General features: G+C 45.1%; 55 protein-coding genes and 2 tRNA genes (2 of these 57 only partly in view). 8 read left to right on the top strand and 49 right to left on the bottom strand.

Annotated features, from left to right (window positions below; genetic code table 11):
* From KNP88_RS07125 to KNP88_RS07025, 21 genes are all read right to left on the bottom strand, one after another.
* On the bottom strand, positions 1–152 hold the beginning of the coding sequence (locus KNP88_RS07125; RefSeq protein WP_157898463.1) for an ROK family glucokinase. It extends 805 nt beyond the left edge of the window; the window shows 152 of its 957 coding nt (coding positions 1–152); its start codon is at positions 150–152; the stop codon falls past the left edge of the window.
* A gap of 83 nt (positions 153–235) precedes the next feature.
* Positions 236–433 carry a YqgQ family protein gene (locus KNP88_RS07120; protein WP_214765394.1) on the bottom strand — a complete coding sequence of 66 codons (198 nt, stop codon included), beginning with the start codon at positions 431–433 and terminating at the stop codon, positions 236–238.
* Positions 417–1,454, bottom strand: coding sequence for a M42 family metallopeptidase (locus KNP88_RS07115; protein WP_214765395.1), 1,038 nt, complete (start codon positions 1,452–1,454; stop codon positions 417–419). Before KNP88_RS07115 ends, KNP88_RS07120 begins: the two co-directional genes overlap by 17 nt.
* A 203-nt stretch (positions 1,455–1,657) precedes the next feature.
* A complete protein-coding gene (locus KNP88_RS07110; protein ID WP_088836593.1) occupies positions 1,658–2,167 on the bottom strand; it encodes a GNAT family N-acetyltransferase in 510 nt (169 codons plus the stop codon).
* Between the two features lie 199 nt (positions 2,168–2,366).
* Positions 2,367–3,320, bottom strand: coding sequence for an L-lactate dehydrogenase (locus tag KNP88_RS07105; protein ID WP_029332987.1), 954 nt, complete (start codon positions 3,318–3,320; stop codon positions 2,367–2,369).
* Between the two features lie 163 nt (positions 3,321–3,483).
* The gene (locus KNP88_RS07100; protein ID WP_088836591.1) at positions 3,484–4,266 is read right to left on the bottom strand and encodes a DUF92 domain-containing protein; all 783 of its coding nucleotides are present in this window, start codon (positions 4,264–4,266) and stop codon (positions 3,484–3,486) included.
* Positions 4,257–4,805 carry a 5-formyltetrahydrofolate cyclo-ligase gene (locus KNP88_RS07095; protein WP_214893038.1) on the bottom strand — a complete coding sequence of 183 codons (549 nt, stop codon included), beginning with the start codon at positions 4,803–4,805 and terminating at the stop codon, positions 4,257–4,259. Before KNP88_RS07095 ends, KNP88_RS07100 begins: the two co-directional genes overlap by 10 nt.
* A gap of 58 nt (positions 4,806–4,863) precedes the next feature.
* Positions 4,864–5,013, bottom strand: coding sequence for a 50S ribosomal protein L33 (rpmG, locus tag KNP88_RS07090; protein WP_012369771.1), 150 nt, complete (start codon positions 5,011–5,013; stop codon positions 4,864–4,866).
* A 104-nt stretch (positions 5,014–5,117) separates the two neighbouring features.
* Entirely contained in the window at positions 5,118–7,301 is a 2,184-nt protein-coding gene (locus KNP88_RS07085) for a glycoside hydrolase family 57 protein (RefSeq protein WP_214893037.1), read from the bottom strand.
* A 35-nt stretch (positions 7,302–7,336) separates the two neighbouring features.
* Positions 7,337–8,059 (bottom strand): DUF4912 domain-containing protein, encoded by a 723-nt coding sequence (locus tag KNP88_RS07080; RefSeq protein WP_214893036.1) that lies wholly within the window; start codon positions 8,057–8,059, stop codon positions 7,337–7,339.
* 108 nt (positions 8,060–8,167) lie between these two features.
* Positions 8,168–8,830, bottom strand: a complete 663-nt coding sequence (gene phoU / locus KNP88_RS07075; protein WP_088836587.1) for a phosphate signaling complex protein PhoU — start codon at positions 8,828–8,830, stop codon at positions 8,168–8,170.
* A gap of 16 nt (positions 8,831–8,846) precedes the next feature.
* The gene (pstB, locus tag KNP88_RS07070) at positions 8,847–9,623 is read right to left on the bottom strand and encodes a phosphate ABC transporter ATP-binding protein PstB (RefSeq protein ID WP_239456901.1); all 777 of its coding nucleotides are present in this window, start codon (positions 9,621–9,623) and stop codon (positions 8,847–8,849) included.
* A gap of 94 nt (positions 9,624–9,717) precedes the next feature.
* Entirely contained in the window at positions 9,718–10,626 is a 909-nt protein-coding gene (gene pstA / locus KNP88_RS07065) for a phosphate ABC transporter permease PstA (RefSeq protein ID WP_214893035.1), read from the bottom strand.
* A 1-nt stretch (position 10,627) separates the two neighbouring features.
* Complete coding sequence (gene pstC / locus KNP88_RS07060) at positions 10,628–11,569, bottom strand: phosphate ABC transporter permease subunit PstC (RefSeq protein ID WP_088836584.1); 942 nt, start codon at positions 11,567–11,569, stop codon at positions 10,628–10,630.
* 95 nt (positions 11,570–11,664) lie between these two features.
* The gene (locus KNP88_RS07055; protein WP_214893034.1) at positions 11,665–12,609 is read right to left on the bottom strand and encodes a PstS family phosphate ABC transporter substrate-binding protein; all 945 of its coding nucleotides are present in this window, start codon (positions 12,607–12,609) and stop codon (positions 11,665–11,667) included.
* Positions 12,610–12,833: 224 nt separating this feature from the next.
* Positions 12,834–14,906, bottom strand: coding sequence for a peptidoglycan D,D-transpeptidase FtsI family protein (locus KNP88_RS07050; protein ID WP_088836582.1), 2,073 nt, complete (start codon positions 14,904–14,906; stop codon positions 12,834–12,836).
* Between the two features lie 144 nt (positions 14,907–15,050).
* Positions 15,051–15,659, bottom strand: coding sequence for a superoxide dismutase (locus KNP88_RS07045; protein WP_088836581.1), 609 nt, complete (start codon positions 15,657–15,659; stop codon positions 15,051–15,053).
* Between the two features lie 93 nt (positions 15,660–15,752).
* Positions 15,753–17,213: an alpha-amylase gene (locus tag KNP88_RS07040; RefSeq protein ID WP_214893033.1), complete on the bottom strand. Its 1,461-nt coding sequence runs from the start codon at positions 17,211–17,213 to the stop codon at positions 15,753–15,755.
* Positions 17,214–17,328: 115 nt separating this feature from the next.
* Positions 17,329–17,402 (bottom strand) — tRNA-Ile (locus KNP88_RS07035).
* A gap of 12 nt (positions 17,403–17,414) precedes the next feature.
* Positions 17,415–17,488: transfer RNA gene (locus KNP88_RS07030), tRNA-Met, on the bottom strand.
* Positions 17,489–17,609: 121 nt separating this feature from the next.
* The gene (locus KNP88_RS07025) at positions 17,610–19,250 is read right to left on the bottom strand and encodes a Na/Pi cotransporter family protein (RefSeq protein ID WP_214893031.1); all 1,641 of its coding nucleotides are present in this window, start codon (positions 19,248–19,250) and stop codon (positions 17,610–17,612) included.
* A 224-nt stretch (positions 19,251–19,474) separates the two neighbouring features.
* Here KNP88_RS07025 and KNP88_RS07020 point away from each other — a divergent pair, with 224 nt between their 5' ends.
* The 4 genes from KNP88_RS07020 (at position 19,475) to KNP88_RS07005 (ending at position 23,115) form a co-directional block, all read left to right on the top strand.
* Entirely contained in the window at positions 19,475–19,948 is a 474-nt protein-coding gene (locus KNP88_RS07020; RefSeq protein ID WP_214893029.1) for a hypothetical protein, read from the top strand.
* A 182-nt stretch (positions 19,949–20,130) separates the two neighbouring features.
* The gene (gene ispG, locus KNP88_RS07015; protein WP_029332972.1) at positions 20,131–21,240 is read left to right on the top strand and encodes a flavodoxin-dependent (E)-4-hydroxy-3-methylbut-2-enyl-diphosphate synthase; all 1,110 of its coding nucleotides are present in this window, start codon (positions 20,131–20,133) and stop codon (positions 21,238–21,240) included.
* Positions 21,241–21,333: 93 nt separating this feature from the next.
* A complete protein-coding gene (locus tag KNP88_RS07010) occupies positions 21,334–21,912 on the top strand; it encodes a 5' nucleotidase, NT5C type (RefSeq protein ID WP_235195212.1) in 579 nt (192 codons plus the stop codon).
* A gap of 126 nt (positions 21,913–22,038) precedes the next feature.
* Positions 22,039–23,115 (top strand): GGDEF domain-containing protein, encoded by a 1,077-nt coding sequence (locus KNP88_RS07005; protein ID WP_353048778.1) that lies wholly within the window; start codon positions 22,039–22,041, stop codon positions 23,113–23,115.
* A gap of 12 nt (positions 23,116–23,127) precedes the next feature.
* On the opposite strand, the gene KNP88_RS07000 is transcribed toward KNP88_RS07005, so the two are convergent.
* The 9 genes from KNP88_RS07000 to KNP88_RS06960 form a co-directional block, all read right to left on the bottom strand.
* The gene (locus KNP88_RS07000; RefSeq protein ID WP_214893025.1) at positions 23,128–24,972 is read right to left on the bottom strand and encodes an EAL domain-containing protein; all 1,845 of its coding nucleotides are present in this window, start codon (positions 24,970–24,972) and stop codon (positions 23,128–23,130) included.
* Between the two features lie 153 nt (positions 24,973–25,125).
* Positions 25,126–26,223, bottom strand: coding sequence for a hypothetical protein (locus KNP88_RS06995; protein ID WP_214893023.1), 1,098 nt, complete (start codon positions 26,221–26,223; stop codon positions 25,126–25,128).
* Positions 26,224–26,235: 12 nt separating this feature from the next.
* The gene (locus KNP88_RS06990) at positions 26,236–27,057 is read right to left on the bottom strand and encodes an ABC transporter permease (RefSeq protein WP_214893021.1); all 822 of its coding nucleotides are present in this window, start codon (positions 27,055–27,057) and stop codon (positions 26,236–26,238) included.
* Positions 27,054–27,734 (bottom strand): ATP-binding cassette domain-containing protein, encoded by a 681-nt coding sequence (locus KNP88_RS06985; protein WP_088836573.1) that lies wholly within the window; start codon positions 27,732–27,734, stop codon positions 27,054–27,056. Before KNP88_RS06985 ends, KNP88_RS06990 begins: the two co-directional genes overlap by 4 nt.
* Positions 27,727–28,113, bottom strand: a complete 387-nt coding sequence (locus KNP88_RS06980; RefSeq protein ID WP_088836572.1) for a GntR family transcriptional regulator — start codon at positions 28,111–28,113, stop codon at positions 27,727–27,729. Before KNP88_RS06980 ends, KNP88_RS06985 begins: the two co-directional genes overlap by 8 nt.
* A gap of 327 nt (positions 28,114–28,440) precedes the next feature.
* Positions 28,441–29,877 (bottom strand): NAD(P)H-hydrate dehydratase, encoded by a 1,437-nt coding sequence (locus KNP88_RS06975; protein WP_214893144.1) that lies wholly within the window; start codon positions 29,875–29,877, stop codon positions 28,441–28,443.
* Positions 29,878–30,062: 185 nt separating this feature from the next.
* The gene (locus KNP88_RS06970; protein WP_029332963.1) at positions 30,063–30,488 is read right to left on the bottom strand and encodes a Fur family transcriptional regulator; all 426 of its coding nucleotides are present in this window, start codon (positions 30,486–30,488) and stop codon (positions 30,063–30,065) included.
* A complete protein-coding gene (locus KNP88_RS06965) occupies positions 30,460–31,329 on the bottom strand; it encodes a metal ABC transporter permease (protein WP_353048777.1) in 870 nt (289 codons plus the stop codon). The genes KNP88_RS06970 and KNP88_RS06965 overlap by 29 nt, the downstream gene beginning before the upstream one ends.
* A complete protein-coding gene (locus tag KNP88_RS06960) occupies positions 31,326–32,093 on the bottom strand; it encodes a metal ABC transporter ATP-binding protein (protein WP_214800979.1) in 768 nt (255 codons plus the stop codon). Before KNP88_RS06960 ends, KNP88_RS06965 begins: the two co-directional genes overlap by 4 nt.
* Positions 32,094–32,310: 217 nt before the next feature.
* On the opposite strand from KNP88_RS06960, the gene KNP88_RS06955 reads away from it, so the two are divergent.
* The 3 genes from KNP88_RS06955 (at position 32,311) to KNP88_RS06945 (ending at position 36,254) form a co-directional block, all read left to right on the top strand.
* Positions 32,311–33,849, top strand: a complete 1,539-nt coding sequence (locus tag KNP88_RS06955; RefSeq protein WP_214893019.1) for a Ppx/GppA phosphatase family protein — start codon at positions 32,311–32,313, stop codon at positions 33,847–33,849.
* A complete protein-coding gene (locus KNP88_RS06950) occupies positions 33,846–36,005 on the top strand; it encodes an RNA degradosome polyphosphate kinase (protein ID WP_088836569.1) in 2,160 nt (719 codons plus the stop codon). Before KNP88_RS06955 ends, KNP88_RS06950 begins: the two co-directional genes overlap by 4 nt.
* A 75-nt stretch (positions 36,006–36,080) precedes the next feature.
* Positions 36,081–36,254: a XapX domain-containing protein gene (locus KNP88_RS06945; RefSeq protein WP_014969827.1), complete on the top strand. Its 174-nt coding sequence runs from the start codon at positions 36,081–36,083 to the stop codon at positions 36,252–36,254.
* Between the two features lie 54 nt (positions 36,255–36,308).
* Here KNP88_RS06945 and KNP88_RS06940 read toward each other — a convergent pair whose 3' ends face one another.
* The 8 genes from KNP88_RS06940 to KNP88_RS06905 form a co-directional block, all read right to left on the bottom strand.
* Complete coding sequence (locus tag KNP88_RS06940; protein WP_088836568.1) at positions 36,309–36,491, bottom strand: FeoB-associated Cys-rich membrane protein; 183 nt, start codon at positions 36,489–36,491, stop codon at positions 36,309–36,311.
* Between the two features lie 16 nt (positions 36,492–36,507).
* A complete protein-coding gene (gene feoB, locus KNP88_RS06935; RefSeq protein WP_214893017.1) occupies positions 36,508–38,484 on the bottom strand; it encodes a ferrous iron transport protein B in 1,977 nt (658 codons plus the stop codon).
* The gene (locus tag KNP88_RS06930; protein ID WP_029332956.1) at positions 38,481–38,717 is read right to left on the bottom strand and encodes a FeoA family protein; all 237 of its coding nucleotides are present in this window, start codon (positions 38,715–38,717) and stop codon (positions 38,481–38,483) included. The genes feoB and KNP88_RS06930 overlap by 4 nt, the downstream gene beginning before the upstream one ends.
* Before the next feature lie 128 nt (positions 38,718–38,845).
* Positions 38,846–39,460: a hypothetical protein gene (locus KNP88_RS06925; protein WP_214893015.1), complete on the bottom strand. Its 615-nt coding sequence runs from the start codon at positions 39,458–39,460 to the stop codon at positions 38,846–38,848.
* 19 nt (positions 39,461–39,479) lie between these two features.
* Complete coding sequence (locus KNP88_RS06920) at positions 39,480–40,379, bottom strand: deoxyribonuclease IV (protein WP_214893013.1); 900 nt, start codon at positions 40,377–40,379, stop codon at positions 39,480–39,482.
* Positions 40,380–40,483: 104 nt separating this feature from the next.
* Complete coding sequence (locus KNP88_RS06915; protein WP_034801484.1) at positions 40,484–41,836, bottom strand: DEAD/DEAH box helicase; 1,353 nt, start codon at positions 41,834–41,836, stop codon at positions 40,484–40,486.
* A gap of 68 nt (positions 41,837–41,904) precedes the next feature.
* Positions 41,905–42,858, bottom strand: coding sequence for a sugar ABC transporter substrate-binding protein (locus KNP88_RS06910; protein WP_214807487.1), 954 nt, complete (start codon positions 42,856–42,858; stop codon positions 41,905–41,907).
* On the bottom strand, positions 42,848–44,635 hold the full coding sequence (locus KNP88_RS06905; protein WP_214893011.1) for a two-component system sensor histidine kinase NtrB: 1,788 nt from the start codon (positions 44,633–44,635) through the stop codon (positions 42,848–42,850). The genes KNP88_RS06910 and KNP88_RS06905 overlap by 11 nt, the downstream gene beginning before the upstream one ends.
* Positions 44,636–44,782: 147 nt before the next feature.
* Between KNP88_RS06905 and KNP88_RS06900 the strand changes: the two genes are divergently transcribed.
* Positions 44,783–45,730, top strand: coding sequence for a 4-hydroxy-3-methylbut-2-enyl diphosphate reductase (locus KNP88_RS06900; RefSeq protein ID WP_214893010.1), 948 nt, complete (start codon positions 44,783–44,785; stop codon positions 45,728–45,730).
* Positions 45,731–46,220: 490 nt separating this feature from the next.
* Here KNP88_RS06900 and KNP88_RS06895 read toward each other — a convergent pair whose 3' ends face one another.
* From KNP88_RS06895 to era, 11 genes are all read right to left on the bottom strand, one after another.
* Complete coding sequence (locus tag KNP88_RS06895) at positions 46,221–47,336, bottom strand: Nif3-like dinuclear metal center hexameric protein (protein WP_214893009.1); 1,116 nt, start codon at positions 47,334–47,336, stop codon at positions 46,221–46,223.
* A complete protein-coding gene (locus KNP88_RS06890; protein WP_214893008.1) occupies positions 47,336–48,052 on the bottom strand; it encodes a tRNA (adenine(22)-N(1))-methyltransferase in 717 nt (238 codons plus the stop codon). Before KNP88_RS06890 ends, KNP88_RS06895 begins: the two co-directional genes overlap by 1 nt.
* A 144-nt stretch (positions 48,053–48,196) precedes the next feature.
* Positions 48,197–48,538 carry a cytochrome c550 gene (gene cccA / locus KNP88_RS06885; RefSeq protein WP_029332948.1) on the bottom strand — a complete coding sequence of 114 codons (342 nt, stop codon included), beginning with the start codon at positions 48,536–48,538 and terminating at the stop codon, positions 48,197–48,199.
* 155 nt (positions 48,539–48,693) lie between these two features.
* Positions 48,694–49,779: an RNA polymerase sigma factor RpoD gene (gene rpoD / locus KNP88_RS06880; RefSeq protein ID WP_012369736.1), complete on the bottom strand. Its 1,086-nt coding sequence runs from the start codon at positions 49,777–49,779 to the stop codon at positions 48,694–48,696.
* Between the two features lie 34 nt (positions 49,780–49,813).
* Positions 49,814–51,610, bottom strand: a complete 1,797-nt coding sequence (gene dnaG / locus KNP88_RS06875) for a DNA primase (protein ID WP_353048776.1) — start codon at positions 51,608–51,610, stop codon at positions 49,814–49,816.
* A gap of 127 nt (positions 51,611–51,737) precedes the next feature.
* Positions 51,738–52,547: a pyruvate, water dikinase regulatory protein gene (locus KNP88_RS06870; RefSeq protein WP_029332946.1), complete on the bottom strand. Its 810-nt coding sequence runs from the start codon at positions 52,545–52,547 to the stop codon at positions 51,738–51,740.
* A 14-nt stretch (positions 52,548–52,561) separates the two neighbouring features.
* Complete coding sequence (gene ccpN / locus KNP88_RS06865; protein ID WP_029332945.1) at positions 52,562–53,191, bottom strand: transcriptional regulator CcpN; 630 nt, start codon at positions 53,189–53,191, stop codon at positions 52,562–52,564.
* A gap of 19 nt (positions 53,192–53,210) precedes the next feature.
* A complete protein-coding gene (glyS, locus tag KNP88_RS06860; RefSeq protein WP_214800967.1) occupies positions 53,211–55,271 on the bottom strand; it encodes a glycine--tRNA ligase subunit beta in 2,061 nt (686 codons plus the stop codon).
* Positions 55,264–56,154 carry a glycine--tRNA ligase subunit alpha gene (gene glyQ / locus KNP88_RS06855; protein ID WP_029332943.1) on the bottom strand — a complete coding sequence of 297 codons (891 nt, stop codon included), beginning with the start codon at positions 56,152–56,154 and terminating at the stop codon, positions 55,264–55,266. The genes glyS and glyQ overlap by 8 nt, the downstream gene beginning before the upstream one ends.
* 285 nt (positions 56,155–56,439) lie before the next feature.
* Entirely contained in the window at positions 56,440–57,189 is a 750-nt protein-coding gene (gene recO, locus KNP88_RS06850) for a DNA repair protein RecO (RefSeq protein ID WP_029332942.1), read from the bottom strand.
* 3 nt (positions 57,190–57,192) lie between these two features.
* Positions 57,193–57,671, bottom strand: partial view of a GTPase Era gene (gene era / locus KNP88_RS06845; protein WP_029332941.1) — the 3' portion only. It continues 430 nt past the right edge of the window; 479 of the gene's 909 nt are visible here — the last part of the coding sequence; its start codon lies beyond the right edge, outside the window; it ends in the stop codon at positions 57,193–57,195.

Below are 57,671 nucleotides of genomic sequence, written 5' to 3'. Positions count from 1 at the left end.
GATGTCGCGATGTCGCCTGGAATCTGTTCCCCATCATTCAGGATGACCGTCTCAATCTCCCATTTCTCAACGATGATGCCTTGTAAATCAAGAATTGCCATCTTGACTGTCGTTCCACCAATATCAATCCCGAGTAACCATTTCATCTGCATAGCTCCCTTATTCGTAAATGATTTCATCTCTATTAGTTTAGCTGAACGGCAATCTTGTGCAAAGGGTTGCACAAGACTTTTTCTTACGAATGTCGTGATTTTTTCAATTCATGTGCCAAAATCACTTTCGCTGAATCATATTGCTTTTTTTCTAACACACCGGCTTGCTCGAGTTCATCGAGTTCGAGCATCATCATTGCTATATCCGACTCGCGATCGCCTAAGTAGACGATCGTCCCGTACGTTTTCAATAACTGTTGCACATCATAAAGTGTTTTCATCATTCATTTTCTCCTTCACGAACACATTCAGTAAATCATACGTCGCTTGAAGTGACGCTTCATGCGTCCGTTCATACGAGTGACTCGATTCGATTCCTGGACCAAGCAGTCCATGACGGACGTCGTGCCCCGCACTGACGGCTGCTGAAGCGTCGGAACCGTAATAGGGATAGATATCGACCTTATACGGAATCGAATGGCTTTGAGCGAGACGTGTGAACTGATGACGTAACGCAAGGTCATACGGTCCTGAGCTGTCTTTTGCACAGATTGATACCGTATATTCATCCGAGTGTTGTCCTTCTCCTAATGCGCCCATATCGACAGCGATGTATTCTGCGACGTCTTCAGAAAAACCGGCATTCCCACCAAATCCGACTTCTTCATAATTCGAAATCAGAATTTGCGTCGTATGCGGTAATGTCTCGTTTTTCCATTCCTTGATCAGTTCGAGCAACAGGGCGACGGATGCTTTATCGTCCAGATGACGTGATTTGACGAAGCCTGTTTCGGTATGAATAAATCGCGGATCAAACGTCACGATGTCACCGACTTCAATCCCTGCTACCCGTGTCTCTTCTGCCGTCGTTGACCGGATATCGAGTCTCACTTCGATGTTCGTCGCATTTCGCTCTTCAGTGTTCGTCACGCGTGACGTATGGACGCTTGAGTGATGGAACAAAATCGTTCCCGAGATCGTCTGTCCGTCCATTTTATGGACGAGACAGTTTTCACCTTCGATCGCCGTCCACGCATAACCGCCAAGTTGAGATAACGTCAGTCGCCCCGTCGGCAAAATCTCTTTGACCATCGCCCCGAGCGTATCGACGTGTGCTGTCAACAAACGAATCCGTGAAGACTGTCCGGGCAACGTAGCGAGCAATGCTCCCTTTTCTAACTTTTTATACGTAATTCCTTCTGCTTTAAATCGATTTTCTACATATGTAAGAGCATGCGCGGTAAATCCAGTCGGACTTGGGATTTCTACTAATTCACGAATCGTCTCAATCACAGCTTTCATCTTGTTCGCTCCTCGTTTGACGTCCTTTTTAAGGAAGGACGGCTTATTTTAATGAAATCGTTTCCTTCTTATGATACCAAATATCTCTCTCCAGTCGAAAAAGAATGCACAATCAAAAAAAGCGACCGCCTGCTATGAAAAAAAGCCATAGCAACAGTTGCGCTACGACTTTCATCCTTTAAATGACTTCTTAACTCTTTCATTTAGACGTATTTTTTCATCCAAATGTCATCTCGATACGTCCCATCCTCTAGTTTGACCGAATCAGGGTCTTCTGCATATACTTCGAAACCAAGTGATTCATAGAGTTTTTGAGCAGCTTCATTTCCTGACAAGACGGCTAGAATGACTTGTTCGACTTCCGGAATTTGTTTCGCCTCTTCAATCAAGGCCTCCATTAGGGCGCGACCCGTGCCCCCACGATAATCCGGTGAGATATAGACACCAGAAATCATCGCCTTATGTGATTCCCGTGACAGTTCGTACGGTTTGACCTGACCAAATCCAAACAATGTATCTTCATCGAATATCCCGATCCAAACTTCATCAGACTCTGGATCTCCTTCTAGCCCCTCTTGAACTTCTTCGAGTGGCGTTTGTTGCTCATCGTCAAAAGAATGACCAAATGCATCCGGATGATTTTTTAGACCTTCGAGGCGTAAGCGCCAATACTGTTCTGCATCTTCCTTTGTTAACGTTCGAAATGTATACATGACTATCGTTTCTCCCCTTTGTGAGTTTTCTAATGTTTCTTAAGACATGAAAAACTCTTCTATCCCTAACATAACCTTTTTCTAGTAAAATAAAACCTAGTTTTCAGATTTTTTATCGCGTCCTTTTTTCTAATCAAAAAATCGTACCCACTGAAACCCCATTTGCCCGAGTTCAGTGGGTACGATTGACGCTTCCGATTTAACGTAAGACAGGTTCCATCGTTTGACGTAAAACTTCCGCCGAATGATGGAATTTTTTTAATTCCTCATCCGTCAGCGACACCTCGATAACTTCGCGCACACCTTGTCGGTTAATCACGGCAGGTACACCGATATGAATACCAGAAATCCCGTACTGTCCGTCAACGTGCGCTCCTACAGTCAACAAACAGTTCTCGTTCCCGAGAATCGCACGGACGATCCGAACGAGACCAAGTCCAATCGCATAGTATGTTGCACCTTTTCGTTCAATGATATGATAGGCTGCATCGCGTACATTGATATAGATTTGATCTAAATCTTTTTGAGAATAACGATCGTCTTCTGCAAGCAGTTCATCAATCGTTTTTCCATAGATTCTTGAGTTGCTCCAGGCAGCGAATTCCGTGTCGCCATGCTCACCTAAAATATAGGCGTGGGCGTTTCGTGAATCGATATTAAAGTATTCTCCTAACATTTGGCGCAAGCGTGCCGTATCGAGTACCGTTCCTGATCCGAAGACGCGTGACTTTGGTAAACCAGAATATTTCCATGCTAAATGTGCCATGATATCAACGGGATTTGATGCGACGACGATGATGCCGTCAAATCCTGATTCCATGATTTGGCGCATCATTTCTTTCATGATTAAAGCATTTTTCGCAACGAGGTCAAGTCGTGTCTCACCCGGTTTTTGTGGTGCACCGGCCGTGATCACGATGACTTCGGCATCTTTACAATCCCCGTAATCCCCTGCCCATATTCGCATCGGCGAAGAACTGAATGGCGTCCCGTGATTTAAATCCATCGCTTCCCCTTCAGCTTTTGCTTTATTCACATCAATGATGACAAGTTCTTCACAAAGTCCAGCTGTCGTCATTTGATACGCAAAACTTGATCCTACTGCCCCCGCACCAATTAACGCAACGCGTGTAACTTTAGCATGTAATTCCATCCGATATGTCCACCCTTCCAAACAAATTAAAAGTTTGTTAACTATCTCACAATTAGATTGTAACATCTTTCACAAACTATTAAAGACTGTGTAAACGGTCACATTTTGTCTAATTTGTGTCAACAATATCCTAACATAAGGAAGTCAGGTACTTCACCTTCCATTACCACAATCGATACAACATGAAACCAATCAGCCCCGCTAGCGTACTGGACAAATAATTAACGGCGTCATTCCCTAGCCACTTCCACCCTCGGACATATTGTGTCGTAGTACCATGATGGATTTTTTTCTCGGTTTCTTTGCCACAAATCTGACAACGATACTTTCGTTGGACGGTAGCGCCTAACACCGTATCGAGAATACTGCCAAGGACACCTCCGGCCGCGACGATCAACCATTGCTTTACGGACAAATCGAATAGAATATCACCCGCTGTCGCGATAAATAATGCACCGATGATTGTCGCGAGTGTCCCGAGTAAGGATACCCCGCCGCTCGTTCCTCGTAAGACCGGTTTAAACGTCCGGATTGAAATCGGTTCTTTTTTAGAAAGCGGACCAATCTCGGATGCCCATGTATCTGCATTCGAAGCAGCAATGACAATCAAGAAAACTAATAAAAAATCAAATTCATTTGTCAGTACAACGCCTATCGAAGCAAGCATAGCGGTTCCACCGTTGGCAAGTACTTGCCAACCATCTCGTGCACCATCCTTCTCGACGATTTGATCGACGGACTGCTTGCGTGCCTTACCGAGTTTTGATAACAGGCTAGAGCTACCGAAGAATAACAGTAACAGGACTAATCCTTCGGAATCGAGCGCATAGACAACCGTGCTGCCGACAAGTATCGTCAAGAATGCACCGCTTTTCGTTAATAATCCGAATTGATAGCCAGCATATCCGAGGGCTAAGCAGATGAATAGAAGAACAGTTAATGACATTGAATGACCTCATCTTCAGTGACAATTGTATCAACCGGGCGATCAAATGATTCTACTTCGAATCGTTCCACGACTTGAACGGCAAATGCAATCGAAAGCGTCGGACCTGAAAAATCAATCAACGCACGATCATAAAACCCACCGCCCCATCCTAAGCGATAGCCATTACGCATATAGGCACGACCCGGTACGATACAAAGATCAATCGTCGGCAATGGAATTTCAAAAGCAGTTGCATCCGGTTCAAAAATCCCCATCGAATTCTCAATCAGTCGACTGCTTGACGAATGTTCAAAAAATCTCATTTCTTGACCAATGACCTTCGGAATGACGACACGTTTTCCATCCGCCCATGCTTGTTGAATGACTCGTTCCGTTGAACATTCGTTTCGAAACGAGAGGGTCACCGCAATTGACGTCGCATTCATCCATTCTGGCAATACAAATAACTGCTCTGCAATTCGTCGTTCCCGCTCCTGCCGGTTTTCCAACCGGTTCAGTCGCTCTGCGATTACCCGTCGCACCGCTTTTTTATTCATATAGTATTCCCCCATTCACAAAAAAAGCCATCACACAAGGTGACGGCTTCCATCTCAATTATTTTACTTCACGGTGAAGTGTGTGCTTACGGAGACGTGGGTTGTATTTCTTCAACTCAAGACGCTCTGGGTTGTTACGCTTGTTCTTTTTAGTGATATAAGTACGGTCACCAGTTTCAGTGCAAGCCAAAGTAATTTTAACGCGCATGGGATTCCCTCCTATCTAGCTCTCAATGTATCAAGTGTTTTTGCTTTACATAAGGTTAAGCATACTCAAGTATCGTACCAAGAAAGGAACGGAATTGCAACTGTTCATCCGTTCTTTTTCTGAATCGCCAATTGTTCGTATGGTTTTTCAAGGTTCACTTGGAATTCAAGCGGTTTTTGAGCAACATGATAATCATTTTCGATTCCTTGTCTCGCTTCTTCACGTTCTAAATAAATCAATTGTGAATGACGAAGTGCTTCGCCCTCTAATCGTTTAATCGCAACAACTAAACCACCGCTACTCGCTGGAGAACGTTCACTCTCAAGATTGTACACATTGCTGACAAGCGGCAACTGGTTGATCTCAGCAAACGATTGAGCAGCCGACGCCGTCTCCATCGTAAAGTTATGGACAAGGCGGAATTCTACGATTTTATGCAGGGCTTGCGCTTGACGCAACACGGCAAGATTTAATCCGGCCAACTGATTGTAAGTCTGAACGAGCGGTAGACCCGTCATGCGGACGCCGTAAATATGAACGCCATCTTCAAATCGATAAGCCGTCTCATTTTCTGTGATGACATAGACATTTTCTCCCGCTCCTGCCAATCGCTTCGCAAACTCAGCAATTGGTCGGTTCGAATCTTGGTAATCTTTTGCGACGAGTAAAATCGCGGCATCGTTCCATGACGTTTCACGTTGCACCGCAACATAGTAGTCATGCGTCGTCAAATAGACGTCAGGTTCAATATCTTCATCTGCTAGGAAAGGATATTCGGCATAACGCGCTTCAAGCCATTCCATCGTCAATTCTTTTTCATCCAGTAGGCGTTCCGTCTCTTCAAATCGCTTAATATGTTCTCGGAATCGATTTGCCGCATATTGTGCCGTCGTCTGTCCATCGAGAATGAACGGCCAGTCGCTCGAAACCGCGAGCAAGTATTCACGAATCAATTGACGTTTTGCTTTGACCGTCAAACCATCTTGATGACGATTACGCGCCATGACACCGGCTAATCGTTTTTCAAGTTGATGCAAGTGACGAATCATCCAGTCGTTCCGTTCATTGATCCACACATCCGCATACCCTTTCCGGCCCCATGTCCCCATTGCGACGTGCACCGTCTCGATGTCGCCAAAATGACGCTCGAGGAACATTGTAGGTGAAATCGATTCGACCCCAACATCTTCAAGTCGTTCCATGGCTTTACCGAGGAAGTCCGGTCCCTCAAACCACCAATGACCAAATAATTCCGCGTCAAATGGTGCTGTGACAAGAAACGGCGGGAAGTCTTGTCCACTGTGCTGGTCAAGATGCTCCGCCAATGCTTCCGCAAAGTCAGCTGCATGCTCATCCGTTTGTTTCCAAGCCCAGTCGCGGACATAAAAAGCCTTTTGATCGGACTCTCCTGTAACACGATGTAATTTTAAACCCGTATCGTAGCGGAGTCCTTCAGGATGCATGAATTCTGCAATTTGGTCCCACTCCCGATCATAGGCAAGATCGCGGTAAAATTCACGATAGTTCGGGTGTCCCGGATAACCAATGACAGAACTCCAAATGCGTCCAGAAATGATTTGATCGCGCGGAAACAGTGCAACACCATGTGGCGAATAGACCGGTGCGCCGATGCCGTGTTTTGGAGCAGGATCAGCGTTTAAGATGGAATGTTCGTCTACGAATGTATAACGAATCCCCTCTTCGTACATGATTTTATCAAGACCTGGTGTATAGGCACATTCCGGCATCCATAGCCCCGTTGGACGGAATCCATAATGACGTTCGAAACAGTTTAATCCAGTTTGAATCTCTGACCGGGCAGCTTGCTCTGATAACATGTGCGGACTGAAACCATGCGTTGCCGTACAGGTCATCAGTTCAAGGTAACCTGCTTCTTTATAATGACGGAAGGCATGGTTTAAATCGCGACCCCAATGTTCGAATGTATTTTTTAAGTCACGGTACCGTTCTTTATAGAAAAGCAGGGCATCCCGTTCTTCCGGCACTAAATCGCGGTCAAGTTCTTGATCAATCAAGCGTAATGTATCATCTAAATGCTCTACATAACGTTCTTGAATCAATGAATCCGCAAGCATTTCAATGACGGGTGGAGAAATACTAATCGTCCATCCGAGCGGGCGCTCTAGACGATCAATTTCCCATAATAACGGAATATACGTTTCTGAAATCGCTTCGTACATCCAACGCTCTTCTAGACGATGAGCTTCCTGATGACGAATATAAGGTAAATGGGCATGTAAAACGAGTGAAAAATAGCCTTTGCGCATGTTTTCTCTTCCTCTCCTTCTTTCTATCTTTTAGCTCAACGAATTCGGTCGAAATAAGAATACGGTCGTAAAACTTCTACCCATTCCGGTTGCTCGACTTCTCCATTTTGCCAACGAGCGACGACTTCAGCGAATCGCCCTTCAACGACAGGTTCGTCACGCGGCGTCTCGACCGGCTTCGAACGTAGTACCGGAACAAAGTCACCATCAATTGTTTGAATTCCCCATTCGATGATGTATGTAGTGTTTGGGGATAACGGACGAACGAACCAAGAGTTCGTCATTTCCGGCAGTTCAAATTGATACGTCCGGTTCGCTTCACCTTTTTCATACTCGACTAACGTCACATCAATGATTCGAAGTTCTTTACGGAATGAATCGAACGCTGCATGGTAATGCGTCTCTAACATTTTACGAGATAACTCAGAGAGCTCCCAATACACGTACAATGCCGTCGGCGATTGAACGATGGCATGCATGATGTCATCTTCATAGTGCGTCGCCATCCCGAATGCATCCCGTTCAAGCGATGGTATGGCGATGACAGCAGGAACGATTTCATTCGCAGCCACTTTCATCGATGGAGTGGCTTTCTGTTGTTTTTTAGGAGCTGCTGTTTTTTTGTCCGCTGGTTCTGAAAGTGATTTTCGGTACTTACTCCACGCATATTTCACTTTCCCTTCCGTCGACTCTAATTTCTCAGCGATTTGTTTTATCGTCAGTCCTTGTTCTTTTAATTTTATGATTTTATCAAGCATTACCTATCACCTCTTTATCTTTATTCACTTCTTTCCTATTCTACAAACTTGTTTCAAATTCCTTTACGAAAAAAAGTAGGTCGAGGATTTTCCTCGTACCTACTCAAGTTAGTTATTTAAGTCGTAGTGTTTCCCTTTTTCAAGATAGATGAGGTGCTCCCCGACGTTCGTCAAATGGTCTCCCATCCGTTCGATGTAGCGACAGATGTTCGTAAACTGCATGATTTCATCGACAACAATCGGTTGCAATGACATATGGCGCATGTATTGGCGAAGCGCTTTATATGTCGTCTCATCAATGATGTTGTCGAGATCGGATAACGCTTTTGCTTTTTCGATATCGCCATCGCGATAGGCGACGATGGCTGTTTCCGTCATATCAAGCAATGTTTCAAACGCTTCTTTTAGAAGCGAGATGTCGATGACATAAGGAAATGTTTCGACACGTAAAACCGCTTTCGAGATGTTTCCGGCATAATCGGCAATCCGCTCTAAGTCTGTTGCGATTTTCATCGCTGTCACGAGTCGACGTAAATCCGTTGCCACTGGTTGTTGTTTCGCAATCAAAAGAATCGCATCATCATTGATTTCAAGTTCCAGCGCATCGAGTTCGTTATCATTTTCAATTACTGTACGCGCGATGTCGAGATCGTATTTTTCAAGTGCTTCTGCTGTCGTCGCAATCTGTTGCATCGTCTTGCGGGCAAGAAGAAAGACTTTTTGATCGAGTACTGCTAGATTTTCTCCAAAAATCGTACGGTGAGCTGCCATTGAAAGTTCCTCCTAATTATCCGAATCGTCCTGAAATATAATCCTCTGTCCGCTTATCACTCGGATTCGAGAAGATACGATCCGTTTGATCAAACTCCACTACTTCTCCGTTCAAGAAGAATGCCGTCTTATCTGAGACACGTGCTGCCTGTTGCATATTATGCGTCACGATGATGATCGAGTACTCTTTTTTCAACTCCTGGACGAGTTCCTCGACTTTGAGTGTCGAAATCGGGTCGAGTGCTGAAGTTGGCTCATCCATTAAGATGACATCCGGTTCGATTGCAAGGCACCGCGCGATACAAAGACGTTGTTGTTGCCCACCTGATAATCCGTAGGCATTTTCATTCAGACGATCTTTGACTTCATCCCAAATCGCCGCACCTCGCAAGCTACGTTCCACGATTTCATCTAAAATCTTTTTGTTTTTGACACCGTGGACACGTGGTCCGTACGCGATGTTATCGTAAATCGATTTCGGGAACGGGTTCGGTTGCTGAAAAACCATTCCGACGGACGTCCGTAATTCTTCCACTTCATATTCTTTATCGAAGATGTTCCGGCCGTTATATTCGATGACACCGTTCGTCCGTACGATTGGCACGAGCTCGACCATCCGGTTCAAGGTTTTGATGAATGTCGATTTCCCGCACCCAGACGGTCCGATGATTGCCGTGACTTCGTTTTGTTTAATATCTAAGTTGACATCTTTTAAGGCGTGGTCATCGCCGTACCATAAGTTTAAATTGTCGACACGGTATACACTGTCTTGCGCAGCTACTGGTTGATTCATAGTTGTTGCCCCTTCTTTCTCGGCTGTTTTTGTCGTCAGCTTCGTATCCATCATCTGTGTTCCTCCTTAAAAACGATTCAGCACACTCCTACGATTAATAACGTTTAGAAAAACGATTTCGAATCCAGATTGCAAGTGAGTTCATTGTCAATAAAATCACCATCAAGACAATGATTCCTGCTGCAGCAAGACCTTGGAAATCAGCTTTCGGACGGCTTGTCCAGTTATAAATTTGAATCGGCAACGCCGTAAACTCTGAAAAGATCCCTTCTGGTGCACGGGCGATGAAGATGGCTGCTCCGACCATGATAAGCGGTGCTGTTTCACCGATCGCACGTGAGACAGCTAAGATGATTCCCGTAATGACACCTGGAAGTGACGCCGGTAAAACGACTTTGAACGTCGTCTGCCATTTCGAGGCACCAAGTGCAAGTGAAGCATGACGCATCGCTTGCGGTACGGAACGAATCGCCTCTTGCGACGATACGATGACGACCGGTAAGCTCATTAACGCGAGCGTCAACGCTCCAGCGATCAATGTTGAACCGAAGCCCATATTCCGGACGAAGAATGTTAAACCGAGCAAACCGAAAACGATTGAAGGTACGCCTGCCAAGTTCGAGATGTTGACTTCGATGAACGATGTCATCCGCCCTTTTTTCGCGTATTCCTCTAAATAAATCGCAGCTCCGACACCCATGATGAAAATCATTGGAACGATTAAAAGCATTAAGAAGATCGTACCCATCAGTGCAGGATAGATTCCAGCGCGTTCTGGACGTCGTGATGGGCCATTCTGAAGGAAATCAAGCGATAACCATGCAGCACCATCACGGAGTACGCCGACAAGAAGAATACCAAGAACGACGAGACCAAATAGGAGACCAATCAAGAAAATCACTTTCGTCACATTGTTGACGACAAGACGCTGACTGATTGATTTTTTTACTGCAACTGGATCAATGAACTTTTTTTGTACAGGTTGTTTTTCTGGTAAGGCCATCTTAATACTCCTCTCTGAAACGACGCGTAATCCAGTTCGCGAGGAGGTTCATCACAAGTGTAAAGACGAACAACAGCGTACCGACAGCGTAGATACTATAATATTCAACGGTTCCATATCCCGCATCACCAAGCGCGACTTGAACGATATAAGCTGTCATCGTTTGGACAGGTTCAAGCGGATTGACGGTTGCAGTAGGATTTGATCCCCCGGCAATCGTCACAATCATTGTTTCACCAATCGCACGAGACATCCCTAGGACGATCGACGCGATGATACCTGAAAGTGCTGCCGGAACTACGACTTTTAAAGCCACTTCAAGGCGTGTCGAACCAAGTGCGAGCGCACCGTCACGGATTTTTTTCGGGACAGAACTCATCGCATCCTCAGAAATCGAGGCAATCATCGGGATGATCATGATTCCGACGACAATCCCTGGGCTGAGTGCGTTGTAAATCGCAAGACCGGGAATTAACTTTACGAGTAGAGGTGTGACGAACGTCAACGCGAAGAAACCGAAGACGATTGTCGGGACACCTGCTAAGACTTCAAGAATTGGTTTTAACACACGACGTGCGCGCTCTGACGCATACTCACTTAAATAAATAGCAGATGTGAGTCCGATCGGCACGGCAACTAGCATCGCAATCACGGTAATCTCAAGTGTTCCGACGACGAGCGGCCAGATTCCGTACTCTGGAACCGAGTTCAACGGGTACCAGCTCGTACTACCGAAAAATTCTTTGATTGAGACGACTTCAAAGAAATGTTCCGTTTCGATGACTAACGTGAGAATGATGCCAATGGTCGTAACGACCGAAGCAAACGCACATAAAAATAAGATGATTGGCATAATTCGTTCCATGATGTTTTTCATACTGAATTTTTGTTTTCGGTTCTGTTGAATCAGCTCGCGAACCGAGTTTTTTGATGATGAATTCATCCTTCTTCGCTCCCTACTTCATCATTCCTACATAAGAACGGGACTTAAAAAGGGAGAGATTCCCCCCTTTTTAAGTCACCCTCCTATTCGGATGTTTATTTCATTGCATCTTCGATTGCTTTTGCATTTTCGTCATAACGCTCTTGCTTCATTTTGACGTAACCGACTTCTTCCGCTAAATCACCGGCATTTTCATTCGTAAATTTCACGAAGTCAGCGACTTGTTTTTTATCAGTGAGTGATTTGTTGTTTACATACGTGTAGATTTCACGTGATAACGGATATGAAAGATCGTTGATTGTTTCTGGTGTTGGATCAACAGCATCTTTCCCTTCAGCCGATAACGGTACTTCTTTTAACTTATCTTTGTTTTCAGCATAGTACGCATAACCAAAGTAGCCGATTGCGCCTTTTGTTCCTTCGACACCTTTAACGAGGACGTTATCATCTTCAGAAAGTTGGACGTCTTTACGCATATCTTTCTCATCCATTACTTCCTCATTGAAGTAATCGAATGTACCTGAGTCTTTACCAGGGCTGAAGAATTTGATTGGTTCTGCTGGGTAAGATGAATCGACATCTTTCCATGTTTTGACGTTCGGATCCTGCCACATTTTATTGAGCTGGTCAATCGTCAATTCCTTGACCCATGTGTTTTCTTTACTTACTGCAACTGTTAATCCGTCAAGCGCTAGTGCCATTCGTGTATATTCAATTCCATTTTTTTCTGCTTCTGCTGCTTCTTCTTCTTTGATTTCACGTGAAGCGTTCGAAAGGTCTGTTTCACCGACGACGAAACGTTTGAATCCGCCACCTGTCCCTGATACACCGACCGTTACGTTTACATCTGGCTGTTCAATCGAATATTCTTCTCCGACTGCTTCCATGATTGGGAAAACTGTTGACGATCCATCAATCGCAATCTTTCCTGAAAGATCCGACGAACTTGAAGAGCTTCCTTTGTCATTTCCGCATGCTGCACCGACTACTGCGATTGAAGCTACTGTTGTGATAAGTGCTGTTTTTTTCATCCAAGACATGATTAAATTTCCTCCTCGAAGTATGTCGCTTATACCAATACGACTTTTTATCCGTTTCCCTTACAAGACTTATAATACGGATGAACTATTAAAACGAAATGAATCCAACGTAAAAGAATTGTAAAGGCTTGTTTTTTGCAGTTTACAATTCAAAATACATTATAAAAAAAGGTCAATCCAAATAAAAAAAACGAAGATGAGTTTCCTCACCTTCGCTCTTCTAGTTAATTTGGCTTAGTCTGCCACGGAATATCTTTTACGTTGAAGTACGCCTTCACTAAATCATGACCAATTTTCGAGTTGACCGTTTCCTGCTCCATATATGGAAGGAATACGGCCCACGCGATCTCTGGATTATCGTATGGTGCCCAACCGACAAGGTTCGAGTTTAATGAACGAACCGGCTGACCACTGCTGTCACGTAACGCAATCCCGTCTTCACCATATACGCTTACCTGTGCCGTACCTGTCTTAGCCGCCGCATCGATTCCTGTCAGCGCAATTACTTTAGAAGTCCCGCGCTCTCCTTTGACGACTCGATGCAATCCTTCGCGGACGTGATCAATGTTGTCTTGGCTGACTTCGATTCGGTTCAAGTAATTTGTTTCGAAGCTATACTCGACTTGTTTTGTATCTTCTTCAATTGAATTCGATGCGAGCACTTCTTTTAAGAAATGCGGTTGAACACGATAGCCGCCGTTCGCGAGTGTTGAGATATACTGCGCGACTTGTAACGGAGTGAACGCGTCATATTGCCCGATGACACGGTCCATCAAGAGCGTGACGCGGTCCGGTGTCCCTTGCACACCTTTCGCTTCGTAAGGTAAATCAATCCCAGTCGTCACGCCGAGCCCGAACTGGCTGTAATAATTTTGCATGATGGCTGCAGCAGCATCGACGCTCGCCCCTGCAATCCCATTACTCGGATAATTTGCCATCCGCATTGCGATGTTGAACATATACACGTTTGACGAGCGTTCGAGCGCCGTCAAATCTGTAATCGGCCCCATGTTGACGTAAGAAGCCTTCTTCGTCCCACCGATTGTAATCGGCGCATCATTGATGACTTCATTTTGACGAATGACGCCTTCTTCAAGTCCCATTGCAACCGTCGCCCCTTTAATCGTCGATCCGATTTGGAGTGAGGTCAGAACATTATTGATTGCGACGTCACTGAATTTATTCGTCGCCGTATCGAGCTTTTGTCCCGACATCGCTAAAACTTCACCCGTTTGCGGGTTCATCACGACCGCATAACCTTCTTTAAGATAGCCGCTTCCCATACCACGACCCATCTTGATCGCTTGTTGGAGGATTTGATCGACCTGTTTGTTGTATTCCGCGTCAACCGTCAGAACGAGGTCTTTTCCAGACTCTCCTTCTTCGCGGTTCGGCTCACCGACTGGTTCGCCGTTAAACGTCTCATACACATCATATGCCGGTTTACCGCGCAGTAAATCTTCATATTGTTGTTCTAAAAACGATGTTCCGACCCGATCGTTCAAACTGTACCCTTTTGCCTTGTATTCCGCTTGTTGCTCAGCAGGAATCTTCGAGTACTTTCCGAAAATGTTCCGGAGCGTTCCTTCATATGGATAAGATCGTTCATAGAACGGTTCTACAGAAACACCTTTCAGGTCTTCGAGATTTTCGTCAATGATCGCCATCTCTTTTGCCGTCGCACCAAGCTTGACGAGTTGTGGATCAAGCGCATACCCGACTTCCATATTGTGTTTGATTGCGACGATTTCCATTGTTTTATCATCATAATCAATATCTTTCTCTGTAATTGTATCGAGCATGACTTGATTCTCTTCAGCAATCGATAACTTTTTTCGTTCTTCCAATGTCGGATACTTTTCTTTCATGACAGCATCAAAACGACGTTTCGACTCTTCTGTATTGGTCGCGATCCAGTAATCTTTTAAATCACGTTCCGTTACCTTCCAATCATCTTTCGGTAAATTGATGATGGCAGCGAGACGTGAAGCTGTTTCAATCCGCTCATCGACCTTTGTATTTTGCGAGCGTCGGTAGACAATTGAATATTTTGAAATCGTATCGACGAGCAATCGTCCATCGCGGTCATAAATTTTCCCGCGTGGTACTTCATACTTTGAAGCGATCATCTCTGTTTTTTGAACTTCGCGTGAGATTTTTTCACCATTGACAATTTGGACGACACCAAGTCGGAAAATCAAAATCGCAAATAATAAAAAAACAACAAAGAACATTAAATTTAATCGAAGCGGCAAGTGGTTACGCCGTCTTCCTCTTACCGTGATTCGTTTCGCCATGGCGTACTCCCCTATCGTTCAAAAAGTCATCTTTGTTCATTATATAGAAGGAAACAATCCATAACAACCTATCCCATCATTTTCCGCATTAAAAAAAGAACCGTGCCCTCTTACCGAGGACACGGTTCTAGCATTTAAAAACGATTATTTTGCGTCAGCGTAAAGCTTAGCAACGTGATCCCAATCAATGACATTGAAGAATGCATTGATGTAATCCGGACGACGGTTTTGGTAGTTCAGGTAGTATGCATGCTCCCAAACATCAAGTCCGAGGATTGGCGTTTTACCTTCCATGACTGGTGTATCTTGGTTCGGTGTCGAAACGACAGCAAGTTTGCCACCTTCGACGATGAGCCATGCCCAACCAGATCCAAAGCGTGTTGTCGCTGCTTTAGCGAACGCATCTTTGAATGCATCGAATGAACCGAATGCTTCATCGATTGCTGAAGCGAGTTCGCCTGATGGTGCAGCACCGTCGTTCTTTTTAAGCAATTTCCAGAAGAATGAGTGGTTCCAATGACCGCCACCGTTGTTGCGAACTGCTGTTTGAATGTCAGCAGGAAGCGCATCAAGGTTTTGAAGCAACTCTTCTAATGATTTCCCTTCGTGTTCCGAGCCTTCGAGCGCCGCGTTGACGTTCGTGACGTAAGCATTATGGTGTTTCGAGTGGTGAATCTCCATCGTACGAGCATCGATATGTGGCTCAAGCGCATCATAAGCGTAGCCGAGTTCTGGTAATTCAAATTTTGACATTTTCATGTCCCCCTTTATCCTATTTTCGGAACTTCAATACCTTTTAAGACTAGCAAAAATGACGGGTATAACGCAAGTAATGACCCTTACATTTTATTGTTCATCGCGTGGTGCGAATACAGAGACACCACCACCCGGAACAGGGAAAACACCAAATCCTTCTTCATCGATGACGACAGGCTCATCTTGGTGATTTGTGTAATCGAACCATTCTTCACCAGCACGATCTTCTCCGACGAACATCCGTTTTTCACACATGTCTGCATTGGACAATAGTACGGCACAACCCGAGTTCGGGAACTCTTCGACTCCGTGACGGACCCAACCGACACAGTGTGGATCATCGAGATAATCTTCTTGTTTCCCGTATGCTTTATGGTAGCGGGCGTACAGCAATGCATCGATCATCTCTTTTTTACCTTCGACTGGATGTGGTCCTTGTACACCGTAATAATCGCCGTAAAAGACACACGGATAACCGTCTTTACGAAGGAGAACGGATGCGTAAGCATGTTGTTTAAACCAATCATCGACCCACGACTCAAGCGATTCGCCTGGTTGCGAATCATGGTTGTCAACGAATGTAACAGCATTCGTCGGGTGCGACTCAACAAGTGTATCTGCGAAGAGCATCGTCAAATCAAATTTTTTCCCCTGTTCTGATGCTTCGTGGAATTTATAATGAAGCGGAACATCGAACAAATCAATTGTATAGTCAACGCTATCTAAGAAGTGACGACAATCATCTAAGTCAGATTTCCAAAATTCACCGACCATATAAAAATCTTCTGGATTTTCACCCATCATTGATTTCGCGAATTCATTGACGAATTCGTAATTGATATGCTTGATTGCATCGAGTCGAAATCCTTGGCAATCGAGTGTATCTTTGAACCAGTGCCCCCAGTCAATCATTTCCTTGCGAACTTCAGGATGATTGTAATCGATGTTCGCAAACATCAAGTAATCGTAGTTCCCGAATTCGCTATCGACTTGGTCGTTCCAGTCTTTATTTTTTCCGGAGATTTTGAAGACGCCGGTTCTTTCTTCTCGCGCATCAAAATCCGTTCCGTTAAAGAACTCATGATTCCAAACAAAATCAGAATACTTCCCGTCACGTCCCGGGAAAGTGAATTTTGTCCAGGCATCGATTTCGAATTCTTCTGAAATTTCTTTCGACCGATCTTCCGGATTTACTTCAACGACATTGATCGTCTCCAGTTCATCTGCTGCCGCCTTATGGTTCATGACGACATCGGCATAAACGGCAATTTCATTTTCATGTGCCACTTGAATTGCTTCAAGTAGTTCGTCTTTCGTCCCGTATTTCGTCCGAACCGTTCCTTTTTGATCGAACTCACCTAAATCATAAACATCGTATATCCCATACCCTGTGTCTTCATCTGATTGCCCCTTAGAAGCTGGTGGAATCCAAACAGATGTGATGCCTGCAGCACGAAGCTCCGGCGCTCTCTCTTTTAAACGTTGCCAATGCTTTCCATCATTTTCTACATGCCACTCGAAAAACTGCATCATTGTATGGTTACGTTCCATCTCTCTTCGCTCTCCCTCAATTACTATAGTATGAATATTATTACAATATCTTTAATATTCCCCAAGCGAACAAAAATAAACGCACACCCCTAAACAGGAGCGTGCGTTTCTTAAATGGACCCTGCAGGACTCGAACCTGCGACCGGACGGTTATGAGCCGTCAGCTCTAACCAGCTGAGCTAAGGGTCCTTAAGTAAATAGTAGCGGCGGAGGGAGTCGAACCCACGACCTCACGGGTATGAACCGTACGCTCTAGCCAGCTGAGCTACACCGCCATAATGAATTAAAACAACTACAATTAGATTAATGGAAAGCATCTAAAATGTCAATAAATTATTTCACGAAAATAAAGAGGGACTTCTTTACAGAAGTCCCTCCCGCTTATATTCATTTCATTCAAGCCGTTCCCGAACGTTGTTCGAGTACTAAATCTGTAATATTGACGGCGTGATCGCCAATCCGTTCGAGATTCGATAACAGATCAACAAAAATCATACCCGCTTGACCTGTACACTCCCCGGCATTGACGCGTAAGACATGGTGTTTACGGAATGAACGCTCGAGTGAATCGAGTTTCCCTTCTAATTCAAGGACTTGGCGTGCTAACGAAACATCATCACGTTCAACTGCTTTGATTGCCGTATCGACGATTTTTTGTGTTAGAACGTACATTTCATCCAACTCTTTTTTCGCTTTTGGCGTAAATTCAATCCGGTTGACGATTTGGAAGTCAACGAGTTCGATTACGTTTTCGACATGATCACCAATCCGTTCGAAGTCATTGACCGCATGCATTAAGAGCGAATGGTCATTCGATTCACGTTCAGAAAGATCGTTCGCCGCCACTTTGACAAGGTAGTTCGTGACTTCCGTGTTCAAATGGTTGATTGCATATTCAATCTGACCAGCGTCAGAAACATCTTTTTTATCATGGGATTGCGTGTAGCGATGTGCTTTACCGAGTGCTTCTTTCGAGAACTCACCCATCCGTAAGACTTCCATTTTTGCTTGGTTAAGCGCAAGTGAAGACGATTGATTCAAGATGTTTTGATCCAAATGACGTGGTTTTGAATCGACTGTCGTGTCTGTTCCCGGAACGACCTTTTTAACAAGCCATGCGATTTGTGCGATGAACCAACATTGAATCAATGTGTTGACGACATTGAACGTACCGTGTGCAAAGGCAATTTGCATTTTCGGTTCAAGATTGAGTACACCTGTGATCCAAGCGATGAACGTCGAGAACAAAGGTAAGGCGACTAAGAAAATAATCGTACCGACGATATTGAAGATGACGTGTGCTGCTGCTGTCCGTTTTGCGGCAATCGATGCACCGAGTGCTGCGAGTACTGCCGTGATCGTTGTTCCGATATTATCCCCGAATAAAATCGGGAGGGCTGCTTTGATATCAATCATGCCACCAGCGTATAGCTCCTGCAAAATACCAATCGTCGCAGAGGACGACTGGACAAGGAACGTAAAGACCGTCCCGACGAACACACCGAGTAACGGATTGTCTGACATCGAAATCGTCAGTTCACGGAACCACTCACTTGATTGAAGTGGTTTCATGCCGTCACCCATCAATGTCAAACCATAGAACAAGGCACCGAAACCGAAGAAGATTTGTCCGATGTATTGAATCCGTTCTTTATTGAAGAAGAAGATGAGAAACGCACCAAGCGCGATTGCAGGAAGGGCTGCTTCCTTGACGTTAAAGCCGATGATGAAGGCCGTGATCGTCGTTCCGATATTCGCCCCCATGACGACACCGATTGCTTGACGTAAATTCATCAGACCCGCGCTGACAAGTCCAACGACGATAACGGTCGTACCTGACGATGATTGAATCAAGACCGTGACGACAATACCGGCAAGAATTCCGAGTAACGGGTTCGATGTGTATTTGTCTAAAATGTAACGAAGTCGGTCCCCTGCTGTTTTTTGGAGCCCATCTCCCATATACTTAATACCGAATAGGAAAATACCGAGTCCACCAATAAAAGTGAAAATCATTTCCTGCAAATCATAATTCATCGTTTCATCTCCTCATATCTAAAAAAGTGGGATTGATTTTTTGTTAAGATTTTATTGTTTCAACCTCTCCTATTATGTAAAGGTCCGTTGAACTTGTAAATAGTTTTATCAACATTTGAATGTTAAGGTTTTATTAACCTGTACCAAAACAGATAAAACCCTTTATTACAAGCTTTCCTAAACTCACTACACCACTGTTATGAAACAGAGAAAAGAGTGTTATCATGGTTTTTTTAAGACAATTTATTAATTATTTACAAACCACCTTAGTTCCAAATCGATCTTTTTTAAAGACTCGCCTTGCCGATGTCTCCCTTTATTTTTGTGGATTAGCGTGGATTTCATTTTGGACGACAGTCATCGATAGTATATTTATCATCAAAACGGTTCCATTCATCGTCTGGTTTATGCTCCATTTCATTTTCGTCGCCATCGCGCTTTTACTGTTTCTTCTATTGATGTCGTATTTGAATCGTTGGTTGATTGATTGGATACTCCCAAGACCATGGGCGTACCGGCAAGTTTTTCCGTATACGGTTGCTGCTAACTTATGGAGCTTTCCAGTCGGTGTCCTCTGTTATCAGCTTGGATTCACAGCACTTGGGGTGACGCTCCTATTAGTCGGTCACTTCATTTATTCTTTACTGCCCGTTTTCTCAGCGCGGAAGCGAAAAAAAAATACTCGTCCAAAGTCGTGATTCTGCCTTACTTCTTCGTCTCAGCTCCGTCTACCGGCGGATTGACAGTTGCTTATTTCTATTAAAGAATTGTAAATGTTCGAATTTCGTTCTTGTTTCTCGATTTTTAGGGAATAGTTCGATATGATAGAGAAGGTAAACTTACACAATATGGCGCTATGCCACAAAAGGAGATTTTCGATATGCCGAAAATGGTCCATCGCTCTAAGACTCGTCCCGTTCGTGTTGGGGACCTTGTCATTGGTGGAAATAATGAAGTCATCATTCAAAGTATGACAACAACAAAAACACACGACGTCGAAGCGACTGTCGCTGAAATCTTACGACTTGAAGAAGCCGGATGCCAAATCGTCCGCGTTGCTTGTCCAGAAGAACGTGACGCACTTGCGCTCGCTGAAATCAAAAGCCGAATCAACATTCCGCTTGTCGTCGACATTCATTTCAACTATAAACTTGCGCTCATGGCAATCGAAGCAGGCGTCGACAAAATCCGGATCAACCCGGGTAACATCGGTCGTCGCGAAAAAGTTGAAGCGGTCGTCACAGCTGCAAAAGCTAAAAACATTCCAATCCGGATTGGTGTCAACGCTGGTTCACTCGAGAAACACATTCTTGAGAAATACGGATACCCAACAGCACGTGGTATGGTCGAAAGTGCCTTACACCACATTAAGATTCTTGAAGACCTTGACTTCCATGACATCATTGTTTCGCTTAAAGCATCTGACGTTCAGCTTGCGCTTGAAGCTTATCAGTTAGCATCTGAATCATTTGACTACCCACTTCATGTCGGTATTACAGAGTCAGGTCCTTTACGTACTGGTTCATTAAAATCCGCTGCTGGTCTTGGTGCGATTCTTTCACGCGGTATCGGGAACACGGTCCGTGTCTCACTATCAGCTGATCCAGTCGAAGAAGTGAAAGTCGCAAAAGAAGTCTTGAAATCATTTGGTCTCGCAGCAAACGCAGCAACATTGATTTCTTGCCCAACATGCGGTCGGATTGAAATCGACTTGATGGCGATTGCGGCAGAAATCGAGGATTATATCGATAAGATTCAAGTCAACATCAAAGTTGCTGTACTCGGCTGTGCCGTCAACGGTCCTGGCGAAGCACGTGAAGCGGATATCGGAATTGCCGGAGCACGTAACGAAGGGCTTCTGTTCCGCCACGGAGAAATTATCCGTAAAGTACCTGAAGCGACGATGGTCGAAGAATTGAAAAAAGAAATCGATGCAATCGTTCTTGAAAAAGAAGCTGAAAAAGAAGCGGCGAAAGCCAACCAAGTTTAATTGTTGAAGAGCCCTCTTTTTAATTGAAGAGGGTTCTTTTCATATCCGTTTTTCGACTATGTTATACTAATGACAGAAATTTAAGGAACGCAGGTGATCCAATTGAAAATCGGCATCGATATCGATGGGACGATTACGCACCCGTCTTCATGTTTTAACTATATGAACAAGTATTTAGGAACTTCGATTGACTTCGAAATGGCATCCGAATATGAATTGCATACGTATACGGATATGGGACAAATCGAGTTTTGGGAATTCATGGTCAAGTCTGGTCATGAGCTCGGTATTTATCGAGAATCTACGCCTCAGGCATTTGTCCAAAAACATTTATGGGAATTACGTCAACATTTTGATTTGCACTACGTAACGGCACGCTCAGAAATCGTTCGACCGGTTACGGAAGAATGGATTGCGCGCCATGAGTTACCACTCGACTCGCTCATCATGACCGGGTCGCATGACAAGGTTCAAGTTGTACGTGATCTATCACTCGATTTATTCATGGAGGATCGATTAGAGAATGCATTACAAATTGCGGAAGATACGTCAATTCCAGTTATTTTGTTCGATGCTCCTTACAATCGAAAAGCACTTCCAGAGAACATCATTCGTGTTTCTTCTTGGGATGAAGCCGTTCAAACGATTTATAAATTCGCTCCAATCCGTTAAAAAACAGCCTTATCCGGCTGTTTTTTTCCATTTTTTATACATAATCCGTTTACGTTATCGTACAATTATCATGAATTCGTTACGTTTTGTCTCGAGTCATCTTCTATTAGCTGAAAGGATTTTTTTATGTTATCGACGTTGAATATTTTTTTCACGAACATATGCATTATATTTTTAATACTATCTGTCACATTTTATTTGATGCGAAATCGACTCCCGATCCAGTATGACTCCAAGCGTTCAACGCGCTTGTATTTTGGTTTAGCAAATGGTTTAACCGGCATTTTACTGATGCATAACTCCATCTCAATCAATGGATCCTTGATTGATTTACGACTGCTGCCGCTCGCTCTATCCGCTCTATACGGGGGGCCAGTCAGCATTGTGACGACAGGAATTATTTTACTGCTGTATCGTGTCCTCATCAGTGGGGGTGAATCCGTTAGTGCCTTACAAAATTCTCTAGTGATGCTGACCGGATTTACCGTGCTTATCATCCTCTGTGCTCAACTCATCAAACATAAAGGGCGACTCTTCACTGTTATTGTGACGATAGCCTCTACCTTAGTTCTCTTACGCATGTTGCTCGGCCCTTCACAACCTCATGCATGGCAGACGATTTTTTTGCCGTATTTCTTAATCACAATTGGCGCCTCGATTCTTTTTTATCATCTTTCATATATGTTACAAGGACACTTCGTTCTTTACGCGTACCAGTCCTATTTGGCTTCGACTGATGAACTGACGCGCCTCGCGAACCGTCACGTCATCATGGAAAAAGTACAGGCTCTTGTAGAAGCGAAGGCACCTTGGGGTGTGATCATCTTCGATCTTGACCACTTTAAGGCAGTCAATGATCAATATGGTCATGCTGTCGGAGATGCTGTATTACGCCACTTCTCCGTTTTACTCACACAGGAGTGCCCGGATAGTATCACGGTCGGCCGCTATGGTGGCGAAGAGTTTATCGTCGTCATTCCGAATACATTTACGGTTTCACCGACGCGGCTCGCAAGACAACTCGTTCAATCCGTCACCGATACACCGTTCGTCATGCAAGACCACGCCTTGACGATTACTGTTTCTGCCGGTGTCGCCTACGCGAAAAATCAGGCAGCCGGCATCGTTTTTAAACAAGCGGACACCGCGCTCTATGCTGCAAAAGACAACGGCCGTAACCAGTTCATGTTATACGATAAATAAGGAAGCATGGACTTAATCCATCGCTTCCTTATTTTTGCTTTCTAATAAAAGAATGATATCTGTTAGCGAAACTGGTTTTGCAAAAAAGTAACCTTGAAAAAGATGAATCCCAATATCTTTCGCAATTTGAACTTCTTCTCCTGTTTCTACCCCTTCGACGATACACTCGACATTCATCGAACGTGTCAATTGGAAAATCGATTCAAGGATGGACTGGCGTTTTGCTGATTCTTCAATTTGTTCAATGAACTGTTTCGGTATTTTTAATTGGCGCAAAGGTAACAACCGTTCCAATACATGGTAAGAAGCATGACCTGTTCCAAAGTCATCTAACGACACTGGAAAATCAAGTGTTTTTATCCGCCGTAATGCCCGAAGAATCGGCTGGCTCTCAAAATCGAGCGACTGACTTTCCGTAATCTCGATTTTGATTTGTTGCGGTTTAAGCGAATACTTAAGTAGCATCCGTTCAATAAAGGGCATGAACGATTCGTTCGTCAATTGGCGTGGTGACACATTCACTGATACCGTAAAATTCTCTGGCACAAGACCGATCAATCGTTTTCTTGTCTTACAGCCTTCTTCAAAAATCCATTCGCCTAGACGAATGATTAAGTCACTTTTTTCAGCAATCGGGATGAAGACGGATGGTTGATTCGCTTTAGACAACTCCGTTTTCCAACGAACGAGTGCTTCAAGTCCAACAAAGGTCTGTTGATTCGAATCGTACTGTAGCTGATAGACTAAATAAAAATCTCGATTGACTTCAGCAAGTGATAAGGCGCGCGCAGCTTCGACACGTAATGTTTGTTCACAGCGCCATGTTTGATCGATACACATGACTTTTTTATCATTTTGAACGGATTCTTGTAGCGCAGAATTCACTTGTTGAACTCGTTTCATCCAACTTTTTTGCAACGTATCGCCGTCATCAATTACGATGTACAGATTGACATAAATTTGATGGAGGTCTATCTGATAGGGCGCAGACATTTTTTGACTAAGTAACTCCATCTCATCATGACAGGAAACACCTTCAGGTTTTTCCATGACGACAGCAAGCGTCCCTCCTTCAATCCGCACAAGTGCTAAGTAAGGTGGAAGTAATGATTGGAGTCGTTCGATACATTCAAACAAGACACGAGCTTGTATGTCTTCTCCAAAATAGCGTGCCAATTCATAATAATTCTCAAGGTGAATACCGATGAGCAGTAAATGTTGACGGTTAGCATCATCAAAAAAATCTTCTAATCCACGCATATTCAATAATTCTGTTTGCGGATCACGTTTTGCGGCCTCATCAAGTTGATTAGCAAGCGAGTGCAATTGACTTAAATTTCGTATGTGTAAATGATTGATGATTAGCGCAATGCAAATTCCAATCGTAATCATCCCGAGCCGTGCGACATGATCTGAAGAGTCGATTTCCACCATAGTCGCCGTTGTATTCAACATGATAAACAGATTCGTCGCTAGTACGACGACAATCGTATACCACATCACAATCCGGTTGTACGAGATCAAGGCAATCATTAAAAATAAAAAACAACTTGCCCAAGCTGTGACGGCAGCATATGGTAACAAATTAATCGAGATGATCGGCACAATCAGTAACATGATGGAGAGGAGATGCGATTGATATTTTGACGCGATATGACTTCGACTAATGATAAACGTCGTTATCCCGATCACTAAAAGCAGTATGATGATCGTTGATCGATTAAGATACGCATTTTGTAATACATCATCCGTCGTCCCTAAAAAAATCAAAGCTCCTGCTGTCATCATGAACAACGCAAAATTTCCCATCCAGTGTTGTTGTGCGATAGTGGTATCAGTCGTCGTGCTAAGCGGCATACGTCTCCTCCTTTCATTTCCGATTGTCATTGAGGTAGTCATTTTTTTATTCGACATCGCTTGATGATACTCCTGTCTTACGTTATGTGTCAATTTTTTACTTAAAAAGACATGTTCTTCTGTTTTTACACAGTTGAACATGTCTGATTTGATTTAATATCCAAAAAAGCTGGTGATGACGGCGCTTGACTTCACTTGATTTTTATCGCGAATCTGTCCGACATAGATGACGTCCCCTGACAAGATATCGACGACACGAATTTGATAATCAGACGCGTTCATCTTCGAGACGAAATAAAACTGGTTGTCTGCAAATGCTTCATCAATCGATCCCATCTTTTTCTCCGCCGCTTCAAGCTTGATCGCATCCGTTGTCACTTGCTTCGTTGCAGTGTCATAGACGGTCCATTGCAGTTCGTTTGTTTCTTCATTTTCATTATAAGCGATCAATCGTTCCCCATTGCCCATCGCAATGAAGGATTGATTCGTTTTATTTAACTTCTCGATTGGTCGGACGTGTTTCCCGTCATCTTCAAGATACGTTTCCTGAATTTCCTGCTCGTTATTTTCATCCATGAATTGTTGTACATAGATGACGCGATCCGGCCCGGCCGTTAAGTAGTTTCTGAATTCGTTCTTTTTGATTGCCGGTGAAGCGAGCGGCACCGGCTTAATTTTTTTCTGTTGATAGTCTACTTGCATCAATTGATTGGTCTCGTGATTTTTTCTGTACGCATCGACTTGGATATAAAGTGTCTTGTCCATCCGGTCGATGACGCGTACGCTGCCTGTGCCATACCCCGTCTTGACGGCAGACGGAAACGGGAGTGTCATTTCCGTCAGCCGTTTCGTCTGTTTATCCCACATCTTTAATTCCAGTTCTTGTTCAGCCGTACGGATGCCGTACAGATAGTCGTCATCTTCACTGAGCGTTTCATCCGCCCGTAAAAAATCCTTGGCGTCTGTTTTTAGAATCGGGTTAAACTCTCTGTTCCCAAGTATTCCTTCAAGATAATTGTCGTTATTTTTTTTGACTGTCCCATCCAACGATACATCGGAATAGACGTTTTTACCTTTCGCTGTCGACTGCAGAATCAGATGCAGTTTCGCAAGGTTCGTCCCCTTTACGTCTCCTTCTATGTGCTTGACGGTGTAGTCCGCCGTTTGAATCGTTGCCGTGTAACCATAATAACTCGTCAGACTCACTAGACAGATAACGAGTAACACCACTAAGTATCGAAAGCGTCGCATCATGTTCCCCCCTTAAACGGATAGTTTGTTTTGGACTAAGCGAATGCTTCTAAAACCGATATAGAAGAAGCCGATCGATAATAAGACAAGATACAACGTCATGTATTCTACTCTTAACAATAAACCGGACAGTGGACCTTCCATGATATACATTACGAGTCCGAATGGCAGGATTAAAATCATTGCTTCGGCTATCAGCTGGATCATCGCCCGTGTTTTTCGGAACGACCGCTCAATCAGGACGATGAAAAACAACAGATTGATGACGGCACAGGACATCATCAATAAGATGAAGACATCCTCGATATTCATCGAATAAAATACTTGCAGCAGACTCCCGCCTTTAATCAGACCGGTCGGTAATTTATGTGATTCTGGTAACAACCAATCAAACAGACCGTAACTTGCGATAACCGTCAGCCACTGCAAACCGATTAAACTCACCGTCGCAAGTAGGACGGTCGTCAGCTTCGCAAAATAAATCGAGACACGGCTACCGGGTAAAAGTAAGAGCCGATAGATATGTTTTGATTCCCCAATCCATTCGCGGTACCAGATTTGCAAGGCAAGTACTAAGATATACGCGACACCAATCATCATGATGTAATCAAAAATCGAGGTCGCTGCCGCAAAAGAAAATGTTCCATATGAATTGACCGCCTCGAGTTCGGAGGCTTGGTTCATCCGCATGAACGTCTCGATGCTTCGTTCGTATAACATCGTCTTGACGACGACTGACAGTAGTTCGAGCGCGATTAATGCACCGACCACGATTAAATACAATTTACTGCTCCGCTTGATTTCTTCATTCGTTAACATCAAATACTTTTTCATCGCTGATACACCTCCCGCATCCGGTCTTGGACGGATTTCCCGTGAATTTCCCGCATTTCTTCCGTATCGTGTTCATCAATGATTTGTCCGTCCTGTAAAAAAATCACACGGTCAATCAAATGCTCGACTTCGACGATTTCATGCGTCGTCATCAAGATGCCGCGCCCTTCCATATAATGACTCGAAAAAATCCAGGCAATCTGTTCTTTCGTAAACAAATCAATCCCGGCAAACGGTTCGTCCAGCAACAGATACGGCCGATCGAGGGCAAAACCGAGTAATAAATTGACCTTTGCCTGATTTCCTTTTGAGAGCTCATTAATTTTATCCGTCGACAGCAGTTTGAACGTCGCCATCAATTCATCTGCCGTCTGCTCGTTCCAGTCCGGATAATAATCGTTCATGTATGTAAGCGCATCCCCGATGGTCATATAGCTCGGCATCGTCTGGACATCCGGCACAAAAGCGATTTTTTCACGCGACGTCGTCCCGTCGACGATGATACTGCCGGCGTCCATCGGAATCAGACCGACGATGCCTTTAAGAATCGTCGATTTCCCTTCCCCGTTTAAACCGATTAAACACGTTAACGTATCCGGTTTGACAGAAAACGATACACCGTTTAAGACGGGACGTTTTCGTCCAAAGCGTTTTTTTAGACCATGTACCTCAAGCATCGATTTTCCCCCGTTCTTTCGTTTCGTATAGGTGTTCGATTTTCATGACGACTTCATCAAGCGGGACTTGAATCGCCTGGATTGAATGCACGAACTGTTCGACTGCTTCATTTAACAATTCCGCCCGGACCTTCGAGACAACTTCCGGATCCATCGTAATTTTACTCGGGACATTTCGTTCAGTCGTAATCAAGTGTTGTTCCTCCATTTCCTTGTATGCTTTTTGAGCGGTGTTCGGATTGATTCCTAGTTGAGCAGCGATTTCGCGTCGTGAAGGAATCTCCTGACCACGTTTCAACTCTTCCGTCGCGATTCGTTCTTTAAACCACCGGATGACTTGTAGGTAGACAGGACTCCGTTGATCGAATTGCATCGGCATGTTGCCACCTCCATCGTTATACTGTATTAAAACACTAATACACCTTATGACTGTATGATACTTGTAATACAGTCCTAGGTCAATAAAAAAAATCACTTCTTTTTCGAAGTGATTTTAGGGTGTAAACAAACTTGAGGAGTCGGATGGGCATGAAGGCATGTCGCGCTTCCCTGTCTTGACTCGTCTTCAAAGCGTCACAGTTTGAAAGGCTTCGTTTTCATTGACTCCTACGGGAAAAATACGTTTTTGTCCGTCTCGCCCGAAGAACGCAACGAAAAGATAGACGCTTTTATCTCCCACTATCACTTTGTCTACGCTAAGAAAAGGTTAGATTCGTCGTGCCAATTCATCAATCAAATCCGTCGCAACGATACTACTTGGATGGATGCGTTGTTCGATCCGCTTAGAAGCCCGTGCATACCAAGCGACTCCCATGGCGATTAAATGCTCAACCGATCCTTGATCGTGGTAGTCACGTTGGGCGAGCAGACTGGTTATCAAGCCAAATAGCGTATCGCCGCTGCCGCCTTTTGCAAGTCCACTCGATGCCCCGGAAATGACGTATCCTCCCCCGTCCGGTTTAGCGACCAAAATGACATGCGATTTCAAAACAACCGTCACTTGATGGAGCATCGCATAGTCCGACGCTGCTTCAAATAAATCATCTTGAATGTCTGCGACCGCTTTGTTCGTCATTCGGGCAAACTCACCGATATGTGGGGTTACAACGATTGGGGCTCGCCGTTCTGGATACTCTTCGCGAATCAGTGCCGCCGCATCGAGGACAACGGGAATATCTTTAGTAAAAGCCAGTTCAATCCAGTCCGCTACTTTATCCGAAGTCAGTCCCGGTCCGATTCCGACAGCCGTCACTTGATCAAGCATCGCTTGAATCGTTTCCGTCGTCTGATTGAGCACCATCGCTTCCGGCGCGTTGATTAATATTCCATTTTTTGCTGAATCGACTGTTGCGACCTGTAACTTTCCGACACCGGTTCGTAAAGCCGCCCGCGCCGCGAGTTGAATCGAACCCGGCATCGTCTCGCTTCCGCCAATCAAAAGTCCCGTGCCATAGGTCCCTTTATGTCCATCGTGTTGCCGTTCAAACAAACTGTCGATCGGTTCCTCGAACAGTTCCCATTCCGCTGCGTTCGGTAATCCGATATCGACGAGCTCGACATCTCCATAAAACGGTCCGGTCTTCAGTAAAAAGGCGGACCGTTTATAGGCGTGGAGGCAAAACGTCTGCATCGCTTGAACCGCTTCCAAAGAAAAATCGGTTGCCGCATCAGACGGTACTCCGCTTGGTACATCGATCGCATAAACGATTGCTCCTTGCTGACGCTGTTCTTTCACCATGTCAAAGGTTTTTTCCGTCACCTCATTGATTCGTTTCGGATCAAACCCTGTTCCGAAGAGCGCATCGATAATCACATCATATTGTCCACAAGGTGGCTCTGCGACGACACCAAATTTTTCAGCATACGTTTCATGGAGCCGTGCCGTCTCCGTCTTGGTTGGACCAAGCGGAGCTTGGACCGTCACGTCATAGTCGTCTCGAATCAGCTCACGGGCGATGACGTATCCATCCCCTCCATTGTTGCCTGTCCCACAAATGATTAAAATTCGGTCCGTCTTGGTATGCCGTTGCTTCATCTCGGCCGCGACATGTTGTCCGGCCCGTTCCATCAGCACTTCGACCGGCAGCCCCGACGTCCGTGCCCATTCATCAATTTGTCTTGCTTCATTTGCATCATAAATCATTTCAATCACCTCTGTTCGTCCTATTCCCGTTTTCCACCGAACTATGCAACAAAGGCAGTCGATCCTGAAACCAAAAAAGGGATTGCCCACTTAAGTATGGCAATCCCTTTTTCTTGATTGTTTTGTTCAAAATCAACTTGTTCCCCTTCATCCTCATATGATCCTCTAGAAGAAGTTATTCTGAGTCAGACAGATTGGCAATCGGCACACCGACCATAGATTTCAAACTTATGATCTTCAACCTCAAAACCAGACGCTTTGATTGGTGACATTAATTCCATCGGGCACACGTTCAGCGTTTGCGTCTTTCCACAAGCGCGACAAATTAAATGATGATGATGTTGTCCCGACTGACAAGCAGCACGATATTTCATTTCACCGTCAAGTTCCGTCGTTTCTAAAATATTGATTTCCGCAAAGTCGTTTAAGTTACGGTAAATCGTATCGTAACTTAGCGACGGATGAGAGGTCCGTAATTCTTCCGCGATTTCTCGAGCACTGACATACCGGTTCGCTTCAAAGAGATACGCCAGTAAATCAAGCCGCTTCGGCGTTGCTTTAAATCCGGAAGCTTTCATTTGTTCACGCGCTTGTTCGATCTGTTTCTGCATGCGTTTTTCCTCCAATCCAAAACCGTTCCACTAACATCACGATGATGAGTTCAGCAACAGCAAGCATGACAATCATTCCGCCAGGTGCTAAATCGAATTGATAGGCAAGAATCAACCCGGCGACCGTCGCGACTTCACCAAAGAGGATCGCAAACAAAATCGTCGTCTTGAAACTTTTTGCAAAACGAAGCGCCGCTGCGACGGGTAATGTGATTAAACTAGAGACGAGTAAAATGCCGACGACGCGCATACTGATTGCAATGACGAGCGCTACGACAATCATAAATAAAATATGCACAAGACGTAAACGAATACCCGAGACACGCGCCTGTTCTTCATCAAAGGATAAAAAAAGTAATTCCTTATAAAAAGCGATGACGAACAAGATAACGATTCCCGTCACGATTAAAATGGTGTAGACATCCGTCAATGTGACAGCCGAGACCGTTCCGAACAAAAAGGACACTAAGTCCATTGAAAACCCATTCGCCAAGCTGATAAAAATTGCCCCAAGTCCCATCCCGGTCGCCATGATGATCGGAATCGCAAGTTCTTGAAAATGTTTATATTTCGCGCGCAACCAGTCAATCGTCAACGCCGCGATGACGGCCGTCACAATCCCTAAGTAAAGAGGGTTCAAACCGGATAAACTTGCGACCATCCCTGAAATCAACAGACTGAGTGCAATTCCAGCAAGTGTGACGTGAGACAAGGCATCGGCGATGAGACTCATCCGGCGTACGACGACGAACGACCCAATCAGCGGTGCCGTAAACCCAATCAAGACTGCTGCGACGAGTGCGTACTGTAAAAATTTTAATGTCATAAAGGCTTCAATCACTGGACGCCCTCCCCTTCATGGACAAGCACACGTCCCGGTACCGGGTAAAGCGAACGAATCGTCTGCTCATCAAGTTCCCAGTATTCCTTAATACCACAGTTGCAACCAAGACGTCCGTCCACGAGATGAATGACGTCCGTGACGAGCTTACTGACAAAATGAATATCATGGGTGACGAGGACAAACGTCCGCTTCTTATCACGTCGTAGTTCTTCTAAAATTTCATAAAATTCTTTGACATACCGCTGGTCGACACCGACTGTCGGTTCATCGAGAATCATCAAGTCCGGATCATTGACGAGTGCACGCGCGATAAAGACGCGTTGTTGTTGCCCCCCCGATAAATCACCGACCTTCGAGTCGCGCCGCTCCCACATGCCGACTGTCTCAAGCGCCGTTTTCACTTTTTCACGATCTTGTTTCGTTACACGGCGAAATAACCCTTTTTTCGCGTACAGCCCCATTTCGACGACTTCAGCGACCGTCACAGGAAAACCGGAGTTAAACGAAGCCGCCTTTTGCGAGACATAACTGATCCGCCACCAGTCATTGAAATTCGACTGATTTTGTCCGAACAGGCGAATCGATCCTTTCGGGTTCAACAGCCCAAGCATACATTTAATTAACGTCGACTTCCCGGATCCATTTTCGCCAACGATGGCGAGAAATTGTCCTTGCTCAACTGTGAATGACACATTGTTCAATACACGGCGATCCGGGTAATCGTACGTTACTTGATTAATCTCAATAATCGGTTCATTCATTTGTCTTCACTCCTTCCGTTTTTTAAAACGGAATAATTACGTCTTATCAACTTTTCCATTATAGCCCCGCTCCCTGACTGACGCAACTGATGTAACTTTTTTAAACGTTATCGTTTTTTCAGTTAGTCACAAGGTACAATAAAGAAAAATACACTCCCGTTTCTCACCGTATCGTTTCGGGAACAGTTTACTATATGTGAAAGGAGTCGGGATATCTTTGAAAAACGAATTAGCAGTCATCGACATCGGATCGAACTCGATCCGTTACGTCATCTTCCACCCGATCGATTCAGGTCGCTACATCGAAAAAATTAACGTGAAGGTGGTCGCTCGACTATCCGCTCATATCGATCAAGACGGAGCACTCGATCAAGCGGGCATCGACATCTTATCTGACACACTCCAACGGTTTCATGAAATCGGTTTGACGCATAACGTCGAAGAAACGTTATGCGTCGCGACAGCTGCCATTCGAAATGCCACGAATCGCCAGGAGATCGTTGAGACCGTTGACCAGACGACTCCATTTTCGATGCGTATCCTATCCGACGAGCAAGAAGCCTACTATGGCTATTTCGCCATCATTAACTCGACCTTCTTGACAGATGGTTATTCCGTCGATATCGGCGGCGGTTCGATGGAAGTGACGTTGATCGAAAATCGCGAGATGGTCGCCTATCACAGTTTTCCGTTCGGAGCCGTCACGTTGACACGCCAGTTCATCTCCGGTGAGACGATGACCTCAAGTGAACAAAAGAAATTGATTAAATTCTTAAAAGAGCAGTTCGCTGAAATTCCTTGGCTTAAAGAAAAAAAATTGCCGTTGATCGGTGTTGGTGGTTCTGCCCGAAACTTCGTCCGCATCCATCAGTCGACTCTCGATTATCCACTTCACGGGATCCATCAATATCAAGTCCGGACAAAAGAACTCGGAAAACTCGTTGACGAGCTTGAAGACAAGTCACCAAAACACCTTGGGAAAATTGAAGGGTTATCAAAAGATCGAGTCGATATCTTCCTACCTGCCCTGATTGCGATTCACGAACTCGCGTTACATATCGAGGCCGACCAATTCGTGATGAGTAACTATGGTTTGCGCGAAGGACTCGTCTATGAGTACGACTTACACGAAGGTAACCAACGCCGTGTTGAAAACGTCCGCGAAGAAAGTCTGTTTCAACTCGAAAGTGATTATAAAGTCAATCGCGACCGGATGAATTACCTCGGCACGCTCGCTAAATCACTATATCGTCAACTCGTCTCACTCGACATCATTCCGGAACGCGCCGCCGATTTACGATTACTTGATTCAGCGAGTCGTCTGCTTTACTGCGGACAGTATATCAATCCAGATACGCGGTCGAACCAGACCTTTTATTTATTGACGAATACGGACTTGAAAGGCATGACGCATAAAGATCGGCTTGCGCTCGCGCTCGTCAGCTCTTATTCATCGTCAAAACGGATGCAACAACTCTTGAAACCATTTAAAGATTGGTTTTCCGATAAATCAATCGAGCGGTTCGATTTGCTTGGATCACTTCTTAAGCTTGCCGATGCACTCGACGTGACGGAGCGTCGCGCCGTCGACAGTGTCGAACTGCACATTGAAAACGAAGCCCTGCTCCTGACGCTCGATACGGGTGATCATGATTATGGATTTGAAGTCGAAAAAGCCGAAAAACAAAAGAAACATCTCGAACGCGTCATCGACCAGTCGATTGAACTGCAAACGAAAGGAAGTCTTACTTCATGAAATTCGATTCTCCAGACTACTTTAATAATCGCGAAATCAGTTGGCTCCAGTTTAATGAACGTGTGCTCGGAGAAGTCTTAGATACACGAAATCCGTTGATGGAACGATTGAAGTTTTTAGGAATCTTCAGCTCCAACTTGGACGAATTTTATATGGTACGTGTCGGTGGATTAAAGGATGAGGTCCTGGCCGGGTTCAACAAGCCGGAAAACAAACAGCAGTTGACGCCGAAGCAGCAACTGCGCGCAATCGCCGCGAAAACAAAAGAGCTCGTCGAACAGCAATATGAGGCATTCAAGGAAATTAGTACTGCTTTAAAGAAAGAGTCGATTTTCTTTTTAAAGCACGAGGAATTAAACGAAGTTCAGTCCGAATATGTGAAAGCGTTTTTCCGTGATCAAGTTTTCCCTGTACTGACGCCGGTCGCAGTCGATGCCTATCGCCCCTTTCCGATGTTATCATCGAAGTCGCTCAATATCGCGACTGCACTCGAAGCAGAGGATGGTTCAAAGCGGAACTTAGCGCTCGTCCAAGTCCCTGCCGTCTTACCGCGTTTCGTCGATTTACCGGTCGACGATGAAGAGACGACGGCCGTCATCTTACTCGAAGATGTCATTATCTCCTTCATCGATTCGCTCTTTAAAGGTTATCGAGTCCTGTCTGCGATGCCATTTCGCATCACGCGAAATGCCGACCTCCCGTTTCATGAAGAAGGGACACATGACATTTTAAAACTGATTGAAAAGGAATTAAAAAAACGCCGGTGGGGGGTAGGGATTCGTCTCGAGATTCAAAAAAATGCCATCAATACAGAACTACTCAACATGTTGCGCGACGTGCTCGACTTACAAGATCGCGATATTTTCGCCGTCGACGGTCCAATCGATTTAACGTTCGCTTTCGCCTTTTATAGTCAAATCGGTGTCGAGTACGACCACTTGATCTATCAAACGATCATGCCAGTCGAACCACCTGCGCTCGAACAATCGAAAAACTTATTCGATCAGATTTTACAACGCGATTATTTGTTACATCACCCGTACCATACGTTCGATCCAATCGTCCGTCTGATTGGTCAGGCAGCTAATGATCCGAACGTACTCGCAATCAAACAAACGCTTTACCGTGTCTCAGGGGACTCCCCTATCATTAAAGCTTTAAAGACAGCCGTCGAAAATGGGAAACAGGTTACTGTTCTCGTCGAGCTGAAAGCCCGGTTTGACGAAGCGAAGAACATCGAGTGGGCAAAACAACTTGAAAAAGTCGGTGCTCACGTCATCTATGGGTATAGTGACTTAAAGACGCACTCAAAGATCACCTTGATCGTCCGCCTTCAAGAAGGACGAATTCAACGCTTCGTCCATCTCGGGACGGGGAATTATAACGATTCAACGGCGAAACTCTATACCGACATCGGTCTATTGACCGTCCGCGAACAATTAGCGGAAGATGCAACAAACTTCTTCAACTGGTTATCCGGATACGGGGAACAGCCGAAATGGAATGCAATCCACACGTCCCCTAATTCGATGCTTGAAAAATTCTTATCATTGATTGATGACGAAATCAAATTTCATAAAAAACATGGCAACGGTCGAATCGTCGCGAAGATGAACAGTTTGACGGAAAAAGAAATCATCACGAAGCTCTATCAAGCATCACGTGCCGGTGTCCGCATCGAACTGATTGTCCGTGGCGTCTGTTGTCTCCGTCCACAAATCAAAGGTGTTTCAGAAAACATCAGAGTCACGTCTGTCGTCGATCGATACTTGGAGCACTCACGAATCTTTTATTTCCACCATAACGGAGAAGAACTGATTTACTGTTCGAGTGCCGACTGGATGACACGAAATATGCGCAAACGCATTGAAATCTTATTCCCGATCATCGATGAAGATCATAAAGAGTATTTGAAGGATTGCCTCGCGATGACACTGGCGGACAATATCAAAGCACGGGAACAAGGGGCGGATGGAGAATACGCTTACGTCACGCGTGGTAAACAAGCATGTGAATCGCAAATCTTGATTCAACATTATACGAACGACAAATTAAAATCAAAACCATCATTCGAAAACCCACTCGAACACAAATGGATTGCCATTGAACGAAAGGAAGATAAAATCTCGTTCGAGCCACAATCACCTCAAAAATAAATGTTGTTTAACGTCAGACATCTTCATATAATGAAAGTGTAAGCGTTTTTTTATATGAAGAAAGGACTGGAACTCATGCTACAACAAATTTTATTATCACTACTTGCCGGCATCATTTGTGGTGTCGTCTTTACCGCTCTTAAATTACCAATCCCGGCACCACCTGTCTTCCCCGCAATCGTCGGAATTTTTGGTGTCTTCCTCGGAATGAAAGTATTTCTATTCGTTGCCGATCGTTGGCCGTTTTAATGAAACAAAAAAACGTTCGCCTCATCCCTTTTTTAGGACGAGACGAACGTTTTTTTATTTCTTCAATGCTTCGGCGATGACATGATCCCAGTTCACATCATCACAAGCTGTTTTACACGTTGGTTCTACTTCACACGTCGCACATTTTCCCTTTTTCGCCTTTTTCGTAAAACGAACTAAAGAATAACCTGCGTATCCAAAGATTATCAATCCAATCAAAATATCGACAAGATGCATGTAATTCCCTCCAAGCTTATGAAAAACCGAGTAGTAGCCCTGTTTGATAAATGACGAAGGAGACACCATAGGCGACGAACAATCCATAGAGACTTGCAACCCACGTCAGCTTCGCGCTTCCGACTTCACGTCGAATGACGGCGACGGTCGCAAGACACGGAACATACAGTAATACGAATGCCATGAAACTATAGGCACTGAGTGGCGTGAACTGCCCTGACAACTGACGACCGAGTTCTGATTCATTGACGGCATAGATGATTGCCATCGTCGAAACAACGACTTCCTTCGCCAAAAATCCGGTAATTAAGGCAGCACCTGCCTGCCATGTCCCAAAGCCGATTGGAACGAGGAGCATTGCAATCACTCCACCAATCATCGCGAGAAAACTATCATTCATATTGACATCGAATCCAGCTGGTCCCGTATAAGCGAGCAACCAAATGACGACTGATCCCCCAAAGATGAACGTACCGGCTTTTCGAACAAATCCTTTTCCTTTTTGCCATGTACTCCGCCATAACGTCAACCATTGCGGTACCCGGTATGGTGGTTGTTCGACCATGAAGAGACTTGTCGCATCTTCGGCCGCTAGGATTTTTGAAAATACTTTTGCCGCAATCAGCGCAAGTACGATTCCTAAAATATAAAGTGATAAGACAATCAATGCTTGATTACTCGCAAAAAAGCTACCGGCGAATACGGCATAAATCGGCAGTCGGGCCGAGCAAGACATGAACGGTGAGATGAAAATCGTCACAAGTCGTTCCCGCTCTTCTTCGACCGAACGTGCTGCCATGATACCAGGAACGTTACAGCCGAAGCCGATGATCATCGGAATAAAACTTTTCCCGTTCAAGCCAACCATTTGCATGAAACGGTCCATGACGATCGCGACGCGGGCCATGTACCCTGAATCTTCGAGAAACGAGATGAAGAAAAACAAGACGAAGATTTGCGGGACAAACACTAATACACCACCGACCCCTGCAATGACGCCATCAATTAATAAATCTTGAATGAATCCAGATGCCCCGATTGCACTTAGTATCCATACAACACCTGCTGAGAGCGGTCCTTCGATGAAGGCCGATAAGAGGTCCGATAACGGAGAGCCGACCCAATTAAACGTGATATGAAATAATCCATACAATACGGCGAAAAAGATTGGTAACCCGAAAATCGGATGCGTAACGACTGCATCAATCCGGTCGGTCCACGATTTTTGATCCGTCTTTTCCTCGACGACAGCACTCGCTCGCATCGCGATTGCCCAGTTTCGGCGACACTCTGTAATGTGGGCATGAATGAAACGACCGAGTTGAGCTTCGAGTTGTTTTCGAATTTCGATAATTGAAGACGAACGTCGCTCCAGGTGTTCGACGAAAACACGATTCCCAGCCAAGTATTGAACAGCCATCCAGCGTTCGTTCAATTGCAGCGTTGCTTGTTCCATAATTTCTGTAATCGCCTGTTCCGTTGCGTCTCCGTAGTCAATATGCAGTGGAGTAACGGCTTCTGTCTTGAGTGATGTTAATAAGACATCACAGCCGTCTCCAGTCCGAGCGACAATCGGAAATACTTCTACCCCAAGTGCCGTCGCGAGTGCCCTCGCATCAATCTGTGTTCCCCGATTAGTCGCGACGTCAATCATATTCAATCCAATTTGAAGTGGTTTTCCAATCTCAAGCAGCTGTGCCGTCAATTGCAAGTTCCGCTCTAACTGCGATGCATCGATGATATTAATCATAGCGTCGAATTGTTCTTCCATTAAAAAACGGGCGACGACCGCTTCATCGGCCGATAACGGGTCCAAATCGTAGACGCCGGGCAAATCGACTAGCTGTCCCCGGTCACCGTGTAATTTCCCGATTTTTTTATCAACCGTTACCCCCGACCAGTTGCCGACATGGGCATATGATCCGGTCAAGCGGTTAAATAATGACGTCTTCCCCGTGTTCGGGTTACCGAGTAAAGCAATCCGTTGCGTCATGGTGAATACACCTCAATCTTTTTTGCATCGCTGCGCCGAATCGCAATCATTTGATGATGATCTCTTTGTTCTATTGTCAAAGGACCTTGAAAGCTCGCCCGTCTCTTGACGACGACTGGACAACCTTCATAAAAACCAAGCGCGAGTAAGCGTCTTCGTAATCGATCCTCGATTTTATTTAAGTTGGTCATAACAACGGGTTTGTTGATTGGAATCGTTGCTAAATCAATCATTATGGTTCCCCCATCTGATACATTTTTCATTGATAACAATTATCATTGTTGATTATAACACGTTTTTCTATAATAAAAAAAAGCTGGTAGTGATTCGATGTGTGAACATCTTGTCACTATCAACTTTCTTACGGTTCATCTGAGGTTGCCGCAACATCGATCAAGGACTCAGACCTTTGATGAGCTAAACGATGGCATGAAGGACAGAGCGTCAGGAACTGATTGTTTTCCTGATGCCACTCTAAAATGGACTGGTTTGTTTGTCCACAATGTTCGCAAGCTTCCGCTAACTGACCGATATGATTCCGCTCATGAAATTTCTCCTGCCTGCGTTGCTTCGCTTCCTCAATCGTCGTAACGTCGGTTTCGAAATACCCGTACTGCCACGCTTCGACAAGGCGTTGACGAACACTCACCTGAACCATCCCCGATTCAACCTTCAAATCTGTCAGTGGTGTGCCAAGTAACGGATGATGTAAGTCGACGCTAATTAAATCAAGACACGCGTATGTCCGCTCGACTCCGTCTGCCTCTACTCGCCAGTGAGGATCAGATGGACGTGTCGTATATTCACTGAACAACGTTTCTGCATAAGCGATTATCCCCATTTTTGTCGCTAAAAAAACTTCTTCACCCGCTTCTAAATCTGCTGGTAAATAAAAGGGTTCCTTCGTTTCATAATAATGAACGACCGCCTGCCGTAAAGCAAAATCTGATTCATCAACGACTAGTAGATGGCACACGTCCTTACACCTCTCTCGTTTAAATGGATGTTCCGATGAGCGGTAATCGCCACTCTGCATCAAAGTTCCCTGACCGCAACATCGCGATTTCTTCTTTATAGGGTGCCACTTTCTTTTTCGGATCAAGCCCGATATACGGTGTCTCTAAAATTTTTGGTAAATGAGCAAGCGCTTGATGATGGACGATCCGGTGCAATGTATCAAATCCAATTTCACCAAAACCGATGTTTTCATGACGGTCTTTTTTGGCACCACGGACGTTTTTCGAGTCATTAACGTGGATGACACCAAGGCGATCGAGACCGACGATCCGGTCAAACCGTTCGAGTACCCCGTCTAAATCGTGGACGATGTCATATCCTGCATCATGGACGTGACACGTATCGAGGCAAATCGACAAGCGATCGTTGTGTGTGACCCCATCAATGATTTGTGCCAATTCTTCAAACGTCTTCCCGATTTCAGACCCTTTCCCTGCCATCGTTTCGAGTGCGATTTTTACTTTTTCATTTCCAGATAAGACTTCGTTCAATCCTTCGATGATTCGTTTAATTCCGATATCCTCACCGGCACCGACATGGGCACCAGGGTGTAAGACGATATGTTGCGCCTTTTCAAGTGCTTCCGCGCGTCGAATTTCTTCTGCCAAGAATGATACGGCTAATTCAAAGGTTTCCGGTTTCGTCGTATTGCCAAGATTGATGATATAAGGGGCATGGACGACAATCTCTTCAATCCCATTTGCCTCCATGTGCAATAATCCTTCTGCAATCCGTAATTCCTCGATCGGTTTTCTTCGTGTATTTTGAGGTGCTCCTGTATACACCATCATCGTTGTCGCGCCATATGACGCCGCTTCCTCACTTGCACCAAGTAACATATTTTTCCCCGATAAGGAGACGTGTGAACCAATTTTCATCCTGTATTCCACCTTTCGCTCTACTTACAGTGTACCAAACGTCGGAAAAAAAACAAAAAATCCCTAGGACGAGAAGCTTCTTCTCATCCGTAGGGAAACGTGACTTATTTTGATTTACTCGCATTCGCCTTACGTTCTGCACGTCCGACGCCACGCTGTTCTTTAATCCGCTCACGTTTTGCTGTTTCTTTTAACTTATACTGGTGTTTCTTTTTATAGCCAGGTTTGACGCGTTTTTTCGCTTTAGCCGCTTCACCTGATAAACGGCTATGTGCCGTTTTCGAGACAGCCGTCTTCATGTGTGGTTTCGCACGACGACGCTCTTTGACTTCGCTGACTTGACCACTCTTGACATCGACATTGATGAATTCGATGCCACGGTCTTCAAGACGGTTGATTGAACCATTCTCATGATCTTCAAACAACGTGTACGCAAGTCCTTCTTGGTCGACTCGACCCGTCCGTCCGACACGGTGCACGTAGAAATCAAGATCTTTCGGAATCCCGTGGTTGATGACATGTGAGACACCCGAAATATCGATGCCGCGTGCTGCTAGATCCGTTACGATGACGTATTGGAATTTCGCTTCATTGATTTCTTTGATTGCTTGTTTCCGGCGTCGTGCGGGTAGGTCACCGTGAAGTGAACCGACATTTAAGCCTGCTTCAAGGAATGATGCTTCAAGTTCAATCGCTTCTGTTTTCGTGTTTGTAAAGACGAGACAGATATACGGATTGAGTGCTTTCGCTAATTTCAACGCTAAGTCTGAACGATCACGGTGCTTGACGGGAACCGTATGATGGACGATTTTTTTCGCCGTCTGTTGTTTTGGATCAACATGTGCATAACGTGGGTTGTTCATATACTTCTTGAGAAACGGTTGAAGTTTCTCAGGAATCGTCGCTGAGAAAACCATCATCTGAAGTTTCTCAGGAAGTGCTTGGGCAATCCGGTCCACTTCTGGTAAGAAGCCCATGTCAAGCATCTGATCGGCTTCATCGATGACATAGTTTTTGACGAAGTGCGGTTTTAACGCTTGCTCTTTAAAGAGGTCTAAAATGCGACCTGGCGTCCCGATGACGATTTGTGGTGAAACTTTGACGCGCCCGATTTGACGTTCACGATCCATCCCACCTGTGATGAGGCTCGTTTTGATATAGTCTGGGTTCTTCACGAGAATTGATTTTAATTCTTCGTGGATTTGCCATGCTAATTCACGTGTCGGTGCAACGATGATTGCTTGCATTTCTTGTAATTCTGGATTGATGTTTTGAACCATCGGTAAGAGGAATGACAAGGTCTTCCCTGTTCCAGTTTGTGATTGACCAATGATATCGCGACCCTTAAGGGCAGCCGGAATAATCCGTGATTGAATATCCGTTGGTTTTTTAATACGTGCGTCTTCGAGTGCTTCGACGACGAACGGGTGCAAATCAAAATGGGTAAATCCATTCATCTTCGTCACCTTCCTTTCTCCTGCTTAAACAACTAAAAGTGATTGTGTCACTTTTATCATCTATTTACTTAGTTCAACATGGGTATGGGTCTACTACCGTCATACAGATAAGAATACGTATAGAAACGATCTGGAATTTTTTTATTTTTCGTATGAAGCTTCAACGCGCTGAAGGCGACTTGCATCATCTCTTCAGCGGACTGGACAACCGTCGCATCCATCGATTTCATGTCAACAGCTTCTAATATAGCACGATTCCCGTCGATTCCGACAACTATTTTTCCGGAAATGTCTGCTTTTTTCAAGGCTTCGAGCACACCTAACGCAATATCGTCATTGTGACAGTAGACCGCATCGAATTCCGTACCGGACTCGATGATCCGACGCATGACGCGTTCTGATGTCACCGGATCATAGTCACCACTTGCTGAATTGACAATCGATATCCCGGGTTCTGTCACGATTCCTTTAACGAATCCGGTATGCCGTTCATTCGTCGTGTGTATGTTCGTCGTCCCCGTAATTTCAACGACTTTTCCTGTTGCAGTTCCATTTCGTCTAATCAGTTCGTTTTTGACATATGAAGCAAGTTGTTCACCAATCATCTGATTGTTCGACGTCACCGAGCTGACAACTGCATCAGATCGAATCAATCGGTCAATCGCAAAAACGGGAATCCCATTTTTTTCTGCTTCTTCTAATGCGCTCGTAATATAAACATCGTCAAACGTCGTGATAAATATCGCGTCGACCTTCAATTTGATGAATTCACGAATTTGCTCTCGTTCACTGATGCGGGAGTTATGTGACGTCGCCACGACGGCTTCATACTTATTTGCTTTTGCCTCGGCTTTAAACGCTGTAATCAACCGTTGGGCGAATTCATGTTTATCGTTGACGATCGTAAAGGCGACAACGTCACGGTCAGGATTTTCCTCCTGACCTACGAACAGATTTGAAATCAGCAGGATTGAGGCCGTCCAAACAAAGAGGACGAGCAACCATGACTTATTAAACTTCATCCTGGTCTCCTCCTCGCGGTAAGTGAATTTGGACTGTCGTACCGACACCAACCTTGCTATCGAACTCAATTTTTCCATTATGCTCACAAACGATGCGACTTGACATATAGAGACCTAAACCATTGCCATCCGCTTTTGATGTCTTAAAAGCTTGCCCAATCGTTTCGAGTTGGGGTTCTGTCATGCCGACACCATTATCTTGAACAATGAAGACGAATTGATTCGTGTAGACGTGTAGATGCAAATGACAAATCCCATCTGCACCACGCGACTGCACTGCTTGTAAGGCATTACGAACACAGTTCGACAAGATTTGTGACAATCCATTTTCAGAGGCATAGAGATTCGGCATATGCGCCGGCGTATAAATTTTACAATCTGCTGCTTCTGCGTATGTCTCGGCGTGTAAACGCGCTTCTGCTTCCATGATGAATTTAAATTTTTTCATGAATTCGTTCATGTCAATCATCGACATCTTTAATACCTCGCCGCCACCTTTAGAGAGATCGAGCATCGTCTCAATCATTGCATTGGCACGATCTAATTCTGATAAGGCTAACGCCAACATTTCCGGACTATTGTTCTCTTGCTCCGTCAAAAGTTGGAGCGTCATTTTGACTGGCGTCAATGGATTGCGGATTTCATGCGCGATTCCTGCCGCGAGCTGACCGAGCGAGGCTAATTTTTCTTGGTGTAACATCGCTTGTTGTTGACTCAATTGTTCGACTCGCGCGTTTTCCATCCGCTGGGCATACTCATTGTAAGCAGACACTAATGTTTTTACTTCGTTCGACCCCGATCGTTCCAATTCAATCGGTTGTGGCGTCGTGCTTTTTTCGATTTTTTGTACGAGCTCGAGTAAGGGTGCTGTCAGTTGACGTGACATGAGGTACCCGACGATTAGACTGAGGACGAGCGTCAACGCTGCGATGACAAGATATTGTTGCCGTGTCGTATACACGGGTTCGTAAAAGACACTCCGGGGTGTCCGAACAAGAATTTTCCAATCCGTTACTTTTAAATCACGTGCAAAATAATACATGTCTTTGTTCGTACTGAAGATATCGTATGGTTCTACCGTTTGAAATGCCCGGTCGACGACACTTTGAGTCAAGACACGTTCTTTGTCGGTCACGAGGTTTCGCGAAGTCGCGAGTGGCTCTCCTTTACTGTTAAAAAGATAGGCCATCGTTTCGTCGTCGAACGATTCGAGTGAATTTCGAAAGACAAGTGAATTCATCAGACTTAATCCACCACCAAAAATCCCAACCCGTTCACTGCCGTTACGAACCGGAACATACATATACGTGAGATAATCCGACTGTAACGGATATCGTTTACTCATATGAAAGTCTGTACTCGTCAAGGCCTGAAGAAAATCATCATCTTCTAGAATCTTTGAATTTCGGATGCGTCGATCTTCACTAGAAAACCATGTGAATTTTTTAGTCTTTAAATCATAGTAGAAGAAACTCTTAAAACCCGTATCGATATCGAGTAAGTTCGTTTCGCGAACGACTCGTTCTAATTCATTCATATTGTCGACATTCAATTGCAGACCCATGATTTCTTCATGTAAATTCCCGATACTATCACGGAGTGCGTTGCTCGAGACCTCAACACTGTTTTCACTTTGTTTTTCCGTTTGCTGTTCAACCCGTGAAATCGTCACACGGTCAGCTGTGAAAGCAAGTGCCGCGATGACCAGACAAATTAGAATGAACAAAACAGCGGTGATTTGAAAGAAATAAGACCGCATCATCTTTTTTGTCTCCAACGTATTGCCTCCTTCTCCATGATTTTTACAACTCAATTAGTATATCATGTTATCACTCTTGAATAGACTCCTCTATTTTCAATCATCTGCAATCAATGGTACACTCTAACTAATCATTCTTTCTACGCTAAAGGAGAATCAACACTTATGTTAGTAAAAAAAATCAGCCCTCGTGGTTATTGTTATGGTGTCGTTGACGCGATGAAGTTAGCGCAACAAGCCGCAATGAATGAAAACTTGCCACGACCTATCCATATTCTCGGTATGATCGTCCATAATGCTCACGTTACACATGAATTTGAACGAATGGGTGTTTTGACAGTTGATGGTCCTGATCGTCTTGAAGCACTCGAAACCATTAAAGAAGGAACGGTCATCTTTACAGCGCACGGAATTTCACCTGCCGTCTATGCGCGCGCTGCCGAAAAAAAATTAACAGTCGTCGATGCGACATGTCCTGATGTCACGCGCACACATGATTTAATCCGGACTGTCGTCGCTGATGACTATGAAGTCATCTACGTCGGAAAACACGGCCATCCGGAACCGGAAGGCGCAGTCGGTGTCGCACCAGAACACGTCCACTTGATTGAGAAAGTCGAAGACATCGAAGCGTTACCGGCTCACCTAGCCGACAAAAAAATCATCGTCACGAACCAGACGACGATGAGTCAATGGGATGTTCAGGCCTTAATGGAACATGTCCGTAAAAAGTACCCGCACGTCGAAGTCCATAATGAAATTTGTAACGCGACGCAAGTCCGTCAAGAAGCTGTCGCCGATCAAGCGGGCGATTGTGATCTTGTGATCGTCGTCGGCGATCCGCGTTCGAACAACTCGAATCGCTTGGCACAAGTTTCATTTGATATCGCAGGTACCCCAGCTCATCGTATCGGTGATTTGACTGAACTTGATTTAACATGGCTCGAAGGCGTGAATCAAGTCGGTGTCACTTCAGGTGCTTCTACACCAACACCAATCACGAAAAAAGTCATCGATTTCTTACAGCAGTATGACCCAGCTGATATCAGCACACATGATAAAACACCATTTCTTGAATTGCGTCGGATTTTACCAAAAGTAAAAATCTTGTAATAGACATTTAAAAACCGTACGGAACCTTAAGGTTCCGTACGGTTTTTTAGACTGTAGACAAACTCTTATGAAGAACTAAAATTCTATAGCGAGATGTTATCAGTTCGCGCTTCCCTGTCGTCTCGCCTCGTCTTCAAAGCGGCAATGTTCCGCGCCGCTACAGCAAAGCTGCAGGGTCGCGACCGATTGCTTTTCGCGGTTCTAAGCGATTCGAGACGGATTGCTTTCTAAATTGTCTATATGCCTGTCTTTCCGTCACGGTATTACCTAAAAAGCGTCACGTTTCGTTGACTCCTACGGGAAAAGTGCGTTTTCCTCGCACTTTCAGAGGCAGGCAAGACCCTGCTCGTTGGTCGTGAGGACCAAGGAGCAACGGCTTGCGCCTCGCCCGAGGAAAGCAACGAAAAAAGACGCTTTTATCTTCCGATATCACTTTGTCTACACGCAAAAAACTGTACTGCACTTTAAAGTACAGTACGGTTTTTTGCGTTCATAAAAATTTGAATGGATTCGTATTTGCCGTCGAGACGACCAATTCGACGTCGCGGATTTTTCGTTCCTCAAAACGTTTCTTCAGCTCATTGACGACGCCTTGTTTCATGACTGACTCGACGTGATGTCCAGGATCGACAACTGCCAAGCCGAGCGCCATTGCATCATGGGCGACGTGGAAGTACAGATCGCCTGTCACGAGGACATCTGCCCCGGCAAACGCCGCTGTTGAAACATGTTTATTGCCGTCTCCACCGAGTACGGCGACTTTTTTTATGAGGCGGTCCGATTCTCCCACAAAACGCAGGTTTTCAACACCGAACACATCACGGACATGCTCTGCGAACTGACGTAACGACACCGGTCGTTCGAGGTAACCGATTCTGCCAAGCCCTAACGGCTCAGCTGTCCGCTCCTGGCGCATGATATCATAAGCGACTTCTTCATAGGGGTGCGCTTTTTTCATCGCACGAATCACTTGTTTTTGATTCAGTTCCGTAACGATCGTCTCAATTCGGACTTCAGAAACTCGTTCGACTTGTCCGACATTGCCAATGTAAGGTACTGTCCCAGTCTCAGGTTTAAATTGCCCAGTCCCTACACTATGGAACTGACAGGCGCTGTAAGCACCGATTTGTCCCGCTCCTGCCTTCGTAAGCGCTTCTGATACCTGTTGTACGGCTGCTTGCGGAACGAAGACAACAAGCTTATAGACCGCGTTTTCAAATGTAGGTGACAAAACCGTTGTGTCGGTCAGTCCGATGGCTTCTGCCATCAAATCATTAACACCGCCTTGCGTTACATCGAGATTCGTATGTGCCGCGTAAACGGCAATCTTATGTTCGATACACTTCATGACGATTCTTCCAGTCGCCGATTGATCGTTGACTTGCGCTAATTTACTAAAAATCGGCGGGTGATGGGCAATGATTAAATCGATGCCTTTTTCAATTGCTTCATCGACGACCGACTCCAAGACGTCAAGCGTCACCATGACACGCTTCACGTCTTTATTCAGCGTACCGATTTGTAAACCGATCGGATCCCCCGGCATCGCAAATTTTTTCGGTGAAAATGCTTCGAACTGTTCGATAATGAATTGACCGTTCGCCATCAGCTCGTCACCTCTTCCATTTTTTCGATCAAGCGGCGGATCTTCGTAATCTTCTCTTTCAAAACGTCGGAGTCATTTCCTTGCTGCATCTGCTCTAAAATATATTGCCGTTTCTCTTTTTCCGTCTGCCACTTCTCGATGAAGGCAGGTGCTTTTTCTCGCATGAGTTGCGGTCCAAATAACAATTCCCACTTCCGGATGTCCGCGTCCTCTGCATAAATCATTTCTTCTCCTTTTTCTGCAACGAGAATCTCGTAAATCTTTCCATTCTCTTTAACGATGGCTTCCGATAGTAACGCATATCCATGTTCAAGTAACCATTTTCGAACATCGACAGCATCGACGTTCGGTTGAAGAATCAAGCGTTCTTCGCCCGATAAATGCGCCCTCCCTTCCTCTAAAATCGTTGCGATGAGCGTTCCACCCATGCCGGCAATCGTCACAGCCGTTACTTCTCCTGGAGTGAGAACCGTCAAACCACTCCCGAGACGTACTTCAATCTGTTCGTCTAATTGAACAAGCGCGACTTGCCCTTGTGCCGCTTCCATCGGCCCCACATTGACTTCGCCTGCGATGGCACGTTCGACTAAGCCTTGTTGGATACAATAACACGGGACGAATGCGTGATCGGAACCAATATCCGCGAGGACTGCTCCTTGTGGAATATATGAGACTACTTTTGTTAATCGTTGATCTAATGTGACGTGTGTTTGCAATGTATGTCATCCTTCCTCTTTCTAATCCATCTCTTTTTAAAATAGCTGACTTAGCCCAAAAAAGAAATACCGTGCTGTATGGCTTTTCCCAAATTCGTACAAGAAAAAAACACCTATCTCGGAGAAGAGACAGATGTTTTTGACTTATTTCTTTTCTGCAAGCCATTTCGCTAAAACAGTGGCTTCTTCGTCGTTAGCAAGACCCCCAGGCATTTGCCCTTTACCATTCATAGCGATGTCTTTGATTTCTTCTTCTTTAAGCTTCGCACCGACTTTAGTTAAGTTCGGACCTGCTCCGCCTTCGAGATTGCCGCCGTGACATCCTGTACATCCTTTTGATGCAAATAGATCTTCTGGCTTCATTTCAGCTGTTGATGGACCCTTTTCAGCTTCTTTCGCCTGATCTACGCCAAAGTATGACAATGAAATCATGGCAATGATTGCGATGATCGCAATCGCTGCGAACGGTACTAATGGATTACGCATTTGGATTTCCCCCCATATTCTATACCCAACCAAGTTGGTGACTGAATGGTATTCCCCGTTACTATTCTACTGTAAAAAAAACAGAGAAGGAAGAAAAAAACAAAACTTTTTCTTCCTTCTCACCAAATTTTCATATTTTCTTCACACTTTTAAAATCAATCCAAGAAGTCTTTCAGACGTTTTGAACGACTCGGGTGGCGAAGTTTACGTAAAGCTTTCGCTTCAATTTGACGAATCCGCTCACGCGTAACACCAAATACTTTACCGACTTCTTCAAGCGTCCGTGTCCGACCATCATCAAGACCAAAACGAAGACGTAACACGTTTTCTTCCCGGTCCGTCAAAGTATCGAGGACATCTTCAAGTTGTTCTTTCAATAATTCATACGCAGCTGCGTCTTGAGGCGCCGTTGCGTCTTGATCTTCAATGAAATCACCGAGATGCGAATCGTCCTCTTCCCCGATTGGTGTTTCGAGTGACACCGGTTCTTGAGCGATTTTTAAAATCTCACGTACTTTCTCAGGTGTGATTTCCATCTCTTTTGAAATTTCTTCAGGCGTCGGTTCACGTCCTAAGTCTTGTAGGAGCTGACGTTGAACACGAATCAATTTATTGATCGTCTCGACCATATGAACCGGAATCCGGATTGTACGTGCTTGGTCAGCAATCGCACGGGTAATCGCCTGACGAATCCACCATGTTGCGTAGGTCGAGAATTTGTATCCTTTTGTATAATCGAATTTCTCGACCGCTTTGATTAATCCCATGTTTCCTTCTTGAATCAAGTCGAGGAACAACATACCACGTCCGACGTAACGTTTTGCAATCGAGACGACAAGACGTAAGTTCGCTTCAGCAAGACGCTTTTTCGCTTCTTCATCGTTTTGTTCAATTCGTTTTGCAAGTTCGACTTCGTCCTCTGCATTCAAGAGATCGACACGACCGATTTCTTTCAGGTACATCCGGACAGGGTCATTGATTTTAACACCTGGTGGGACAGAGAGGTCGTTTAAATCCGCCTCTTCTTTATCGTCACCCGTACCATCGTTGTTTACTTTGATACCTTCAGTCTCTAACAATTGAAGAAACTCTTCAAATTGTTGCGCATCCATCGATTCAAATGAGCTGAGCTTATCTTCGATTTTTTGATGCGATAGTTCCCCATTTTTATGTCCGAGCGCGATTAGTTCATCCTTCGCGAGACGGAGTATTTCTGCTTCTGATCTTGCTTTTTCTGCCATCGAACCATACACTCCTTCCACATCATGCAACAGGTCATCGATCTTTTAAGCGTCGTTTCCGTTCGATGATTGCCTGCATTAGTTCCGCTTGAGCACGGATATCTGTTTGTTGATTCAAACGTGACTTCTCTTCATCGAGTGTCCGTCGTTGTCGTTCATTTTGAACGGCGCGTATATAATGACTCAACAAATCCGGATCGTACTCCGGCATGAGCATAAACTCTAAATCGGCGACGATTCGTTGAAGCGATGCATCTTGTAACATCGTCAAGAAGCGGTCCGGATTTGCCGGAGCACCTGCTCCATAAAACTCATATAATTTACCGGCGATCAGCTGATGCGCCGGATCATTAAAATCGACTCCGAGTTGATCTCGGACTTCCATTCCAACCTCCTCTGACCGAATCATGTAAGCAAGTAAAAAACGTTCTGCTCGCTTCCAGTTCGTAAATGTTCGGTCTTGAGGTGCTGCGACGTTCGTTTTTCGTTCGACGCGACGTTCCTGCTTTACTTTAGGTGCTTGTAACGGTTTCACTTGTGACAATAACGATTCTTTCGATAACTGGAATTCTTCCGCTAGCTTACCAAGATAAATATCTCGAAGCAGAGGATTCGTTGTCCGATTAATCTCCTCAAGCATAGTTTCAATATATCGAACGCGTTCTCCTTCTAATCGCAAGTTTTTTCCTTGACGAAAATAAAAAGATTTGAATTCAAGACTTGAAACCCGTTCTTGTTCCACTAGACGAATAAATGTTTCTTCGGAATGAGTTCCGATGTACGAATCCGGATCTTCTTCATCCGGTAGCCGAATGACGGAACAATCTACCGCAACATCTTCAAGAAGACGTAATGCTTTAATCGTCGCTGCCCGACCGGCTTTGTCTCCGTCATAGCAAATAATGACTTCATCGACGATCCGTCCAAGATTTTGTGCATGGACAGGAGTTAAGGCCGTTCCTAAAGAGGCTACGGTATAGGATATACCCGCTTGAGCGACTCGTACAACATCTAAATTGCCTTCTACGAGCACAACTTGTTTATTTTTACGCATCGCGCCCCGTGCTTGTGCAAAACCGAACAGTAATTCACTTTTATTGAAGAGCGGTGTCTCTGCCGTATTGACGTACTTCGGGTCTCTTCCATCAATGGAACGTCCACTGAATCCAACAACCGTGCCATCACGATCTGAAATCGGAAAGACGACCCTGCCGTTAAATCGATCGCGATAATCGCCATCTCTACCTACAGAAATCAATCCAGCTTCCACCATTTCATCCAAGTCAAAATTACGCCGGGTCAAGGAGTCGACTGTAAAACGTTCTTGGTCTGGAGCATAGCCGAGTTTAAATTCACGCATCGCCGATTCGCCAATTCCCCGTTTTTCAAGATATTCACGACCGGCGTCACCAGCGGCTGTCTGTAACATGACTTCATGGTACAAATCAGCAACGATTCGATGCGCTTCACGCATCCGGTATTTCTTTTCTTGATCTGGTGTCGATTCAGTCTGATCAGATCGCTCGAACTCCGGTAATGTCACGTCCGTTCGATCAGCGAGTTTCGAGACGGCTTCCGGAAAACTCATCCCTTCCGTTTCCATGACGAAGGTGATGGCGTTTCCGCCCGCTCCACAACCAAAACAATAATACATTCCTTTATCAGGCGAGACCGAAAAAGAGGGGGATTTTTCTGAATGGAATGGACATAACCCTGAATACCGATTCCCTTGTTTTTTTAATTCTACACGTTCAGAGATTAGTTCAACGATATCCGTCGCTTGGCGAACCTGATCGACCAGTTCATCCGGAATTCTTTTCAATCGTCCCACCTCCTCTTCTCTACTCTTATATATATACCCGCAATGAAACGGAACGAATACTCGTTCCGTTTCATTGGAAAAATTGCATCATCTCATTTATCAGCTAGACTAGTATACTACGCAAGTACTTTCTTGACTAGTCATGTGCCTTTCCTGAAATTCCCGTCAAAATCAAGTTCGCTGTTTCTTCAACTGCCTTATTTGTCACATCGATGATTTGACAGCCAATCCGCTCATACAATTTTTTCGCATAATCAAGTTCACGATTGATGCGATCGATTTGTGCGTAGGCAGCTTCCGGTTTCAAACCAAGCGAACGTAACCGTTCCATCCGGATATCAATCAACTTCTCAGGAGAAATCAATAATCCGAAACACTTTTCTTTCGGAATATCGAAAAGTTCTTCTGGTGGTACAGATTCCGGAACGAGAGGAACATTCGCAACTTTGTACCGTTTCAAAGCAAGGTATTGTGAGAGAGGAGTCTTCGACGTTCGTGAGACACCAATCAAGACGATATCAGCCCGTTTAATTCCACGTGGATCCCGACCGTCATCATACTTCACAGCGAATTCGACCGCTTCGATTTTCCGGAAGTATTCCTCATCCAAACGATAAATTAGCCCTGGCTCTTCTTTCGGTTGCATCCCGAGTCGATCTTCCATCGTATCAAGCAACGGTCCAAGTAAGTCGATTGCTTCGACTTCGTGAGCCTTCGCCGTCTCCGCAAGCAAACGACGGTGCTTCGCATGGACGATCGTATAAACAATCGTCGCCCGCTCTTCTTTCGCATGCAAAACGAGATCATAAATCACTTGATCGTCATCGACGAATGGGATCCGGACTGTTTCAATCGCCCGCTCCGGAAATTGAATCGCTGCTGCACGAACAACAAGTTCACACGTTTCACCCACTGAATCACTGACTACATAAATACGTTGTCTCATCTGTGAGCCTCCTCTTAAATTTCTTCATCTCTTGCTAACGCGACCAGTACTTTCGTCATGTTCGTCTTCGTCATCCGTCCGACGACTTTCAGGATGCCATCACTGTTTTCAACGACAGGCATCGAGTCGATTTGTTTTTCGATCAACTTCATCCCGGCCCCGATCAATGTTTCCGTTTTCTCACATACTGTCAAGTTCGGCATCCGCGTCATAATGATATTAACGGGCAATGAATCGAGTTCTTGGTTCCCGATTGCAGCTCGTAAAAAGTCTTTTCGTGATAAGACACCAACGAGTGCATGATCATTGCCAACGACGAAGAGCGAACCGACATCTTCTAAGAATAAGTGAACGATTGCGTCGTAAACGGTCATACTCTCATGAATCACCTTGGCCGACGACATGAACTCGCCGACTGTCAACGTGTCGAGTTTCTCATGAAGCATCGAGGCGTTCTTTTTACCAACATACATATACCCGACGCGCGGACGCGCTTCGAGCATTCCTGTCATCGTCAAAATCGAGAGATCTGGTCGTAATGTCGCCCGCGTCAAGGAGAGCTCGGACGCAATTTGCTCTCCTGTGATCGGACCATTTTCTTTGACGATTTGGAGTATCTTTTTCTGCCGTTCATTTAACTTCATCGGCTCATCCGTCCTTTGTTTACACTAAAGTGAGTGCATTGAATCGTGCGACCGCTTGAATCGCGTCCGCGAAACGTTTCATTTCGCTTAAACGGTTCGATCGAATCGCATCGTCTTCTGCCATGATCATCGTCCCATCAAAATAGGCTGTAATGGCTGGAACCGTTGATTCAAGTGCGCCCATCGCTGTTTCGAAATCAGATTGCTCTACTGCCGCTGCGACTTGTGGAATGACCTGTTCGATTCGTTCATGTAAAGTACGTTCCGCTTCATTTTCAAAGAGCTCCGGATTGATAGTAACGACCGTTTCCGCTTTTTTCGAGATGTTGAGTACACGGCTCAACTGTTCGACTGTTTTCTTGAATGTGTCCCGTTGCGTCGCCGCTTCAAGCATTGCTGCTCGTTTTTCATTCGCTCCGACCGTCATATCAAGTTGAAGTGCTGCTTCAACGACGTCATGACGATACCCTTTTTCCGATAAACGGAACTTGAGGCGTTGACTGAAGAATTCTTGCATCGCCACTTTTACTGATTCTGCATCTGTCTGATAAAGACCTGCTTTAATTTGAGCTGTCACTACGAAATCAATCAGTTCAACGAGTGTCATTTGGATATTGCGATCCGCTAAGACTTGGACGATTCCCTGAGCCTGGCGGCGTAACGCATAAGGATCGGCAGAACCGCTTGGAATCATACCAACACCGAAGAAGCCAGCGACGCTGTCCAACTTATCGACAACGGCAAGTAGCGTCCCGGTTGGTGTCGCCGGACTTTCATCCCCAGCGAAGCGTGGCATGTAGTGCTCGCGGATCGCCGCTGCGACTTCCTTGTCTTCTTGTTTCATGTTTGCATAACGCTCGCCCATCAAACCTTGGAGCTCCGTGAACTCATAGACCATCTGACTGACGAGATCGAATTTATAGATATGACCGGCACGATCGACTTTTGTTCTGTCGGCTGAGAAGCGGTCTGCAAGCGCAAGCGCCATCTCACGTACGCGGCGAACTTTTTCACCCGTCGTTCCAAGTTTTTCATGGAAGACGATTTTGTCGAGACGGGCTGCCTGTGCGTCGATATCCGCTTTCTTATCTTCTTCGTAGAAGAATTGCGCATCGGCAAGACGGGCACGAATGACTTTTTCATTTCCGCGGGCGACGTTCTCGATGTGTTGCGCGTTCCCGTTACGCACCGTCACGAAATAATGCAGTAACGTACCATTACGTTTTACAGGGAAGTAGCGTTGGTGCTCTTTCATCGTCGTGATTAAGACTTCTTCCGGCAATTCAAGGTACGCTTCGTCAAACGCACCGAATAAGGCAGTTGGATATTCGACGAGGTTCGTGACTTCTTCAAGCAGTGACGCATCGATCGGTACTTCGAATTGTTCTGATTGTGCTAGTGCTTCGATTTGTTCTTCAATCATTTGGCGGCGTGCTGCATAACTGACGATGACATGCTCACCAGCCAATGCTTCGACATACGCATTCGGACGTAAAATCGTGATGTCTTGACCAAGGAAACGATGGCCACGTGACGTCCGTCCTGTTTCGACTGATGCGACTTCGAACGGAATGACTTGATCGTCAAGTAAGGCAATCAACCAACGGATCGGACGCATGTAACGGAGCGGTTGTGTACTCCAGCGCATGTTTTTCGGGAAGTTCATCGCCTCGATCACTTGTTTTAGCCCCGTCAATAACGTCGCTGTTTCTTGTCCTGCTTCCTTACGCGTCGCATAGATGTATTCGACTCCTTTTTCTTCACCAAGGAATAGATCATCTGTCGTCAATCCTTTTCCACGAGCAAATCCTTCCGCCGCTTTCGTCCAGTTCCCGTCCGCATCTTGCGCGATTCGTTTAGCTGGTCCTTTTAACGTTTCTTCCAAATCCGTTTGGCGTTCCGCGATTCCTTTAACGAGAACAGCGAGACGGCGCGGTGTTGAAAAGGCTTCGACTGTATCAAATGTAATCCGTGCTTCTGTCAAAAATGTCGTTACACGTTCCTTCAGTTGTGTTTCAGACTGCAAGACGAAGCGTGCCGGCATTTCTTCGAGACCGATTTCAAGTAATAATTCATGCATGTGATTCACCAGCTTTCGATTTAATCAATGGGAAACCTAAACGTTCCCGCTCTTCGATGAAACTTTGAGCACAACGGCGCGACATGTTCCGGACACGGTGGATGAATCCTGTTCGTTCCGTGACGGAAATCGCTCCTTTTGCATCGAGCAAATTAAAGGTATGTGAGCATTTTAAGATGTAGTCATACGCCGGGAACACAAGGTTTTCGTCGAGCGCCCGGTTCGCTTCTTTTTCATACTGATCAAACAATGTGAACAATAAATCAACATCTGATGTCTCGAACGTATATTTGGAATGTTCGAATTCTGGTTGATAGAAGATATCGCCATAGCGGAACCCGTCCGTCCAGACTAAGTCAAAGACACTTTCGACATCTTGAATATACGACGCGAGACGCTCGATACCATACGTGATTTCCACTGCAATCGGATTACATTCAATTCCACCAACTTGCTGGAAATATGTGAATTGCGTGATTTCCATCCCGTTCAACCAGACTTCCCAGCCAAGACCTGCTGCACCAAACGTCGGGTTTTCCCAGTTGTCTTCGACAAAACGAATGTCGTGTTCAAGCGGATTGATGCCGAGGAGTTCTAGACTTTGTAAGTAGAGTTCCTGAATGTTGTCAGGAGACGGTTTCATGATGACTTGGAATTGATGATGTTGATACAACCGGTTCGGGTTTTCCCCGTATCGTCCGTCAGCCGGGCGACGTGACGGCTCTGTATAACAAACGTTCCACGGTTCTGGTCCTAAGCTCCGTAAGAATGTCATCGGGTTCATCGTCCCGGCACCTTTTTCTACATCATATGCTTGCATCGTCAAACAACCTTGTTCCGCCCAAAATTTCTGTAACGTCAAAATCATGTCTTGTACTGTCATTTTCAAGAGATCCACCTCCAAAATTTATAAGGAAACACAAAAACGTCCCTATGTACAACATGGTTGTACATAGGGACGAGACAAGCCCGCGGTTCCACCCTACTTGCATGCGTAGCATGCCACTCTTTTACGGGAACACTCAAAAATGCCGTTCACACCCGTTTCATATCCAGCTCACACTATCCTGGAATCGCTTGAATGAAGAGGAGGTGCTACTCCTTTTTCTCATCGTGTTCGTTTAGTTAGTTCTTCCGCACTTATTCTACCGAACGTACGCGTAGTCTGTCAATCATTCTCAAGGTTGAGCAATTGATCGAGAACGCGCTTCGATCGTAACCGAAGTCCACTATAACGTTCCATATAGGCATCCATGATTTGACGCAGTAATCGTTTCGTTTCCGGCTTGACCGTGACCGTCCCGATCCGTGAAAAATCATAGACGGAAAAGACATAGAGCATCTTTGCAACTGACTCCTGCAAGAATACGGCATACTCATCTTCATGACGATGGCGCTTACAGAGCAGTCCGCCATGGTTCAGCGAAAAGGCGAAAGGTGCTTCCGTACTCCCGCAAATCGTACAGCCGTTTAAGTGCGGAGCGATACCAAGATGACGCAACAAGCGTAGTTCAACAATGAACGATACGACATCCGGATCAAGTCCTTCGTCCATCGCCTCCAGTCCGTCGACGAATAAATCATAGAGCGTCGGATAGGCGACGCGTTCGTCAAGTGCCTTATCCGCAAGTTCGAGCAGGTACATCGCATATGACATCAAGAGGACGTCTTGCCGGATATGTGAATACCCGGTGATGACATCCGCTGATTTTAATTGACCGAGTCCACGTGACCTCGGGTAGACATAGACCGCTCGAATAAACGGCTGACTTGCTGCATTAAACCGGCTACCCGGTTTCTTCGCACCACGAGCCATGACGGCGAGCTTTCCGTATTCACGCGTCAGCAACGTGATGATTTTATTCGATTCACCATACACGACCGTTCGTAATACGAGCCCTTCCGCCTTATCAATCATCGCTTAATACTCATCGTCGCGGAAGCCGAGTTCACGCAATTGTCCGGCTTTGTTACGCCAGTCTTTTTGCACTTTGACCCATAGGTTCAAATAGACTTTCGTTCCGAGAAGCATTTCGATGTCCGTCCGTGCTTCAGACCCGATTTCCTTGAGGAGTGCCCCACGTTTCCCGATGATGATGCCTTTTTGCGAATCACGTTCGATTAAAATCGTCGCGTGGACGTCGACCATATTGCCGTCCTCACGTGTTTTGATTTGATCAATCGCAACTGCGATCGAATGCGGTACTTCGTCTCGTGTTTTTTGTAAGACTTTTTCGCGAATCATTTCCGAGATAATAAAGCGTTCCGGATGATCCGTTACTTGATCGGCCGGATAATACATCGGTCCTTCTGGTAAAAGTTTCGCAACCTCACCGAGGAGCGGTTCAACATTATTACCTTGAAGAGCAGAAATCGGCACGACCGCTGCAAACTCTAATT

It is taken from the genome of Exiguobacterium sp. H66 (assembly GCF_018618705.1).
In the GTDB taxonomy this organism is placed as follows: domain Bacteria; phylum Bacillota; class Bacilli; order Exiguobacteriales; family Exiguobacteriaceae; genus Exiguobacterium_A; species Exiguobacterium_A oxidotolerans.
Note: the sequence above shows the minus strand (reverse complement) of the source record. Positions and strands in the feature narration are given on the sequence as shown.

Bases quoted from the DNA above. Each gene is read 5' to 3' on its own strand.
- KNP88_RS06975 (WP_214893144.1), bottom strand. From the start codon at position 29,877: ATGATTTATGATGCAAATGAAGCAAGACAAATTGATGAATGGGCACGG.
- KNP88_RS06950 (WP_088836569.1), top strand. From the start codon at position 33,846: ATGAAATTCGATTCTCCAGACTACTTTAATAATCGCGAAATCAGTTGG.
- glyQ (WP_029332943.1), bottom strand. From the start codon at position 56,154: ATGACAGTACAAGACATGATTTTGACGTTACAGAAATTTTGGGCGGAA.
- KNP88_RS07120 (WP_214765394.1), bottom strand. From the start codon at position 433: ATGAAAACACTTTATGATGTGCAACAGTTATTGAAAACGTACGGGACG.
- feoB (WP_214893017.1), bottom strand. From the start codon at position 38,484: ATGACGCAACGGATTGCTTTACTCGGTAACCCGAACACGGGGAAGACG.
- KNP88_RS06985 (WP_088836573.1), bottom strand. From the start codon at position 27,734: ATGCTTGAGGTACATGGTCTAAAAAAACGCTTTGGACGAAAACGTCCC.
- pstC (WP_088836584.1), bottom strand. From the start codon at position 11,569: ATGAATTCATCATCAAAAAACTCGGTTCGCGAGCTGATTCAACAGAAC.
- glyS (WP_214800967.1), bottom strand. From the start codon at position 55,271: ATGCATGAATTATTACTTGAAATCGGTCTCGAAGAAATGCCGGCACGC.
- KNP88_RS07095 (WP_214893038.1), bottom strand. From the start codon at position 4,805: ATGAATAAAAAAGCGGTGCGACGGGTAATCGCAGAGCGACTGAACCGG.
- KNP88_RS07040 (WP_214893033.1), bottom strand. From the start codon at position 17,213: ATGGAACGTAACCATACAATGATGCAGTTTTTCGAGTGGCATGTAGAA.
- rpoD (WP_012369736.1), bottom strand. From the start codon at position 49,779: ATGGCAGAAAAAGCAAGATCAGAAGCAGAAATACTCCGTCTCGCGAAG.
- phoU (WP_088836587.1), bottom strand. From the start codon at position 8,830: ATGGCAGCTCACCGTACGATTTTTGGAGAAAATCTAGCAGTACTCGAT.
- KNP88_RS06915 (WP_034801484.1), bottom strand. From the start codon at position 41,836: ATGAATGGATTTACCCATTTTGATTTGCACCCGTTCGTCGTCGAAGCA.
- KNP88_RS07025 (WP_214893031.1), bottom strand. From the start codon at position 19,250: ATGAATTATGATTTGCAGGAAATGATTTTCACTTTTATTGGTGGACTC.
- ccpN (WP_029332945.1), bottom strand. From the start codon at position 53,191: ATGAAGTTAAATGAACGGCAGAAAAAGATACTCCAAATCGTCAAAGAA.
- KNP88_RS06910 (WP_214807487.1), bottom strand. From the start codon at position 42,858: ATGAAGTTTAATAAGTCATGGTTGCTCGTCCTCTTTGTTTGGACGGCC.
- KNP88_RS06960 (WP_214800979.1), bottom strand. From the start codon at position 32,093: ATGAATGAACCGATTATTGAGATTAATCAAGTAACGTACGATTACCCG.
- KNP88_RS07050 (WP_088836582.1), bottom strand. From the start codon at position 14,906: ATGGCGAAACGAATCACGGTAAGAGGAAGACGGCGTAACCACTTGCCG.
- KNP88_RS06930 (WP_029332956.1), bottom strand. From the start codon at position 38,717: ATGATTGATTTAGCAACGATTCCAATCAACAAACCCGTTGTTATGACC.
- cccA (WP_029332948.1), bottom strand. From the start codon at position 48,538: ATGCGTAATCCATTAGTACCGTTCGCAGCGATTGCGATCATCGCAATC.
- recO (WP_029332942.1), bottom strand. From the start codon at position 57,189: ATGATTGATAAGGCGGAAGGGCTCGTATTACGAACGGTCGTGTATGGT.
- KNP88_RS06895 (WP_214893009.1), bottom strand. From the start codon at position 47,336: ATGGCGAACGGTCAATTCATTATCGAACAGTTCGAAGCATTTTCACCG.
- KNP88_RS07000 (WP_214893025.1), bottom strand. From the start codon at position 24,972: ATGCCGCTTAGCACGACGACTGATACCACTATCGCACAACAACACTGG.
- KNP88_RS06995 (WP_214893023.1), bottom strand. From the start codon at position 26,223: ATGCGACGCTTTCGATACTTAGTGGTGTTACTCGTTATCTGTCTAGTG.
- KNP88_RS06870 (WP_029332946.1), bottom strand. From the start codon at position 52,547: ATGAGACAACGTATTTATGTAGTCAGTGATTCAGTGGGTGAAACGTGT.
- KNP88_RS06980 (WP_088836572.1), bottom strand. From the start codon at position 28,113: ATGCCGATGCAATTCGATCAACGGAGTCCTGTCTACCTACAAGTCATC.
- KNP88_RS06990 (WP_214893021.1), bottom strand. From the start codon at position 27,057: ATGAAAAAGTATTTGATGTTAACGAATGAAGAAATCAAGCGGAGCAGT.
- pstA (WP_214893035.1), bottom strand. From the start codon at position 10,626: ATGGCCTTACCAGAAAAACAACCTGTACAAAAAAAGTTCATTGATCCA.
- KNP88_RS06945 (WP_014969827.1), top strand. From the start codon at position 36,081: ATGCTACAACAAATTTTATTATCACTACTTGCCGGCATCATTTGTGGT.
- KNP88_RS07020 (WP_214893029.1), top strand. From the start codon at position 19,475: ATGGTTTTTTTAAGACAATTTATTAATTATTTACAAACCACCTTAGTT.
- KNP88_RS07055 (WP_214893034.1), bottom strand. From the start codon at position 12,609: ATGTCTTGGATGAAAAAAACAGCACTTATCACAACAGTAGCTTCAATC.
- rpmG (WP_012369771.1), bottom strand. From the start codon at position 5,013: ATGCGCGTTAAAATTACTTTGGCTTGCACTGAAACTGGTGACCGTACT.
- ispG (WP_029332972.1), top strand. From the start codon at position 20,131: ATGCCGAAAATGGTCCATCGCTCTAAGACTCGTCCCGTTCGTGTTGGG.
- KNP88_RS07005 (WP_353048778.1), top strand. From the start codon at position 22,039: ATGTTATCGACGTTGAATATTTTTTTCACGAACATATGCATTATATTT.
- KNP88_RS07100 (WP_088836591.1), bottom strand. From the start codon at position 4,266: ATGTCATTAACTGTTCTTCTATTCATCTGCTTAGCCCTCGGATATGCT.
- KNP88_RS06940 (WP_088836568.1), bottom strand. From the start codon at position 36,491: ATGCATCTTGTCGATATTTTGATTGGATTGATAATCTTTGGATACGCA.
- KNP88_RS07080 (WP_214893036.1), bottom strand. From the start codon at position 8,059: ATGCTTGATAAAATCATAAAATTAAAAGAACAAGGACTGACGATAAAA.
- KNP88_RS07085 (WP_214893037.1), bottom strand. From the start codon at position 7,301: ATGCGCAAAGGCTATTTTTCACTCGTTTTACATGCCCATTTACCTTAT.
- KNP88_RS07115 (WP_214765395.1), bottom strand. From the start codon at position 1,454: ATGAAAGCTGTGATTGAGACGATTCGTGAATTAGTAGAAATCCCAAGT.
- KNP88_RS07045 (WP_088836581.1), bottom strand. From the start codon at position 15,659: ATGTCAAAATTTGAATTACCAGAACTCGGCTACGCTTATGATGCGCTT.
- KNP88_RS07105 (WP_029332987.1), bottom strand. From the start codon at position 3,320: ATGGAATTACATGCTAAAGTTACACGCGTTGCGTTAATTGGTGCGGGG.
- pstB (WP_239456901.1), bottom strand. From the start codon at position 9,623: ATGAATCAACCAGTAGCTGCGCAAGACAGTGTATACCGTGTCGACAAT.
- KNP88_RS06920 (WP_214893013.1), bottom strand. From the start codon at position 40,379: ATGAAAATTGGTTCACACGTCTCCTTATCGGGGAAAAATATGTTACTT.
- KNP88_RS06970 (WP_029332963.1), bottom strand. From the start codon at position 30,488: ATGCAGAAACAGATCGAACAAGCGCGTGAACAAATGAAAGCTTCCGGA.
- KNP88_RS06900 (WP_214893010.1), top strand. From the start codon at position 44,783: ATGTTAGTAAAAAAAATCAGCCCTCGTGGTTATTGTTATGGTGTCGTT.
- KNP88_RS07110 (WP_088836593.1), bottom strand. From the start codon at position 2,167: ATGTATACATTTCGAACGTTAACAAAGGAAGATGCAGAACAGTATTGG.